Annotated in this window: 53 protein-coding genes (2 of these 53 only partly in view); 17 read left to right on the top strand and 36 right to left on the bottom strand. The window is 44.1% G+C overall.

The window, feature by feature from the left end; genetic code table 11:
• The 6 genes from ACTXGK_RS18625 to nfsB form a co-directional block, all read right to left on the bottom strand.
• Positions 1-182, bottom strand: partial view of a nucleotidyltransferase family protein gene (locus ACTXGK_RS18625; RefSeq protein ID WP_443515672.1) — the 5' end (the start) only. 568 nt of this gene lie to the left of the window's left edge; 182 of the gene's 750 nt are visible here — the first part of the coding sequence; the start codon lies at positions 180-182; its stop codon lies beyond the left edge, outside the window.
• Positions 179-1,480 (bottom strand): XdhC family protein, encoded by a 1,302-nt coding sequence (locus ACTXGK_RS18620; protein ID WP_443515674.1) that lies wholly within the window; start codon positions 1,478-1,480, stop codon positions 179-181. Before ACTXGK_RS18620 ends, ACTXGK_RS18625 begins: the two co-directional genes overlap by 4 nt.
• A gap of 124 nt (positions 1,481-1,604) precedes the next feature.
• A complete protein-coding gene (locus ACTXGK_RS18615) occupies positions 1,605-3,905 on the bottom strand; it encodes a molybdopterin cofactor-binding domain-containing protein (RefSeq protein WP_443515676.1) in 2,301 nt (766 codons plus the stop codon).
• Positions 3,906-3,907: 2 nt separating this feature from the next.
• Positions 3,908-4,900, bottom strand: coding sequence for an FAD binding domain-containing protein (locus ACTXGK_RS18610; RefSeq protein ID WP_443515678.1), 993 nt, complete (start codon positions 4,898-4,900; stop codon positions 3,908-3,910).
• Positions 4,897-5,568 carry a 2Fe-2S iron-sulfur cluster-binding protein gene (locus ACTXGK_RS18605; protein WP_443515679.1) on the bottom strand — a complete coding sequence of 224 codons (672 nt, stop codon included), beginning with the start codon at positions 5,566-5,568 and terminating at the stop codon, positions 4,897-4,899. The genes ACTXGK_RS18610 and ACTXGK_RS18605 overlap by 4 nt, the downstream gene beginning before the upstream one ends.
• Positions 5,569-5,986: 418 nt before the next feature.
• On the bottom strand, positions 5,987-6,643 hold the full coding sequence (gene nfsB / locus ACTXGK_RS18600; protein WP_443515680.1) for an oxygen-insensitive NAD(P)H nitroreductase: 657 nt from the start codon (positions 6,641-6,643) through the stop codon (positions 5,987-5,989).
• A 399-nt stretch (positions 6,644-7,042) separates the two neighbouring features.
• Between nfsB and ACTXGK_RS18595 the strand changes: the two genes are divergently transcribed.
• On the top strand, positions 7,043-7,696 hold the full coding sequence (locus ACTXGK_RS18595; protein ID WP_443515681.1) for a DsbA family oxidoreductase: 654 nt from the start codon (positions 7,043-7,045) through the stop codon (positions 7,694-7,696).
• A 44-nt stretch (positions 7,697-7,740) separates the two neighbouring features.
• Positions 7,741-8,436, top strand: a complete 696-nt coding sequence (locus ACTXGK_RS18590; RefSeq protein ID WP_443515683.1) for a haloacid dehalogenase type II — start codon at positions 7,741-7,743, stop codon at positions 8,434-8,436.
• Between the two features lie 152 nt (positions 8,437-8,588).
• On the opposite strand, the gene ACTXGK_RS18585 is transcribed toward ACTXGK_RS18590, so the two are convergent.
• Positions 8,589-9,713, bottom strand: a complete 1,125-nt coding sequence (locus ACTXGK_RS18585; RefSeq protein WP_238038091.1) for an S-(hydroxymethyl)glutathione dehydrogenase/class III alcohol dehydrogenase — start codon at positions 9,711-9,713, stop codon at positions 8,589-8,591.
• 315 nt (positions 9,714-10,028) lie between these two features.
• Here ACTXGK_RS18585 and ACTXGK_RS18580 point away from each other — a divergent pair, with 315 nt between their 5' ends.
• Both ACTXGK_RS18580 and ACTXGK_RS18575 read left to right on the top strand, forming a co-directional pair.
• The gene (locus ACTXGK_RS18580; RefSeq protein WP_443515684.1) at positions 10,029-10,895 is read left to right on the top strand and encodes a LysR family transcriptional regulator; all 867 of its coding nucleotides are present in this window, start codon (positions 10,029-10,031) and stop codon (positions 10,893-10,895) included.
• Between the two features lie 93 nt (positions 10,896-10,988).
• Positions 10,989-11,507 (top strand): DUF302 domain-containing protein, encoded by a 519-nt coding sequence (locus ACTXGK_RS18575; RefSeq protein WP_443515686.1) that lies wholly within the window; start codon positions 10,989-10,991, stop codon positions 11,505-11,507.
• A 92-nt stretch (positions 11,508-11,599) separates the two neighbouring features.
• Here ACTXGK_RS18575 and ACTXGK_RS18570 read toward each other — a convergent pair whose 3' ends face one another.
• From ACTXGK_RS18570 to epmB, 8 genes are all read right to left on the bottom strand, one after another.
• On the bottom strand, positions 11,600-11,887 hold the full coding sequence (locus ACTXGK_RS18570; protein WP_443515688.1) for a DUF4031 domain-containing protein: 288 nt from the start codon (positions 11,885-11,887) through the stop codon (positions 11,600-11,602).
• A 106-nt stretch (positions 11,888-11,993) separates the two neighbouring features.
• Complete coding sequence (locus ACTXGK_RS18565; RefSeq protein ID WP_443515690.1) at positions 11,994-14,234, bottom strand: transglutaminase TgpA family protein; 2,241 nt, start codon at positions 14,232-14,234, stop codon at positions 11,994-11,996.
• The gene (locus tag ACTXGK_RS18560) at positions 14,231-15,202 is read right to left on the bottom strand and encodes a hypothetical protein (RefSeq protein ID WP_443515692.1); all 972 of its coding nucleotides are present in this window, start codon (positions 15,200-15,202) and stop codon (positions 14,231-14,233) included. The genes ACTXGK_RS18565 and ACTXGK_RS18560 overlap by 4 nt, the downstream gene beginning before the upstream one ends.
• A 155-nt stretch (positions 15,203-15,357) precedes the next feature.
• Entirely contained in the window at positions 15,358-16,386 is a 1,029-nt protein-coding gene (locus tag ACTXGK_RS18555) for an AAA family ATPase (protein ID WP_443515694.1), read from the bottom strand.
• A gap of 48 nt (positions 16,387-16,434) precedes the next feature.
• Entirely contained in the window at positions 16,435-16,893 is a 459-nt protein-coding gene (locus ACTXGK_RS18550; RefSeq protein ID WP_394213645.1) for a c-type cytochrome, read from the bottom strand.
• A 58-nt stretch (positions 16,894-16,951) separates the two neighbouring features.
• A complete protein-coding gene (locus ACTXGK_RS18545) occupies positions 16,952-19,039 on the bottom strand; it encodes an EAL domain-containing protein (RefSeq protein ID WP_443515696.1) in 2,088 nt (695 codons plus the stop codon).
• Positions 19,040-19,369: 330 nt separating this feature from the next.
• Positions 19,370-21,109, bottom strand: a complete 1,740-nt coding sequence (locus ACTXGK_RS18540) for a cyclic-di-GMP receptor FimW-related protein (RefSeq protein WP_443515698.1) — start codon at positions 21,107-21,109, stop codon at positions 19,370-19,372.
• Between the two features lie 413 nt (positions 21,110-21,522).
• Positions 21,523-22,530 (bottom strand): EF-P beta-lysylation protein EpmB, encoded by a 1,008-nt coding sequence (gene epmB / locus ACTXGK_RS18535; protein ID WP_443515699.1) that lies wholly within the window; start codon positions 22,528-22,530, stop codon positions 21,523-21,525.
• A 162-nt stretch (positions 22,531-22,692) separates the two neighbouring features.
• Here epmB and efp point away from each other — a divergent pair, with 162 nt between their 5' ends.
• Positions 22,693-23,265, top strand: a complete 573-nt coding sequence (efp, locus tag ACTXGK_RS18530; RefSeq protein WP_443515700.1) for an elongation factor P — start codon at positions 22,693-22,695, stop codon at positions 23,263-23,265.
• Positions 23,266-23,462: 197 nt separating this feature from the next.
• On the opposite strand, the gene ACTXGK_RS18525 is transcribed toward efp, so the two are convergent.
• The 14 genes from ACTXGK_RS18525 to ACTXGK_RS18460 all read right to left on the bottom strand — a co-directional run bounded on the left by ACTXGK_RS18525 (position 23,463) and on the right by ACTXGK_RS18460 (position 38,221).
• Positions 23,463-25,238 carry a GAF domain-containing hybrid sensor histidine kinase/response regulator gene (locus ACTXGK_RS18525; protein ID WP_443515702.1) on the bottom strand — a complete coding sequence of 592 codons (1,776 nt, stop codon included), beginning with the start codon at positions 25,236-25,238 and terminating at the stop codon, positions 23,463-23,465.
• A gap of 21 nt (positions 25,239-25,259) precedes the next feature.
• On the bottom strand, positions 25,260-26,141 hold the full coding sequence (locus tag ACTXGK_RS18520) for a tRNA threonylcarbamoyladenosine dehydratase (RefSeq protein ID WP_443515704.1): 882 nt from the start codon (positions 26,139-26,141) through the stop codon (positions 25,260-25,262).
• Between the two features lie 54 nt (positions 26,142-26,195).
• Complete coding sequence (locus tag ACTXGK_RS18515; protein ID WP_443516026.1) at positions 26,196-27,149, bottom strand: TatD family hydrolase; 954 nt, start codon at positions 27,147-27,149, stop codon at positions 26,196-26,198.
• A 168-nt stretch (positions 27,150-27,317) separates the two neighbouring features.
• Positions 27,318-27,482: a hypothetical protein gene (locus ACTXGK_RS18510; protein ID WP_443515705.1), complete on the bottom strand. Its 165-nt coding sequence runs from the start codon at positions 27,480-27,482 to the stop codon at positions 27,318-27,320.
• Between the two features lie 225 nt (positions 27,483-27,707).
• Positions 27,708-29,960, bottom strand: a complete 2,253-nt coding sequence (gene gspD, locus ACTXGK_RS18505) for a type II secretion system secretin GspD (RefSeq protein WP_443515707.1) — start codon at positions 29,958-29,960, stop codon at positions 27,708-27,710.
• 78 nt (positions 29,961-30,038) lie between these two features.
• Positions 30,039-30,935: a type II secretion system protein N gene (locus ACTXGK_RS18500; RefSeq protein ID WP_443515708.1), complete on the bottom strand. Its 897-nt coding sequence runs from the start codon at positions 30,933-30,935 to the stop codon at positions 30,039-30,041.
• The gene (gene gspN, locus ACTXGK_RS18495) at positions 30,936-31,772 is read right to left on the bottom strand and encodes a type II secretion system protein N (RefSeq protein WP_443515710.1); all 837 of its coding nucleotides are present in this window, start codon (positions 31,770-31,772) and stop codon (positions 30,936-30,938) included. It abuts the gene before it with no gap.
• A 254-nt stretch (positions 31,773-32,026) separates the two neighbouring features.
• The gene (locus ACTXGK_RS18490; protein ID WP_201602568.1) at positions 32,027-32,350 is read right to left on the bottom strand and encodes an H-NS histone family protein; all 324 of its coding nucleotides are present in this window, start codon (positions 32,348-32,350) and stop codon (positions 32,027-32,029) included.
• A gap of 449 nt (positions 32,351-32,799) precedes the next feature.
• The gene (locus ACTXGK_RS18485) at positions 32,800-33,237 is read right to left on the bottom strand and encodes a BLUF domain-containing protein (protein ID WP_443515712.1); all 438 of its coding nucleotides are present in this window, start codon (positions 33,235-33,237) and stop codon (positions 32,800-32,802) included.
• Between the two features lie 56 nt (positions 33,238-33,293).
• Positions 33,294-33,821, bottom strand: coding sequence for a BLUF domain-containing protein (locus tag ACTXGK_RS18480; protein WP_371531890.1), 528 nt, complete (start codon positions 33,819-33,821; stop codon positions 33,294-33,296).
• 76 nt (positions 33,822-33,897) lie between these two features.
• Complete coding sequence (locus tag ACTXGK_RS18475) at positions 33,898-34,572, bottom strand: hypothetical protein (RefSeq protein ID WP_443515714.1); 675 nt, start codon at positions 34,570-34,572, stop codon at positions 33,898-33,900.
• A 592-nt stretch (positions 34,573-35,164) separates the two neighbouring features.
• The gene (locus ACTXGK_RS18470) at positions 35,165-35,773 is read right to left on the bottom strand and encodes a single-stranded DNA-binding protein (RefSeq protein WP_443515716.1); all 609 of its coding nucleotides are present in this window, start codon (positions 35,771-35,773) and stop codon (positions 35,165-35,167) included.
• Between the two features lie 248 nt (positions 35,774-36,021).
• Positions 36,022-36,579, bottom strand: a complete 558-nt coding sequence (locus tag ACTXGK_RS18465) for a DUF3833 domain-containing protein (protein WP_443515718.1) — start codon at positions 36,577-36,579, stop codon at positions 36,022-36,024.
• A 277-nt stretch (positions 36,580-36,856) separates the two neighbouring features.
• On the bottom strand, positions 36,857-38,221 hold the full coding sequence (locus tag ACTXGK_RS18460; RefSeq protein ID WP_443515720.1) for an MFS transporter: 1,365 nt from the start codon (positions 38,219-38,221) through the stop codon (positions 36,857-36,859).
• Positions 38,222-38,892: 671 nt separating this feature from the next.
• Here ACTXGK_RS18460 and uvrA point away from each other — a divergent pair.
• Positions 38,893-41,799 (top strand): excinuclease ABC subunit UvrA, encoded by a 2,907-nt coding sequence (gene uvrA / locus ACTXGK_RS18455; RefSeq protein WP_443515721.1) that lies wholly within the window; start codon positions 38,893-38,895, stop codon positions 41,797-41,799.
• A gap of 118 nt (positions 41,800-41,917) precedes the next feature.
• On the opposite strand, the gene ACTXGK_RS18450 is transcribed toward uvrA, so the two are convergent.
• Positions 41,918-42,547: a LysE family translocator gene (locus ACTXGK_RS18450; RefSeq protein ID WP_443515723.1), complete on the bottom strand. Its 630-nt coding sequence runs from the start codon at positions 42,545-42,547 to the stop codon at positions 41,918-41,920.
• A 507-nt stretch (positions 42,548-43,054) separates the two neighbouring features.
• Here ACTXGK_RS18450 and ACTXGK_RS18445 point away from each other — a divergent pair.
• Both ACTXGK_RS18445 and ACTXGK_RS18440 read left to right on the top strand, forming a co-directional pair.
• On the top strand, positions 43,055-43,366 hold the full coding sequence (locus tag ACTXGK_RS18445) for a hypothetical protein (RefSeq protein ID WP_443515724.1): 312 nt from the start codon (positions 43,055-43,057) through the stop codon (positions 43,364-43,366).
• Positions 43,367-43,389: 23 nt separating this feature from the next.
• A complete protein-coding gene (locus tag ACTXGK_RS18440; protein WP_443515725.1) occupies positions 43,390-43,893 on the top strand; it encodes a hypothetical protein in 504 nt (167 codons plus the stop codon).
• Positions 43,894-44,012: 119 nt separating this feature from the next.
• Here ACTXGK_RS18440 and ACTXGK_RS18435 read toward each other — a convergent pair whose 3' ends face one another.
• Complete coding sequence (locus ACTXGK_RS18435; RefSeq protein ID WP_443515726.1) at positions 44,013-44,474, bottom strand: DUF2846 domain-containing protein; 462 nt, start codon at positions 44,472-44,474, stop codon at positions 44,013-44,015.
• A gap of 367 nt (positions 44,475-44,841) precedes the next feature.
• Positions 44,842-45,123 (bottom strand): DUF503 domain-containing protein, encoded by a 282-nt coding sequence (locus ACTXGK_RS18430; RefSeq protein WP_443515728.1) that lies wholly within the window; start codon positions 45,121-45,123, stop codon positions 44,842-44,844.
• A 134-nt stretch (positions 45,124-45,257) separates the two neighbouring features.
• Here ACTXGK_RS18430 and ACTXGK_RS18425 point away from each other — a divergent pair, with 134 nt between their 5' ends.
• The 3 genes from ACTXGK_RS18425 to ACTXGK_RS18415 all read left to right on the top strand — a co-directional run bounded on the left by ACTXGK_RS18425 (position 45,258) and on the right by ACTXGK_RS18415 (position 46,817).
• Complete coding sequence (locus tag ACTXGK_RS18425; protein ID WP_443516028.1) at positions 45,258-46,046, top strand: threonine/serine exporter family protein; 789 nt, start codon at positions 45,258-45,260, stop codon at positions 46,044-46,046.
• Positions 46,047-46,499, top strand: a complete 453-nt coding sequence (locus tag ACTXGK_RS18420; RefSeq protein WP_201598174.1) for a threonine/serine exporter family protein — start codon at positions 46,047-46,049, stop codon at positions 46,497-46,499. It begins immediately after the preceding gene.
• Positions 46,500-46,595: 96 nt separating this feature from the next.
• Entirely contained in the window at positions 46,596-46,817 is a 222-nt protein-coding gene (locus ACTXGK_RS18415; protein WP_201598167.1) for a hypothetical protein, read from the top strand.
• A 3-nt stretch (positions 46,818-46,820) separates the two neighbouring features.
• On the opposite strand, the gene ACTXGK_RS18410 is transcribed toward ACTXGK_RS18415, so the two are convergent.
• Positions 46,821-47,417 (bottom strand): GNAT family N-acetyltransferase, encoded by a 597-nt coding sequence (locus tag ACTXGK_RS18410; RefSeq protein ID WP_443515731.1) that lies wholly within the window; start codon positions 47,415-47,417, stop codon positions 46,821-46,823.
• Between the two features lie 85 nt (positions 47,418-47,502).
• Complete coding sequence (locus ACTXGK_RS18405) at positions 47,503-49,152, bottom strand: FAD-dependent oxidoreductase (protein WP_443515733.1); 1,650 nt, start codon at positions 49,150-49,152, stop codon at positions 47,503-47,505.
• Between the two features lie 257 nt (positions 49,153-49,409).
• Here ACTXGK_RS18405 and truD point away from each other — a divergent pair, with 257 nt between their 5' ends.
• Positions 49,410-50,678: a tRNA pseudouridine(13) synthase TruD gene (truD, locus tag ACTXGK_RS18400; protein ID WP_443515735.1), complete on the top strand. Its 1,269-nt coding sequence runs from the start codon at positions 49,410-49,412 to the stop codon at positions 50,676-50,678.
• A gap of 23 nt (positions 50,679-50,701) precedes the next feature.
• On the opposite strand, the gene ACTXGK_RS18395 is transcribed toward truD, so the two are convergent.
• Positions 50,702-52,039, bottom strand: a complete 1,338-nt coding sequence (locus ACTXGK_RS18395; protein WP_522909838.1) for a diguanylate cyclase — start codon at positions 52,037-52,039, stop codon at positions 50,702-50,704.
• 351 nt (positions 52,040-52,390) lie between these two features.
• Positions 52,391-53,272, bottom strand: a complete 882-nt coding sequence (locus ACTXGK_RS18390; RefSeq protein ID WP_443515739.1) for a PHP domain-containing protein — start codon at positions 53,270-53,272, stop codon at positions 52,391-52,393.
• A gap of 296 nt (positions 53,273-53,568) precedes the next feature.
• Here ACTXGK_RS18390 and ispZ point away from each other — a divergent pair, with 296 nt between their 5' ends.
• From ispZ to ACTXGK_RS18365, 5 genes are all read left to right on the top strand, one after another.
• Positions 53,569-54,120, top strand: coding sequence for a septation protein IspZ (ispZ, locus tag ACTXGK_RS18385; protein ID WP_443515741.1), 552 nt, complete (start codon positions 53,569-53,571; stop codon positions 54,118-54,120).
• 134 nt (positions 54,121-54,254) lie between these two features.
• On the top strand, positions 54,255-54,572 hold the full coding sequence (locus tag ACTXGK_RS18380; protein ID WP_443515742.1) for a YciI family protein: 318 nt from the start codon (positions 54,255-54,257) through the stop codon (positions 54,570-54,572).
• 17 nt (positions 54,573-54,589) lie between these two features.
• Complete coding sequence (locus ACTXGK_RS18375; RefSeq protein ID WP_443515744.1) at positions 54,590-55,000, top strand: SH3 domain-containing protein; 411 nt, start codon at positions 54,590-54,592, stop codon at positions 54,998-55,000.
• Between the two features lie 129 nt (positions 55,001-55,129).
• Positions 55,130-57,202, top strand: coding sequence for an FAD-dependent 5-carboxymethylaminomethyl-2-thiouridine(34) oxidoreductase MnmC1 (mnmC1, locus tag ACTXGK_RS18370; protein WP_443515745.1), 2,073 nt, complete (start codon positions 55,130-55,132; stop codon positions 57,200-57,202).
• Between the two features lie 106 nt (positions 57,203-57,308).
• Positions 57,309-57,671 carry the 5' portion of a secondary thiamine-phosphate synthase enzyme YjbQ gene (locus tag ACTXGK_RS18365; RefSeq protein ID WP_443515747.1) on the top strand. The gene runs 72 nt beyond the window's last position, so only the first 363 of its 435 coding nucleotides appear in the window; it begins with the start codon at positions 57,309-57,311; its stop codon lies beyond the right edge, outside the window.

Below are 57,671 nucleotides of genomic sequence, written 5' to 3'. Positions count from 1 at the left end.
ACGATGACGACCTGCGGATTGGTATTTAATGCTAATCGCGCCATGTGCACGATTAATGGCTCGCCATTTTTAACGAGTAGCTGCTTAGGTTGACCGAGTCGCTGACTGAGGCCACTTGCCAATACGATGGCCGCATGATTTTGCACCTGTCTGTCCTTGTCTTCTAAGACGATACTACTCATACGGTACTCGGCACAATATCAGCATCCATATTACCGACGCTTGCTGCCAAATTCGAGACCCCACTGTGAGATCCTTCTACTGATGCAGTTTGATCGTGCATGACTGCATTTATCTGTGCCATGATGCCAAGTGCGAGTGCTTCAGGGCCATCTCCACCCAGCTTATAGCCAATCGGATAGTGTAGTTTTTGAACGCCAGCATCCAAGATAGCAGGATGATCCATGTTGGCGCTTATCTCATTGATCAAGCGTTCGGTACGATAGCGCGGCCCCAATTGTCCTAAATATCTATAATTTTGCGCATGTGCTAGCAATATCGCCAAGCGAGCGCGGTCTTGGGTCAGACTATGTGACATCAGAGCGACCGCTGCATTATCACTCAGTTTTAGCAAGGTATCACTGTCCTCTAGAGATAATGACATGACGTTGTCTGCCTGAGGAAAACGCATACGCGTCGCATATTGCGTGCGACTGTCTATAACCGTCACATGCCAGTCTTGTAGCTTGGCCATCGTCACCAGTGGCATCACATCATTACCTGCGCCACAAATTAATAAACGCACCTGTGGTTGCAAGCGTTGTACGAGCCACTCGGTAGTTACCTCGTCCGTTTTTATGGTCATGTATTCGGTATTGCTCTCAGACAGCTTGTATTCTACTAACGCTTCTACGATATCGGCAATTATATTCGAAGGGTTTATTATCTCTTGTTCTAGTGAATTTTCCGAATTGTGATATTCCTCTAAATTGATGCGCATGCCTATTTGCAGCTCGGTGTTCTGACAACCGTTGGCGCGTATCAAAGTAGCGACCATAACTGGCTGCTGATGACGTCGCACCTGACGAATTAACTCTAAAAATGGTGCGGCTGTTGCCAGTCGTTCAAACAGCACATGCACACGTCCATTACAGCCAAGTCCAAAATTCAACTCATCGAAGTCTAGTCCATCCAAGTCTATGTCATCCAAGTCGTCTAGATCGTCATCTGTATCGCCAGCTTCTTTGTTGATCGCTACCTGCGCTTGACCATTTTCGGCATATTCAATGTCATCACCCGTCTGATAGACTTGCACATTGGCACCGTCACGCGTGAGCCAAAAGGCGCGTTTGATAATATGCGGCTCCAAGCAACCACCGCTAATCATACCAACTGAGCGACCATCTTCACAGATGAGCATCATCGCACCAGCACGGCGATATGCTGAGCCTTCTGTACGAACGACAGTGGCCAATACAGCATCAACACCTTGCTGCTTAGCCTCGCTTGCCAGCTTCAGAATGTCAGCGACTTGATTCATAATGCCTCTTATTTAATAATTATTTTTTGATAATGAATTTTTTGATAGTACTAAAATATACTACCGACCCAGTTACAAAAACCCGCTCAGTAAGCGGGTTTTTGTTATACATAAGCTTATAAAATTACTCTGGCATCTCATAAAGTAGCTTGTCGAGCGTGATCGGGAAATCGTAAACACGGACGCCGACGGCATTATAGACAGCGTTGGCAATCGCGGCAGCAGCACCTGCAATAGCTGTCTCACCAATACCTTTGATATGCATTGGATTGGTATACGGATCATCCTCTTCTACCAATATAACCTCTAACTGCGGCACGTCTGCATTAACTGGTACATGGTACTCGGCAAGATCATGATTACAGAGGCGACCATCACGTTTGTCATGGATGATTTCTTCCATCAACGCCGAGCCAATACCGAACACCATGCCGCCATAGCACTGTGAGGTGGCTGTTTTGTGGTTAAGAATACGGCCAGCGGCAAATGCACCAGTCATGCGCTTGACACGAATTTCACCAGTCACTTTATGAACGGCGACCTCAGCGAAATTTGCCCCAAACGAAGACTGACGATATTTTTTGCCATTTTCACCCGGCTCTATCTTTCCTTTGGCACTGATGCTTTGTGCCTCATAGTCAGCAAGAACTTTGGTAAGCGTATGCTCATCTGTAGCTGACTCTTGGTCATCCATTTTCTTGATTTTTCCGCTATCAAATTGAATGGTATCAGCAGATAAACCAACTTTTTCGGCGAGCATCTCACGCAGTTGCTCACAAGCAAGGTAGATACTACTACCTACACTAGCAGCGCCCCAACTACCACCTGAGCCTGCCGCTTTTGGCAATGAGCTGTCACCCAGTTTCATCTCGATATGGTCAATGGGCAGCCCTAAAAGATCAGCAGCGACTTGAGAGAACACGGTGTAGGAGCCTGTACCAATATCTGTCATTCCAGTTTCGATAACTGCTTTGACACCAAGGTCTTTTGATTGATCTACTTGTAGCGTCGCACGTGCTTCAGAAGGCTGCAACTGATTACCACGTGCGGCGGCGGCCATGCCCGTTCCTATCCACCAATCACCTTCTAATTGACTGGCAGGCTTCGCGTTTCGCTCGTTCCAACCGAACTGCTCAGCGCCTTGCTCCATACATTCAATCAGCTTACGTGTCGAAAACGGAATGTCTTGGCTAGGGTCTTTTTCAGGCTCATTGCGGCGGCGCAACTCGATAGGATCGATACCCAACTGAGAGGCCAGCTCATCCATCGCACACTCAACGGCGATCATACCTACCGCTTCACCAGGCGCACGCATCGAGCCTGATAATAATTGGTTCATGTCTACCATTTCATAGTTTACACGGCGGTTTTTACCACTATATAAGTAATGCGTAGATAATGCGGTCGGCTCAAAGAACGCCTCTCCCGGCAAATTACTAGAAATAGTCTCTTGAATCAAGGTGTCGATAACGCCGTCATTATTAGCGCCAATAGCGATACGCTGACGCGTGTTTGAACGTCTGATCGTTGACTCCATCACTTGTGGACGAGTCATGGTAATCAATACTGGGCGACCAAGTTGTTTTGAGGCAATTGCCGCTGCGATAGATTCAGGAGAGATACCTAGTTTACTACCGAAACCCCCACCCACATAATACGCGATGAGCTGAACTTGATCTTCGCCTAAGTCCAAAGCATCCATAATTTGCGCTTTACAAGAAGCAAGCATTTGGTTGGCTGTATAGAGAATGAGCTTGTCATCTTCCCAGTGTGCCAATGTCACATGTGGCTCCATAGCCGCGCTGTTTTGGCTTGGGGTATGGTAAAAGCGATCGACCGTCACCTCAGCATCGGCCAAGCCTTGTTCTGGGTCACCTTGGATATAGTTTTTATCAGAGCCTTTTTCTTCATCTACCGCATGGGCGTTTGATAACTCTTTGGTAAAATTCAGTGCCGCTTGGTCCGTCTCGTCCGTATAGGTGACCTTAAGCGCCTTTGCACCTTCTGTCGCTGCTTCAAATGTCTCAGCAATGACCACAGCGATAGGTTGACCATGATAAAGAATGTCAGTCACCCCTTGTGCTGGTGCTTCTTGTGCGCCGCCTTGCTGAGGATTACGCAAAAAATGCTCAGGATCGGTCACAACCTTGATAATGTTGGGGATGCCCTTTAGAGAGTCGCTATCAATGTTCTCAACTTGACCTTTGGCAATGGTCGCGCCTACCAATACGCCATAGGCTTGATTGTCCAAGTGTATTTCGGCGCTATATTTTGCTTGACCGCTAACCTTTAGGGAACCATCAACACGGTTGATTGGCTTACCGACCAGTTTGCTTGCCGTCTTGCTAAATAAAGATTCGACAGGCGCATCCATGGTCAATTTTTTGGTCGGTTCTGATTGGGTGATTGATTCAAATAATGCCATGATTATGCTCCCTCGCCCGCTAATGCGCGCTGAATAACTTGTTTTAGTAGGCGACGCGTCAACGGTATTTTAAAGTCGTTTTGACCATTACCTTTGGCATCATGCAATAACAGATCGGCAGCCTGCGTGATAACATCGCCGTTGCCATCAGTATCTGTTAATAGTGCCTCAACCTCTTCATTACGCCATGGCTTGGTACCGATGCCGCCGAACGCCAACCGTACTGTCTTTAAGTTGCCATTGTCATCAGCATCGATGACTGCGGCACAAGATACCAATGCAAAGGCATAAGAAGCGCGATCGCGCACCTTGTCATAGGTGTGCATGCCCTTAATAGGGGCAGGTAGTACAACATGAGTAATCAGCTCGCCAGCTTCTAGCACGTTTTCGATATGCGGCGTGTCTTTTGGCAAGCAATAAAAATCTTTCACATCGATAGCGCGAGTCGACCCGTCCGCCTTCACTGTCTCTATCGTGGCATCCAGCAAACGCATAGCCACTGCCATATCAGATGGATGCTGAGAAATACAGGCATCGCTCGTGCCTAGAATAGCAAGCGTGCGGTTTTCACCGTTAATAGCAGGACAACCAGTCCCCGGTTCACGTTTGTTACAAGCGCTGTCTGTTTGATAAAAATAATAGCAACGAGTGCGCTGCAAGAAGTTGCCACCCGTCGTCGCTTTGTTACGTAGCTGACCAGTCGCCCCTGCCAAAATAGCTCGGGACAATACTGGATAATTGGCAATCACATCAGGATGCGCGGCCAGATCACTATTGGTCACAAGTGTACCAATACGCAAACCCCCATCAGCAGTCGTTTCTACTTGCTTTAAGTCAAGACGCGTAATATCGACGAGTTTGATCGGCGTCTCAATCTCTAATTTCATCAAGTCTAATAAGTTGGTACCACCTGCGATAAAAGAAGCATCGTCGGCGCTTGCAGATGTCGCGGCTTGCTCTGGTGCATCAGCACGGCTATATTCAAAGCGTTTCATGAGCGGCCTCCTGTTGTACCAGTTGCTGTTTTGTTATTTGCAATCTCATTATTTGATGAGTTTTTGCCAAGTTGCGTCTCGCTAGGTGGCGGTGACCAGATACCTGTCACGCTTGAGTTTTGTGCAGCATTGTCAGCTGTCTTGGATGTAGACGCTGATGCTTCATTCTCGAGCACTTGTGAGATGGCTTTGATGATATTAGGATAAGCAGAGCAACGGCAAATATTGCCACTCATACGCTCAGCAATTTCTTGTACCAGCAGGCTATCAGGATTCTGTAGATCGGTGCTCACATGACTTGGCCAATTCTGCTTTACTTCTTCTATCAATGCAGTCGCTGAACAGATTTGACCTGGTGTGCAATAACCACACTGAAAGGCATCGTTATCTTTGAACGCTTGTTGCAGCGCCGATAGTGAGTCCGGCATACCGATGCCTTCGATGGTCGTAATCTCATCACCATCATGCATGATGGCAAGTGTCAGACAGGAGTTGACCCGTCGTCCATTGATGAGCATGGTACAGGCCCCACATTGACCGTGGTCACAGCCTTTTTTGGGTCCGGTAATTTGTAAGTGCTGACGACAGACATCGAGCAATGTCGTACGGGCGTCAAGATTCTCGAGCTGATAATCCTGCTTATTGATTGTTAACGTCAAGGTAGACATGCTGGCTTCTCGCTGGCAGATGAATATAAGGTAGTGGTAAAACGCCTCGTTGTTACGGCGTCAATAAATTGATTATGTCTTATTGAGGACGATATTTTGTGTTAACTTTGTAGTTATTACAGTGTAGTTTTTAAACCGAGGCAGTACCTGAAAGTGAGCACCACCAATCGCTGTAGGCTAATTGATAATCATTTACTTCAATTAACCTAATCATCCGCTGCTAGCTAGTATTAATTGCTTTTAATTTATCAGCACTCAAATTCAGGCTATATGATTTAGCAATATGCTATGTGAAGTAGGCAATCTATTTTTTAGAAATAGGCAGTATGTTAAATAGATTTTAATAAAGAAAAGCCCCACAAACAGAAGTTTATAGGGCTATTATGAAGCTACTTTAGAATGATACTTTCAACTTAAACTAGGCCTTAGTAATGATTGTTTCTTCGTCAAATCGAGACTTAGGCAGGTCAGCATTAAAGTCGTTTTCACTACGATAGCCAAGCGAAACCATTGCGACCGCTGTATAGCCCTTACTACGTAAATCAAACTCTTCATCGAGTGCTTTTAAATCTGCGCCTTCCATTGGTACAGCATCGATACCCAAAGTCGCGGCGCCTAGGAGCAAAGCGCCCATATTGAGATACAACTGCTCTATCAACCAATGCGGCTCATCTTTTTGCTCATAACGACGGATATCCAAGAACATTTTACGCGTTTGATGCATTTGCTCTTTGAATTTTGGTTCTGCAAAGCGACCATCGGCATCTTCTTTGTCGAGCACGCCTTCTAAAAACTCGTCATCAGCATAGACCCGACTACAGAATACGATGACATGCGAGGCATCTTTTACTTTGGCATCATTGAATTCATACATGCCCTCAGTGCCTTTGGCGATTCGAGCTTTACCAGCTTCGTCATCAGCAATCACAAAATGCCAAGGTTGAATATTGGTGCTTGACGGACTGAGACGTAAGATATCTTTTAGACTCTGAAAGTCTTCTGCTGATATTTTTCTATTGGTATCAAATTCTTTGGTGCTGTAACGCCATCTCATCGCTTCAGTGATATTTTTCATATATGACCCCATAGTGAGTGTTAAGTTTTTATTGCTTATTAAATTATTAGTATTAGCATTATTTATAAATAATCATCGCTAATTTCAATGGAGCAACTTTAAATAAAAACTTATTTTGTGACCACGGCAGATTGGTTAAGTAATCACAGGTTTTGTTATCAATGCGTCAGTTGTTACACTGTTTTTGCAAAAATTCCGGCTATCCTACTGATAATAGTTACAATTGAGCTACCTAAGTGATAACGCAGACTGTGCAGACTACATTGTAATCACTCCCTCATTCTCTTAGTATTGACTGAGTTATGTTGCAGCGAGCAAATCCCTTTAGATAGCGCTGCCTGATATACCCATCTATGAAAATCTCAAATAAAATACAAATAATCATACCTGCGAGGATATATGAGCACATCAGAAAAACCACTCCGAATCGATATTGTCTCGGACGTTGTCTGCCCTTGGTGCGTCATCGGCTATCGCCAACTGGCAAAAGCCCTTGAGCAAACCAATACCGCACACACCATTCATTGGCATCCGTTTGAGTTAAACCCCAATATGCCAAGCGAGGGGCAAAACTTGCGTGAGCACATTATTGAAAAGTACGGCTCGACTAAAGAAGAATCAGATGCTAGCCGAGTCAGAATGAGAGAAGCAGGTCGCGAGGTTGGCTTTGAATTCAACTTCAATGACGACACACGCATGCACAATACATTTAATCTGCATCAGCTGCTGCATTTTGCAGACCAGCAAGGGCGTATGCATGAGCTAAAGCAAGCCTTGTTTGCGGCGCATTTTACCGATAATAGGAATATCTCTGATATCAACGTGCTTGCTGACATTGCAGCAGAGACTGGACTGGATCGTAGTGAGGCACAGGCAGTGCTAGAAGGTCAGTTCTTTGCAAAAGAAGTGCGAGCAGAAGAACAGCATTGGCAGCAGCAAGGTATCCAAAGCGTGCCGGCGATTATTTTCAACGAGCGCCATTTAGTCAGCGGTGCGCAAGGGGTTGAAAACTACGTCAGCATATTAGAGCAATTGGCGAATATGACTGACTAAACCGTCTGTCATTATAAAAATGTTATTTTATACAAGGATGCTTTATGTCTTCTGAACGCTTTCCTTCGATCATTGTATTTGATGTCAATGAGACGCTGCTCGATATCGACACGCTCACGCCTTTTTTTACGCGAGTGTTTGGTAAGCAGAACGTCTTACGTGAATGGTTTGCTCAGCTGGTGCTATACTCTCAAACCATGACGCTATCTGGCCTCTATACGCCTTTCGGTGAGATTGGCGTTGGCGCATTACAGATGATTGCAGATATCAGGCAAGTGACGCTGACAGAGTCTGATATCGATGAGTTTAAAGAAAGAATGAGTGCGTTGCCGGCGCATCCTGATGCAGCACCAGCCCTGACTCGTTTGCGCGATGCAGGATTTCGATTGGTCACACTAACCAACTCAGCGAGCAGTGCGTCTCCAACACCATTGGAGAAAGCCGGACTCAGTCAGTTCTTTGAGCAGCATTTTAGTGTTGAGACTGTTAGTAAGTTCAAGCCAGCACCTGAAACTTACCAAATGGTAGCCGATACGCTTGATGTTGATACGTCAGACTTATGTCTCGTTGCTTGTCATCTCTGGGATACCATCGGCGCACAAGCGGTAGGCTGTCGCGGTGCCTTTTTGACTCGCCCATATAACGAAATGCTTAGCGCACCAAATGTGCCAGTTCCCGATTTGATCGCATCAGATTTATCGACACTAGCAGATCAAATTATTAGTAAAAAGGATGGTTAATACCTGCATTTGCGAGATTGCTGTTAACACTATCTTCTAGCTTTCAAAAAACTATAGCGTAAAAAAAAGCTGCTTCAAAATTGAAGCAGCATTTTTATTATAGCGTCATCAGGTCAAAACCGTGATTTTGATATTGCTGTCAGTAACGACGTTTAGAAATTGACAACCGTACGGATGCTCTCGCCTTTATGCATTAAATCAAACGCTTCGTTCACGTCTTCTATTGGCATCGTGTGCGTGATAAAGTCTTGTAAAGGAATCTCACCCGCCAGATAGCGCTCGACATACCCTGGTAGTTCTGTACGACCTTTGACACCGCCAAATGCTGACCCTTTCCAGACTCGACCCGTTACCAACTGGAACGGACGAGTGGAGATTTCTTGTCCAGCACCAGCCACACCGATAATAACTGACTCGCCCCAACCTTTATGGCAGCACTCTAGCGCCGAACGCATGACATCGACGTTACCGATACATTCGAACGAATAATCAACACCGCCATCGGTCAGCTCAACGATGACTTCCTGAATCGGTTTGTCATAGTCTTTCGGGTTGATACAATCGGTTGCGCCCAGTTTTTTAGCTAACTCAAACTTGCTCTCGTTAATATCAATCGCAATGATACGGCTGGCTTTTGCCATCGCAGCACCGATGACTGCGGATAGTCCAATGCCGCCAAGACCAAAGATGGCAACCGTTGCACCCTCTTCGACTTTGGCAGTATTCATGACCGCGCCCATGCCCGTAGTCACGCCGCAACCAAGCAAGCAAACTTCTTCTAATGGCGCGTCTTTATTGACTTTAGCCAATGAAATCTCTGGTAAAACGGTGTACTCAGAAAACGTTGAGCAACCCATATAATGGTAAATTGGCTCGCCGTCTTTATAAAAACGCGTGGTACCATCTGGCATCAAGCCTTTACCTTGCGTCTCGCGTACTGCTGAGCAAAGATTGGTTTTGCCTGAACGGCACATTTTACAAACGCCGCACTCTGCCGTGTATAGCGGGATGACATGATCACCGACTTGTACGCTGGTCACACCTTCGCCGACTTGCTCAACGATACCGCCACCTTCATGACCCAAAATCGCTGGGAACACGCCTTCTGGGTCTTCACCAGATAAGGTAAACGCATCTGTGTGACACACGCCACTGGCCACGATTTTTACCAAGACTTCGCCTTTACGCGGTAGCATGACGTCCACTTCTTCGATAGATAGTGGCTGCTTTGGGCCCCAAGCGATGGCGGCTTTTGATTTGATAAATTTATCTGACATAGGAATCTCTCTTTTTGATTGTTATTGATGGATTGTGACGTAGCGTAAACTTAAAACGTCATTTACGCCCAATCATCCTTTTTGTTCAATATAATTCTTTTTGTTCAATAAGGTTATCTGCTCGTTTTAATAGTCACGATTTCTACGATTAAAACGGATAAAGATAGACTGAGCTTATCTTGCCTGCCCTCTGTAGGCAAGCTTTGATGACCATAAAGCAGCATCTACTTACATTGATACTAACCATTATATTTATTTCTGAGCGGATAACAATATGCTATATTTGCAAATATCTTTTACATATTGGTAATAATCATGCGCTGGGAAGGGATTAGTGAGTTTGTCTGTGTGGCAGAGTATGAGAGCTTTACGCGCGCTGCAAAAACGCTTGGCATCTCGACTGCGCAAGTCAGCCGCCAGATCAGCGCATTAGAGGAGCGACTGAATATAAAGCTGCTATATCGTACCACGCGCAAAGTCTCACTCACTGAAGAGGGCCGCGTGTTTTATCAGCATTGCCGCAGTGTGCTCGATGGTTTGGACGCGGCTGAGCAAGCGGTGAGCAATTTGCAATCAAAGCCTCAAGGTAGAATTAAACTGACCGCGCCTGTGACTTATGGCGAGCAGCAACTACTGCCGCTGATCAATGATTTTATGATGCAGTATCGCGATATCGAAGTGACCGCTTTTCTGAGCAATCAACAGATTGATTTGGTCGAGGGCGGCTATGATTTGGCCATTCGTATTGGCAAGTTGCGCGACTCCACGATGATGGCAAAAAAGCTTAGCCTGCGCACCAATTTTGTTTGTGCGACACCTGCTTATCTGCATCAATATGGTATGCCGCGCACGCTTGACGATCTCAGCCAGCACAACTGCTTACTAGGGACACGCGACTATTGGCATTTTGTCGAAAAAGGCACAGAAAAAAACCTGCGCGTCTCTGGTTCCATACAATATAACAGCGGCTATAGTCTGGTTGATGCGGCGCTAAAAGGGCTTGGTATCGTACAGTTGCCTGATTACTATGTACAAAAATATCTGGCATCTGGCGCGTTGGTGAGCTTACTTGATGACTATAGAGAGCCTGAAGAAAGCATCTGGGCCATCTACCCACACAACCGTCACTTATCCCCAAAAATCCGACTACTGGTTGATTATCTGGCTGAGCATCTGGTTTAGCGATCTATTCAGACGTGTTGCCATCACCGGTCTGATGACGCACAATAAGTATTCGGTATTGCCACCTACTACGGACCGCTAAAGGATATCACCATGATTAAAACTGTCTCTATTGCCGCTCTAGCATTGGCCGTTTCATCTTGTGCCAGTGTCGATACGTTTTTGAATAAAGCCGATACTACTGGTTCAATGACAGAAAAAACCCAGTCAATCAATGCTGAAAAAGGCCTAGTAACCTTGCAAAGCAATCATTCCGTCCAAGATACCGCAGATAAGCTGGTCTCAATTATCGAAAGTAAAGGTATGACAGTGTTTGCACGCGTCGATCATCAAAAAAATGCTCAGAGTGCAGGCTTGTCATTACGACCAACACAAGTCATCATATTTGGCAACCCCAAAGCGGGCACGCCTTTGATGAATTGCGAGCAAACTGTCGCCATTGATTTACCGCAAAAAATCCTCATTAGCGAAGATGCCGATAAAAGGGTATGGCTCTCATACAATAATCCTGAATATCTAAAGACACGCCACAATATAAAAGGCTGCGATACCGTTATTGATAATATCTCAAAAGCACTTAACGCTGTCAGCACGGCGGTAGTTGCCAAATAATACCAAACAAGAAAAGTATAATCTGAACAAAGAAAAAGGCAGGTGAGCAAAAGCTTCACCCACCTTTTTCTTTGTGTGGCCTATAAGCTGCATCAGTAACTATCAGATAGTGATATTTCAGACTGCAACTCTACTTTTAATTTTTTGGCGCATTCAATAATCTTTTTTCTGTCTGCAGGAATTGCCCCTTGTGCAATAGCTGTTTCGCGCATCTGTACGGTGATATCATAATGTGGATAGCTGGCATTACGGTGGAATAAACGCGGATCTACCTCAATGAATGCTGCAAAATCATGCAGCTCTTGCAAACTGTCCGCAAGCATATGGCACCACCTATAGCCTTTGAATTTTATCTGCACAAAATCTACATATACCGCCATATATACATCTCTCTTGCTTACTGATATTTTTGAACTGGTCTTCAATGCAGTTTATCAGACATTTAATAATTAAGGCCTCTAACCCCAATATCAACTAATTGAGAAGTTACAGTAACTCACGCACATTTTTTTTGAGTTGCTTGAGTAGTTTTTGATACTCACTATGGCTAATATCCAAGTTACTCAAGCGTCCATAGCGTAACTGACGGTAGTTTTGTCTAATTTCAATCAGCTTTGTCTGAATCGCTATTGTATTTTCACTGTCTGTTAAATGACTGGAATGACGGTGAGTACCGTCATCTAGGCGACTATCGATAGCAGATGCTAAGCGTTCTAGCCAAGCTAACTGCCCTTCATGCTCCTCTCGAGCCAGCAATTTATCACGCTTACCGATACGTTTTGAGAGCTGAGCAAGTGGCAAATCTGCTGGGTGCCAGCGTTTGCGGCGGTGGCGCCAAATGATGAATACTAAGGTAGCCATAATGATAACAGCACTGGCCGCTAACCAGATGATTTGCTGCATGATGGAGCTGATGTTGAACCACTTTAGGAGCGAATCTGCTTGTTTGTCTTGGTCATAGCCAACCACATCTTTTTGCCAGTAATAGCTGGCTTGGTCAGATAAGCGACGTAGCGTTTGCAGCATTTGATACTGCTGATAGCTGATTTGTGCGCTGGCACCACTGCCAAACATGGCTGCGCCTTGCTGCTGGGTCATCGCATTCATACCTTGCTCAACCCGCTCAGGCGCCACAAATGACGTTGGATCGACGCGTACCCAGCCTTGACCTTCAAGCCAAACCTCAGTCCATGCATGCGCATCCATCTGCCGCACTTCCCATACGTTGCCATTGCGACTGGGCTCGCCCCCTTGATAGCCTGCTACTACTCGCGCTGGGACACCTGCTGCGCGCATCATAAAAGTAAAGCTTGAAGAGTAGTGCTCACAAAATCCTGCTTTGGTCTGAAACAAAAACTCATCAATACGGTTGGCATTGAGTCGTGGCGGCGATAACGTATAGCGAAATTCTGTTTGATTGATCCAGCGCTCGATAGCAGCCATGTAGCGCACGGGATCTGATCCTGATTGCGCAAACAACTGCTTAGCAAGCACGCGTGCTTGAGGGTTGCCTTCATTAGGCAGCGCAAGATTCACACGCCTTGATACATCTGTCAGAATTGGGTCAATACGCATCGGCGCAAACTGCACTACATCATAACGCAGCTGCTGCGTGACTGGCTGATCTTTTGATAACGTAAAGTTTGAGGTAACGTTGATATCTGGCTGCTGAGAAAAAGGATAATCGAGTCCGAATAGCCAGTTTTGCTGAGTAGGTTCTAGGATAATTTGATAGCGAGTAGGTGCGGCTTGCACTTGCTCAGGAACGGTAGCGAAGGCATTTTGAAACCATGTTGGTGCTGGCGACCTTGATGACCATTGACTTACCTGATTGCTTGGTCGCCATGTGACCCCGTCAAAATCACTAAACACGAGTCCCCGCCAGTAAAGCTGCTGTTGCGGTGGGCGCTCATCGCCAAACTCTACGCGAAAAGCTAGCTCAGTTGACTGGCCTAAATTGGCAAAATCACCAGGTGACATGCTATCAGAGACACCTGTGGTCGCTTGCTGACCTGATAGTTGTACTGACCACAGCGGTGGCAGTCTTGGGAAAAATAGAAACAGCACGACTAACAAGGGTAACGCGCCAACTCCCAATACGCCCAAGGTACGCAGGCGCCCATCACCGCGAGCATTACTATCATCATTGAGCGCAATAAACGCCAGTAAGACGATAACTGCGCCTAATATCACCTCTAACGTCGTCAGCAACCCTTGGTCCATCAGAAATAAGGCCGCAAGTACAAATAGCGATAAATTCAACACCACATAGGCATCACGGCGCTTGTACAACTCCCAAAGCTTACTAGCAAGACATAGCACTAAAAACGCCACACCCATATCTAGCCCAAAAGCTGTGTTGTAAGTCAGCCACAGGCCTACTAGGCCTAATAAAAAACCCAGCATCTGCATACTTTGATAGACACGCTTCAGATGCGATATTTTTTTTAGCCGACTCTTGAGACGCGGTAGTTGGGCAATGATACTAACCGCAGCAAACCCGATTAACCATAGTGGTAAATGAGCGGCATGCGGCAACACGACTGCTACTTGAGCAATTAGCACCCAATAATAGGCTGGTAGAGCCAGTAGTCGTCGATACCATTTATTATTAGTAGTATTCGCGGCAATACTGCTTTGTGTTTGAATACGTTGACCGAGTGCTAACTGCTCAAAGCTTGCCGTTTTTGTGGCATCGGTTGCAGAAAACTGCTTAATTTCAGTCATGGTGCTTTCGCCAGCCTTAGCAAGCACGCTTGCGCAAAAGTCTCACCATCACCCACCGCTGCGCTAGCAGGCATATCATTGGGTAAGCGCATTTGAAAGGGCACGCCTAATTGACCCAATGTTAACGCTCCATGAGCCAATTGCGCAAGCTTCTGTTCGTGATGTGCAGCTGGCATATCTGCATAATCAAGTGTCTGCTCATGACCAACAGGATCTGCAAAGTGCTTGGTAAACATACCTTGGCCCCGTGCTACATGGCCCCAAGAGACTCGAGCCAGCGACTCCCCTTCGACATAATTATCCAGTCGTTCAAAGTCGTCTTGTCCTTGTCGATACTGCCCACCAGTTGGCAGATCCTCCGAGCTTGCAACTGAATACTGTACCTGCCAGTCAAATACTTCAGGTTTGGGATATACCCAAGTCTTACGCGAAAAGTAGACGTAAGACCAAGCACGCATAATACCTAACGGATAAACCGTTTTGATTATTAGTCGTGGCAGCTCAAAATGGCCGCGACTGTAGGTTTGAATAGGTAAGCGAATAGTTTGCTCACTTTGTAGACTCGTTACGAGTATGGAGCTTTGCCGATTCGTGCCAGCTTTATCCTGCTTGTCAGCTCCTTGCTCAAACTCAAATAATAACTGTCGCCGTGGTTGACGGCTTTCACTTTTGAGTTGCAGCGTCACCCAAACGGGCGTACCTGCCTCTGTCATAGTCACTTCTAGCAGACGCACTTGCAGACCCGATATGTGCGCAAAAGTCACATGAAAACTAATCAACCAAACGCTGACCAGATAAAAACACAAGCCAAGTACCAAGTTATTACCATAATTGATACCCGCGATAAAAGTAATCACTAATAGCACGGCAAATAGCATGCCCTCACGACTAAAAAAAATATAGACGTTGCGTAGATTGAGCGTCGCGCTATCATTTTTGGGTGCGCGCGAGGCAAACCAACGACTCATTGCTGACCTGATTGACGCGGTTAAGGCTTTTGGTAAAAAGCTCATGACTACCCTATTCTTACCATGTAATTGACCCTAGTCGCTCGTCCTCAGACTAACGGGCTCAATGATATGGCCATGTATTATCAAACCTGCTCGTACTACAACATGGACAGCTAAACGATGACAGGCACGTCTGCTAAGATGCGTTGGGCGATGGTCTGCGATGCTTGCCCACCTACTACTTGTGCAGGTGCAAAACGCTGACCGAGACGATGATCAGCCACGGCGGCAAAGACCGCTTGGATATCCTCAGGCGTCACCTCCATATGCCCTGACACATAAGCATAAGCCTGTGCAGCACGCTGTAGTGATAGCACGCCACGTGGTGATAACCCGTGATACTCTTGGCTTGCTCGAGTCTTTGCAACGAGTCTTTGTAAATAATCTAATACCACGTCCGCCACATAAACTTGTTTTACGCCTTGTTGTGCCAATAGCACAGCCTCAGTATCAAGCACCGCATCTAAATCTTTTAATAGCTCACGGCGATCTTGACCTTTTAGTAGTTCACGCTCTGCCATAGGTGATGGATAGCCCAATGACAGACACAGCAAGAATCTATCCAACTGTGATTCAGGTAACGGATAGACGCCAGCTTGTTGCAGTGGGTTTTGGGTTGCAATAACAAAAAACGGCTGCGGCAAGGGATAAGTCTGCCCATCTTGCGTCACTTGTCGCTCTTCCATTGCTTCGAGTAACGCGCTTTGCGTTTTGGGGCTGGAGCGATTGATTTCATCAGCGAGTAGCAATTGAGTAAAAATAGGACCGGGACGAAATTCAAAGCGCAATTTGCTTTGATCGTAAATACTCATCCCTAAGATATCGGCAGGGAGCATGTCGTTGGTGAACTGCACTCGGCTAAAACTCAGGCCTAACAGCTGAGCCAAACCTTGAGCTAGGGTTGTCTTACCCATACCGGGTAAGTCTTGTAGCAATAAATGCCCACCTGCCAGTATGCCACTGAGTGCCAATTTAACTGCTTGCGGTTTATCCAATACAATTTGGTTCAATTGCGCCATCAATTGTGCAATTTTCTGCTGATTGCGTTGTAAGTCGACGGCACTAGGAGCGGACTGACTAAGCGTTTTGGTTATTTTTTGATATGTGGGTGATGGTGCTCTATCGTTAGGGGCATGGGTCATAGTAAATTATCGGCTCATTTTTTGGGTCATAACGATCAACCATTAAGGTCAGTTCGCATCATCTACGACAATCGGCGCATCAGCGCGGAGGGTTGATAAATACGCAATAACATCCGCGCGCTCTTTGGCATCTGGCATAGGGTCTGATAGCATCTTTGAATCTGGCATGGCTTTTTGTGCATCCGCGATATAGGGATCGAGTGTTTTGGCATCCCATACCCATCCTGACTCTGTGAGCCCTTTGCTATAGGTATAATCTTTTAGCTCAGCAGCTGGTGCGCCGTATATATTCATTAATTGTGGTCCCTTTTTATTGAGACCAGCATTACGTTGATGGCACTGACCACAGGCATCTTTATAGATCAACGCGCCGTTAACTGCATCTCCTTCAGTATACAATGGCAAGGTCACAGGGTCGCGATGATCAGGCGGTGTATGCTCACAAGCAGTGAGCAATAAAACAGCGGCAAAAAGACTGCTTATTTGATATTTATTAATAATAGACATTTTGGCAATCTTTGGTTGGTGAGCATTAGCGATAAAGATTTTGTAGCATCGCGATATGTTAACTGGCGATCTTTAGCGTTTTGCTAGGCTCTTCTAAATAGTATCCTTGCAGATAGCGCGCCCCCACACTCCATGCGACTGACATAGTCGCTGCATCTTCAATATACGGCATTAGCACATCAACATTTACCTCATTGGTACGCGTGATAAGTGACTTAACCGTGTCTAAGTTATCTGCTGAGTGGATATCTTGTACATAGTTACGGGCCAAACGCACGACGTCCGGCTGCACTAAATTGGCAATTTCGATAGATTTGGCAGAAGATCCAAAATTATTGATGCCCATTTGACAGTTGACTTCATTAAGGGCCGAAAACTGAGATTTTGCCACAGTTAAATGGTCCGAGATGTCTTTTTCGTTAAATTGCAATGTTAACACACCAGCAGCGCCGCCTACTGCCTTGATCAGTTGGCTTGCAACATTGGGCAATTTCTTATCAATCAATGAGGCACTGGTTAGCTGCACCAATAGTCTGGCTTCAGGATACTCTTTACGGACATCATTTACTTTTTTACAAGCATTAATGAGTACCCAGCGATCTATTTTTTCAAGTAACTTATGTTTCTTGGCAACAGCCATAAACTGATCAGGAGTCAATACCGTGTTATCGGCATCGGCCAATGGCAGTCGCAGATACACTTCAAAAAAGTCACTACGATCTTGATTGATATCATATATCGGTTGAAATGACAGCTCAAATCGACTGTTTGTAATAGCATCAATCAGAGACTCAGCAAGCGCATGATCATCACTATTGGCATGCTCACTTGGATCATATAGATGATAAGTGCCACCATGGTTAGAGGTTTCGACCATGATCTGGCTAATAGCATCCATAGCACGCTCTATTATTATAGCGGGCTCTGCGGTATTTTTTTCGATTTTGACGATCGCAATACTCACCGTGGTACTCGTCGTACGCTTATCTACCTCAATGAGCATCTCACTGATACGCGAACCGATGTTCTCAGCCAACTCTTCGAGCTCTGAGGTAGTTTTGTCTTTGACAAGTATCATAAATGCGGTATCACTAAAGCGGCTGACATGTCCGTCCGATACCAGCTCATCTAGTGTATAGGCAACCTGTTTGACAGTCGTATCTACTCCTTGCAGACCGAGGCTACTTCTTATTTTTCCAATGTTATCGAGCTGTACATAGAGCAATGCTGCTGTCAGTACGCCTTGAGTTGCTTGCTGGTGCACTATCGCCATTTGCTCCTCAAAGCCGCGGCGGTTATTCACACCTGTCAGGTTATCTTTACGCTCTGCTTCAGCCAAGCGTTTGGCAACCTCTGCGCTGTTGCTGGCATTTTGTTGTATGATAATCTGAGTAACGGGTTCGCCATCTAAAGTCGCAGATGCCAATTGTAATTTTGCCTCAAAAGTACTGCCATCCGTGCGCACGCTTTCAAAGTTAAACTCGACTTCGTCACGGCTACCTTTATCGAACTGACGTAGAAATTGCTTGAAATCCTTGACGCTATCGCCACCTGAAATCAAATCAACAACAGGCACACCTATGGCATCATTCATTGATCGAAAGCCAAACAATTGAAGATAAGGATCATTGGCAAAGATATGGATACCTTCATCGATATAGGCAACTGCACTTTTTGAGTTCTTAATCAGCACATTAGCACGTTGCTCTGCTTCTGATAGGACATGACGTAGTTTCTTGAGCTCACGGCGACTACGTAAGCTGTCATGCTGTAAGCAGATAGCCATAACGATAGCCATCTCTTGATCAGCCTTGAGTGCTTTGACCATGGTTCCGCTCATCACCGCAGGCAACCCCTCATCATTACACGCGGTCGATATTGCCTCATCCTTCATCAAATAAATCATCGGCAAATCAATGCTCTGCTCTTGAATGATGCCAACCACATCCGTAAAGCTCATATCATAGGCACTACCGAACACCAGCACATCCCACGACTGGCGCAGTACTTTTAATAGCTCTTCTTTATCATCCAAAAATCCTAAATTCACGCTGTCATAATAATCGCTCAGTAGATGTACAAGACGTTCAGCATAGAGCTGATCATCGTTAATCACTAATAAATTTAAGGTGGACTGAATGCGCATAGGTAGCCTTTTAATCTTATGGTTGTATCTTTATCTCTTATTTTTGACACCTTATACTGTTTCCAAAAACTAACCTAGCTTAGAAAACACTATAGAGAGTAGGCTCAGTGAGTATTGTGATAGTGGCTGAGTTTTAGTTGGCATGATATATTCTAGCGCCCGAGGTATCTTATAAATTAGAGTAACAATATCCCTCATTATAGACAATAATTTGGTTGACTGCAGGTTAACTTATGACCTTGTTTGTTTAATATCATTATCAAAAAAACATCAGCCTTTTTTCTTATAAGGTATAACCTATCTTTCTTTCAATAAATTTATAAATAATCATTATTTAGCTATTTCGTATTGACTAAACCCGTCAGTCATCAGTAATCTACGACCCAAACGTAAATGGGTCTGTTTACTGTTGATACGCATGATGACTCTATCATCAGGCTGAAAGTAAGACGAAGGTACGATCAGCGAACTCATGGTTTGCAACTCCTCATCCTTGCCAAGAATCAGCGCTGGCACAAAATGATGGTTCTGTGGGTCCCTCCCTTCCAAGCGCAATCCACATGCCACAATCTGATGACCAAGCAATTGCCATTCAATCTCTTTGTCTTTGGTATCAAAATGTCGCCAACGCACTACCCCTATTGACCGATCAGGCTGCTCTGTCATATCAGGTTGACAGACCAAGAACAAACTCATGATATGTAATGATGGCGGTGTGGTTGCAACAAGCTCGCCATCTATCGTATCCATGTCAAGAGCTTCCTCTCCAACATGCTCTTCATTCAAGACATCTACTGTTGGTACCAATCGCAGTGTACGAAATATTGACAGACTGTCATGGCTGTCAAACACTTCTATGTCTAACGCGCTGTTACTGCTTTGCTCTGCATTAACCGTGTCATAACGAGGGCGCTCGTCTATGGATAGCTCGTCTATTGCTATCAAGCTAGCAAAGCTGCTCGAATCACCAACATGGTGGTGGATACTGTTAAAACCAGCGATTAAGCTCGCACGGTGTTTGACACTATATTTAGTAGGCAGCGTGAGCTGTGGCTGTAGATAACGATAACTGATGGTCATTGATATCGTATTTAACAGACCGTGTCCTATCCCTACATTACTGCCCTCAATGGATACCTGCCTACGTGAATTAAAATACTGCACCATAGGAGTCAGCTCTAGAAACAAGCAGTCATGGTGATCTTCATAGGGATTTATCTCAGAGTTGGGCGTTAAATACGTTGGTGGTTTATCACTCTGTAAATCCACGAACACTCGTGTCTCCGTCGTTGGTTCGATTGTCGCGACAATATACTGAGACCATTCAGGCAATAAACGTTGCACCAATAGAATATTAGGACGACGCATGGCACGTACATTCAGTAAACTGTGCAAGCATATTTGGCAATAAAGCTGGTGAATATTATTTGTGTAGGGTGTCACTGTTTCTCGATTCAAATCGAGATGAGACACACGCTGTTGATAGGCGAGATGATACAGCTGATTAATTCTCGACCAGAGATAATCTGATGGCTTGCGATAGCAAAGTGCCTCTTCACACAATAGCTTGTGGTACCTCAGTAGCGACTGATAAATGGCAACAGTAAGCGTATTGGCGCGCTTTTTATTGGTATTAAAATAGCGTGGAAAACCTTTCTTTGAAATTTTTTTTGGCTGACTGTTTGATATTAATTCTTGACGACGTACAACCTTGTCATAAGCCAAAATAATCAAATAATGCAAGGATTTTACTTGAGCCACATAACCCAACTGCACCTCGCTCAGCGCGCTTGTTTCATAAATATACTGCTGCCGTAACGTGGCAATCAACCTATCTGAAACATCGCTCACGGCCGTTATCAGTTTAAGGCGTTGCCGCTCATCTATATTGGACTCGCATAATACGGAGAGGACTTTTTCTAAGTGCTCAGCTTGCTGCTCTTGGGTTTGTGAAGATAGCGTTGTCAATAGCTTGAGCAAATGATGCTCTTGGCCGTTCACTGATTGATTTGGCGTTGGTAGTGGCTCTTTGGAAGAAAGGGCTTCTTGAAACATAGATAAAGTTATCATCAGTATTCCTACTCACTGTTGGTCACTCTGAGTAAGTTTGCAAGAGGCAAGTATGCAACCACACAAAGTAGAGCAATATTAGATAAAAAAGAATGTGTACTACTGCTCTTTTTAAGGAAGCGGTACCGTCAATGCTTAGCCGCTGTAATTCCAGATAGTGTATTTTTAAATGCTATATGGCGGCATATCCGTACAGTATATGAATTAAAGCAGTCAAAGTCGTAAAATCAAATGCTATATGCCATTCAGTAGCTATATTCGCACTCTATGCGACAACATTCTAGCGAGACCATCGATAGATGAGCACAATAACCCCAAACGCTCTATTATTAGAACCATTAGCAACTGGCTAATGGTTCTAATAAAAACCATCCTTTGTTTAGTAATTTTTGCGAAACCCTATATTGCCTATATTAATCGTGATTGTAAATGTCAATCGGCACCTTAAATGGTCTATTCGGCAGTTCTCTGACCAACTTAGGTACCAGATATCCTGGTAATGCTGCCAATAACGACCAGTAGAGCTCAATTGACGACCGCTCGTCGCTATCAAAATGCGCAGCACCAGCCACCTTATCTAAAACATGTAGATAATACGGTAGCACGCCACAAGCAAACAAACGCTGGCTTAATTCTGTCTGAGCATCGATATTATCGTTAAGACCTTTTAATAGTACTGCTTGATTTAGCAGCGTCACGCCAGCTGCGCGAGCACGTTGCAGGTATTCTGCTGTGAGCGCATCAATCTCGTTGGCATGATTACAATGGATAACCATCACGATACGGCAACGACTCTGAGACAGTCTGTCTAATAGTGCATCATCCAATCGGGCTGGAATAACCAGCGGTAGACGGGTATGCAGTCGAATCGTCGTCAGCTGCGGAATAGATTCCAAAGTATCTAACCATGCAAATAAACGTCTATTGGTCACATTTAAGGGATCACCGCCGCTCAAAATAACTTCATTGATTTCAGGGTGCGCGCTGATGTAGTTGATGATATTTTCTTTTGCATCAGCAGTTGGCATATTGGCGCTATAGTCAAAATGCTGACGGAAACAGTAGCGGCAATGAATCGCGCACGCCCCAGTGATTGTCAGTAATACTCTTGATTGGTACTTATGGAGCATACCTTTGACAGGGTTTTGGCTATTTTCGCTTAAAGGGTCCGCTACATAACCTGTTACATTGATTTGCTCTTGTTGGTCTGGCAGTACTTGTTTTAATAGCGGATCATCACGGTCGCCGATGGTCATTTTTGCTACAAAGCCACGCGGCACACGCAGCTCAAAATGCTTTGGCACATAGACGTCTGCGCGCAATGATTCAAGTTTTAGGAGACTGAGCAGCTCATCAACAGAGGTAATGGCTTCCGATAATTGCGTTTGCCAGTTTTTTTGTGTGATTAAATGGTTTATCATGACAGCCTACTACCTGTGCCCAAAATCGGATATTATACGCCCTTAGTGTCTACCCTATCAAAGTATACCGCTAACACGTAAGCACTTGGCTTGGCAGCAACTTTTGGTACAGTCAGCCTCATATCTATCTACTACCATATCTACAACCCCTAGGAGTCTCTTGTGGCAAGTTTTTCTACTAATGAATTTAAAGCTGGTCTAAAAGTCATGCTTGATGGCAACCCTTGTGCCATTCTTGAAAACGAGTTTGTTAAGCCTGGTAAAGGTCAAGCCTTCAACCGCGTTAAGCTGCGTAATCTTCGTAGTGGTAAAGTATTGGAGCAAACATTCAAATCAGGCGACAGCTTAGAAGCGGCTGATGTGATGGATACCGAAATGAACTATCTATACAACGATGGCGAGTTTTGGCATTTTATGCATCCTGAGAGCTTTGAGCAGATCCAAGCTGACAAAAACGCCATGGGCGATGCACCTAAATGGCTAAAAGAGAACAGTAATGCACTGTGTATCATTACCTTATTCAATGGCGCGCCTTTATCAGTAACGCCGCCTAATTTCGTTGAGTTACAAATCACAGAAACCGATCCTGGTGTACGCGGTGACACCTCAGGCGGTGGTGGTAAACCGGCTAAACTAGAAACTGGTGCCGTGGTACGTGTACCGCTATTTGTACAGCAAGGTGAAATCGTCCGTGTTGATACGCGTACGGGTGACTACCAAACTCGTGTAAACTAATAGCGTAATAAGCATGATTGATCGCTGAGATTGTTGTGCTGATCACTAATAAAAAAGCTTAACCGCTATATAAACGGTTAAGCTTTTTTGTATTTACAGCGGCTGTATTTATTGTCGCATAGTCGCCTTTAACGTTTAGTAGCGCCTAGTATTTAATAGTCATTGCCATGGCAGTTATCATGATAATGACCTGTGACCTACTCTTCTTCTAATTGCTTTTGTATCAACCAATATTGTACCAAAGCATTTAGCTGCTCCTGTTTAAAAGGTTTGGTGCAATAATCTTGCATACCGACTTTTAAGTACTTTTCGCGCTCTCCATCCATGGCATTGGCAGTCAAAGCAATAATAGGTGGTAGGTCTTGAGGGTCATAAAGCTCATGCAGCTTAATAGTAGCCTGTACGCCATCCAAAATCGGCATGTGATGATCCATCAAGATGACATCATAACGTTTGGGAAATAAAGCAAAAGCTTCAATCGCTTGCTGGCCATCAGTCACATGAGTGACGGTATGACCACTATTGGTCAGTGCCTTTCTAGCAATAATGGCATTAACGGTATCATCTTCTACCAACAAGATATGACCTGCACGCTCGTGACTAGGCTCTGCCATTGTGAGATCATGGGAGTCTTGCCATGTTTCGTATTTCTCTTCATCAATAGTCGGTAGCGGCAATAACACTCGAAATGTAGTACCAACGCCTACGGTACTATCGACACAAATATACCCACCCATCAGATCGACAAGAGATTTGCAGACGGAGAGCCCAAGACCTGTACCACCATAGAGGCGATGCGTGAATTTATTGGCTTGATCATAAGCATCAAATATTGCCTCTAATGACTCAGCTTTTATACCGACACCTGTATCTGTGACCTCGATACATAAGGTCATATTTTTATCCGCCTTACGTTCTAACGTCTCCTGCCTCATGCTATTTTTGTCAATATTTTCGCGATAGCAATTATTCATATGCTTGACATCAATACTCACTCTCCCGCCTTCACGGGTAAACTTAATCGCGTTATTGACAAGATTTGCGATGATTTGTTTGAGGCGTACTGGATCTCCTTTCACATAAGGTGATAATGACTCGGTATAATGGTAATCTAGCGTCAATCCTCGTTGACGTGCCTTGATAGAAAATAGGCTGACCACCTCATTACATAATGTAGATAAATTGAGTGGAATAGAATCAATATACATTTTTCCAGACTCAACCTTTGATAAGTCCAAAATCCCATTAATAATCACCATCAAATGCTCATTAGAGACTTTGATATTATCTACATATTCTCGTTGTTCAGCACTAAGCTCAGTGTCGCCTAGCATCTCTACCATACCAATGATACCGTTCATTGGTGTCCGTATTTCGTGACTCATATTGGCCAAAAAGTTAGATTTCATCTCATTGGCATGTTTGGCATCACGTTCTTTATCCTGTAGCTTCAACGCATCTGCTGCCATCATCGCAAACTGCGCCAATATCTCTTTTTGTTGGTCACTAAAGCTATGGTTGGGCTTGGTATCCATCAGGCATAATGAACCTAATCGGTAACTTTTATTGCCCTCATTCAAAATGATCGGTGCACCCGCATAAAACCGCAAATGAGACAAGCCAGTAACTAATGGATTCTGACGAAAGCGACTGTCCTCCAATGCATCTGGCACCACAAAGACTTCGTTAGATAAAACCGTATAATTACAAAAGGCTACTTCACGTGTTGTGGTACATACACTCTCAGTCTCACTGTTGAATTTGCAGGCTGGTTTTAAATATTGCGTTTCCTCATCCATAAAAGTGATCGTTACCACCGGCACATCAAAAAACAGCTTTACGAGTGCAACGAGTCGATCAAATGCAGGCTCCTCGTCTTCATTGAGTACCTGATATTTTTTCAACTTGTTGACACGCTCTACTTCATCTACCGCTACTGGGTAGCTGCTTTTAGGTGAGTTAGATATAGACAAGATAGACTCCATTAAATAATATCAGACGCTCGATTGGCGACTCGTCTGCTTTATCAATAATTGTAACGCTTCATTCACCATAATCATTGCGACCACCGATGTGACGACTACTGCTGACCCATAACCACCACATTGTAGCCCGCCTGCTTGGCAGCTCTTATCCACATTTGGTGGCTCGGTAGAATAGACACATTTGATACCGAACTTCTCTTTTAGCGCGCTGTTGATGCCTTTTTCATGACGCAGCTTGTTACGCAATTTGGCAAGCAATGGATCTTGATAGCTATCACGCAAGTCGCTCACTCTTATTTGACTTGGATCTATCTTACCACCTGCACCGCCTGCACAGACCAGCTTCAATTTATTAAAACGGCAATGCAGGGCAATCGCCAGCTTGGCATTCATATCATCCACGCAATCTAAAATCACAGTAGGTCTACCTTGATCAGCGGCTGCTTTCGCTTCATGGCGACTCGGCAATAGCGCTGCGACGTTTTCGACGGTCAAGAAATCATCAACGAGATTTAAGGTGACTTGAGGATTGATCTCTTGAATACGTGCCGCCATTGCTTCGATTTTGCTTTGACCAAAAGTACTGTCTAGCGCTGGTAGCTGCCGATTGACATTAGAAGCAACCAACACGTCCAAATCAACTAAAGTAATAGTTCCTACTGCCGTTCGCGCCAACGCTTCTGCTGCCCAAGAACCAACACCACCTACCCCGATGATATAAACATGCGACGCTGCAAACGTATCGACAGCTGATGTACCATAAAGCGTGCGCGTACCTTGAAAACGGCGGTCATACTGCTCATTCTTTTCATCTACGCCAGCTTGTACATTATCATATTCGGCAGTGGCTGGCTCTACGGCTGGGTGCTCAATTTGTCTGGTTTCATTCATGGCTTTTTAGATACTCTTCTTAAATATTTTGACTGTGCTTGCTTCATCTTGTAATTATAAGTTTAATAATTGTGTTGGGTAAGCCCAGTTTACCTTTAGGGCATCGCAGCTATTTTTCCATAACTGTTTAGCAAGTTTATCCTGTGAGACACCCAATAATTCACTTAAACTTGACAATACCCAAGGCAAATTAGCAGGAACATTCCTATCATGTGTGTGGGTTGCCTCCCATTTATTGTCTGGGCTTTGTCCAACGGCTGGATGCTGGCTATTTGAATTTTGACACATAATCGGTGTCATGTCCGGACAGTCTGTCTCAACCACCAAGCACTCAATACTATATGTATCCACAGCAGCCTGAATAGCGCGGCGCAGTTTTTTGGCGTTCGGATTGGTCACCTGTCCTGTAACGCCCAGCTTGAACCCTAGTTTTACAAAAGCTTTGGCCTCTTGTTCACCGCCACTAAAACTATGCGCAATACCGCCCAATGTGTGAGCATCGTATTCGTGCGCTTTTAATATAGCGAACGCTTCGGCATGCGCCTTACGAATATGAAGCATTACGGGCAACTGGTGGGTCACAGCGATATCTAGCTGCGCCTCAAAGAACCGCTTTTGTTTATCAAATACGTCAGGCTCTTTCATTGCATCAGTAAAGGTATCCAAGCCGATTTCACCGATGGCTAATGGTCGACGGTAAGCAACCATTTGCGCTAATTTCATTAGATGAGCATCAGTATGCTGCTCGATATAAAAAGGATGTAAGCCTAACGCAATATGGGTACAGAAATTAGACTCGTTATGTTCATCAGTGTCTATGCCAAAACGCTTTGATAACTTATCAATCAACTGCTTAGTGTCATACATACGCTCAAAATGCTGAGACAGATAACCAACCAGTACGAGATGACGTATACCTTCGTGGTAAGCGCTTTGAACTTGCTGCTCTCGATCATTATCAAATACTGGCGCGTCGAAATGCGTGTGTGTATCGATAAGGGGATACATAATGGTTGATACTTGTTTTGCCTTAGTCGATGACTCAAGAACAGACACTGATACACTCCAAAAATAACGTCTTTAGCAAAATACTTTGTCAATCATCATATTATACAAATGGCTGTAGTAACAGCTTATTCAATCTATGCGGCGTTCAATATAAAGCGTTACGATTCTTTATTGGGCGTCATTACCGTGGTGACTGCCCTTATTTTTCGAATTTGCTATATTAGCGTCAGTGATTTCATCGGCTTTTCGGCTACTGCGTCGAGGGATGACCAATAATGCTGTAGCAACCGCACTCAAGACCAGCCACTTTCTTAACTTTTCATGGTTTGCCATTGTTGATCTCTACCTATCATTTAACCATAAACCTTAGCACGTAAAAAGCAGATATATAACATTATCCTACTAATGTTTAGTATACGTAAAATATGGCTATGGCTATGTTTATCTGTGTTACGAATACGCAAGCCAATGTACGATGTAACTTTTGTTTATTACATCGTACATTGGCTTGTGCTGATTGAAGATATCGGTCGTTTAAAGTGGTGATTAGTAACTGCTTTAACGATTGAGAGGATACGTCGTCATACCACTGTTAGGACTATCTACCTTGGTGAAACCTTGAGGGGTTGACCGCGGGGTTTGATCGCGCTTAGGAATGAGTGGGTTAAGCGGCATCAATTCGTAATCTGCATCGACATTGCCATCCCAACCTTCCGTACCGCTTAAGGGCAACTGTTTAATGGTGCCGTTTTTATCGATTACCAATTGCAGCACTCGCATCTGGTTAAATTTACGCTCGGTCACACTGGCGACCGCGCCGCCATCACGCAAGATCGTTGGTTGTAAAAATATGATCAAGTTGCTCTTTTGGGTATTGTCGTTATCAGAACGGAATAATCTACCAATCACTGGTACATTGCCGAGCCCTGGGACTTTTTGTTGACTGGTGGTGCTGTTATCACGCATCAAGCCGCCTAGGGCGATGGTTTGCTGATCGTCTGCTAAAATCGTTGTATTAATGAGACTTTTATTGGTAATCAAGCCGTTTACACCGCTGCTAGTGGGTGCAATGCTAGAGACTTCCTGTGAGACTTCCAAGCGTACGGTGCCATTATCACCAATATGAGGAATGACGTTCAAATTAATACCAATATCTTGACGATCAATGGTCTGGAAAGGGTTGTTTGAGTTGTTGCCACTGGTGGTAAAGGAACCCGTCACAAAAGGTACGTTTTGACCAACTAGAATACTGGCTTTCTCATTATCCAATGTCAAAATAGACGGCATGGACAACAGATTGGCACTGGTAGATTTATCAAGCGCTTGCAAGATAGCCCCATAAAATTCCGTATTACCCTGACTGTCTTTTCGGCTATCGCCAATCCCAACCAATGCACCAACGATAGAGCTGGCAGCCTGACTAAGCGCTGTTGCACCCGCGACACCGCTACCTGCCAATGCAGCACCTGCTAAAGTTGTCGCACTCGCTCCAACGTTATTGAAGTTGACGACGCCATAACCACTATTGGCATTACCTAGCGCCCACTGAACACCTAGCTGTGTTGCATCATCACCTGAAACTTCGACGATAGCGGCTTGAATCAATACCTGTGCGCGGCGACTGTCCAATTGGTTGACCGCATCTTCAATCTCAAACATGAGCTCTGGCGCAGCGTTGACGATGACGGCATTTTGTGTCTCGTCAGCGATGATACTAAAAGGTCGGCCACCAACGCCTGTACCGCTTCCACTTGTATTGCTAGCAGGCACAATTGATGTACTACTGCTACTGCCAATACTCTCACTCGCCGCACTGTTAATGGTTGCCCCTGTGCTGGCATCATTTAAAGAAGCGGACTCTAACGTTGAGGTGGCACCAGCACTATTAATCGATTGATTGGCCAGCAGACCTCGTAGCATATCGGCAATATGGCTAGCACTGGCATACTTTAAGCGAAAGACACGTAACCCACTTAATCGTCTTGTCGGTGTGGTATCTAGTTGATTAACCATCTCCTGAACTTTGGCAATCATCTCAGGGCTGCCTTTGACCAGCAGCCTATCACTTGATGAATCAGCGATCACTTTGAGTTGATTATTACCACCTTGTGCTTGTCCGCTACCAGCGCTTGCCACCAAGGCACTGATTAACTCCATCATACGTTCGGCATCGACGTGGCGTAGTGGTATCACTTGCAGACTGTCATTGACGTTGCTGTCCAAATCACGGATAAGTGCGGTGAGTTGGTTCAGACTATCCGCACGATCTGATAGTACCAGCGCGTTTACACCAGGCACAGCGGCCGCATGTGCAGACTGCGGCATCAAAGGTCTTATAACGCCCAATACTTCTGCCGCTTGAGTATTCGTCAAATAAATCACTCGGGTTGCGAGCGACTCACCGACACTATTGCCGCGCAAATCAACGGCGACACCAGACTGCTTAGCGACATTATCTGGCACCAGTTTGATCGTCGTACCTGACTCTATCGCTGCAATCCCATTGACCTGCATGACACTTAAAAACAGCTGATAAATCTCATCACGGGACAAGGCTTTGTTCGAGATGACCGTCACATTGCCGTTGATACGAGGATCAAGGACAAAGTTTTGGTCAGTGATGGTTGCTACCTCATTAATAAAGGCTTTAATATCAGCATCTTGCAAGTTTACCTTCCAGCTCTCAGCATTCGCTAGGCCCATGCTAGCAGCCCATAAGGGTACCGCTAGGCAAAGAGGACGACACAGGCGCATCAAACGCGGCAGGATACGGTGTAAAGGTGTGGCTGAAAATTGATGAAAACTTACCATATTGATAATTACCTACAGTGATATTGCGTCATATGTACTGAGTTTTTAACGAGCAATCTTTGCTAAAAGTCCGTCTTATTAGAACTGTTGACGGATAGTAATAACTTGCTCACCACGTTGAACCTCGATTTGTGCTTCGCCTGCTTGCTGTACTTGCTGTAATACGCCAGCATCTTGAGCAGGATTATTGCCCACGTTTTGTCCGTTTACTGTCAACACTTTGTCGCCTGGCTCTAGTCCGAGTCGATTGCGTAATTTTGACGGCATCGCTGCGGTGACTTGATAGCTTTCACCTGAGGCCATCACCCCCATTCTACTCAAATAACTGGCAGGATTTTCTTGCAGCGCGGTGACCGCCTCTTCAATCGCCGTTTGCGGACTGCTTTCACCATTCGTCTCTGCCGGTTCAGGCGGCGTATCTTGTAGTGTCTGAGACGCAGTCGGTAACATATTATTGTCGGGCAAACGCTGATTACTGACGCCACCCGCCAGCATGTCACTTTGATCTAGCGGCATAGCATCTGGCATGCTAATCACCGTTTCTTTATCATTGGCATCCGCGATAATAACCGAATTCCAGTCAACAGCGACCAGAATATAGTCGCTGTCTTTTAGTCCATCACCAATTCGGTAATTTTTTACCTCACCATTTATGTTAAGCAACGCTGAAGACATACTCTCCGGTATGGCGAGTAGTACGCCTTTAAGCTCAACATTAGGTGGTGGCTGGACTGCTGCCGTAATAGGGTCAGGATCAGCAAATATCGCGAATAAACCACTATAGTCATTGGCAGACTTTGTATTGTTTTGCAAAGGGGCTAGCGGCAAAGCAGGTGCTAAAGGCGCTGCTAATAGTAACCACAAAAGACGCGCCGCTGTCCAACACAGCCAAGCAATTGCCAATAGCAACAACCACCCTGAAAAACGATTGAGAGTATTCACGACAGGCTTTAAGCTGGCAGCAATATTTGACATTTAGGACGCCCCCAAACCAGCTAGTAGTGGCTGGCGCACACTAACGACTGGTGTATCCTGCGGTGCTTGACCTTTGTACTCAGGCATGTTTTCTAATAGGCGCTGAGTCAGACTGACATCTAGCATATTATCACCGTCTATATACAGATCGCCCAAACGCTTATCTTGATTATTCAATAGGTTGATGTGCAGCAGGTTTTTATTATTTTTTTGCTCAGTACTCAGCTCAGCTCGCAATGCAGGCATAGTAATATAAAAAACCTTACCACCACTGGGATAGCCGACTTCACCGCCAACCCAAGTCAACTGACCATCCGCCTCACTAAATCCTGCCACATTTTTAGCAGACTCATTCTCAGCTGATTCCGATGATGCATTGTCGCTAGACTGACGCTTTAAAGAAACGCCATTGACTTGAATGGGTGTATTAGGCAGTTGCCAATCAACCACACTTGCCAAAGTCTCAGGGGCAATCTTTCCGCTCATATCATCGACTTGCCATGAGTTTAAACCCAGTTTTACCTGTCCGTTTAACCTCGTTTGATCTGAGTTGATATTCACATCGGCACCAAGCTTTCCTGTGAGCAGTTGCCATGGCTGCCATGACCATTCGGCCATCCCTGTGAGCGGTGTCGATGATAGAGGAATTTGCCAAATGGCAGAGCCCTGCCATACATTGCCAGACACATGCTGCACATAAGGCGTATTGGGTGCATACTTTTGAAGTAGCCACGCTGCTGGCATTTGCAATACAGCAAATAAGGCAAACAATACGAATCCGATCAGCCACCAAAGCTTGCGGGGACGCTTATGAGACAACTCAGATACTTGGGCCACGGTTGCACAACTCTTATATAAGACAAAAACGTCATTATCATAACAAACAATGACCTATAGATGACAGAAAAAAAGCCAGTATCTTTTTACCAAAATATTGGCAATAGAGATACTGGCTTTTTATTTTGCAAAGCTTCAGCGTTTATGACTAAATGATTGTAAATAAACCATTATCCATAAGACTGATAAGCTCCGTCTCGTACTGTGTTACAACTCGAAACTATTTAATTGAATAGCCTAATTGGATAGCCTAATTAGATAGCAAAATCCTCAAGATCACGACCTGCTGCTAGGGCTTCAACCAACCACGTTGGTTTACGTCCACGACCCGTCCAAGTTTCTTCCTTGTTATCGGTATTGCGGTACTTAATACTGCGTTTTTTCTCTAGTTTTTCACCAGCTTTTAAGATCTCTTCAATCGTAGCGTTGCTGTCTTCTGCAATTTGTTCGAATTGCATATAAGCATCGTACAAACGCTGATGCTGTTTTTTGGCAATAAGCTGCTGTGCATTTTCGGTGATGGCACGTAGTTCATCTACGTTTAAGTTATCTAAATCAATTGCGTTATTTTTACTCATAGTAAGTCCAACTGTCGGATAAAAAATATCACCTCAATAGAGACATTGTACCTATTGAGATACCTGAATGATGACTCATTCATTATTAAAAATTAATAGTTTTTAAGGGTTCATTTGATTTTTAATTAATCAAAGATTATTCATAATTATTTTAATAAACATGAATAATAAAAATATTGCTGGTAACCACAAGCATTCATTATACCTTATATAGAAAATATCTATCGACAATAATTACTTATTGAAACTTAACTCAACAAATTTCTATTTTCTATAGTGTTTCTTGAATGCGGTATTTCTTGAATATTAGTACTTTTTCATTTTTTAATAAAATAATATTCATTAATACACTATATTAATAAATCAGATTTATTAATATAGTGTAATTAAGCGTTGTAGCAAGAGTATATGAACTTGCGAACGCTTGTCTAAACCCTGATTACTTTTATTTAGCCTTTTTGTGTACTCAGCTCATTCATTAACCCATGGGCAGATTCAGCATTTAGCAGGTAAGGGTTAAAACCAATAGTCGTAGAGTACTTCAAATAAATTGCAGCGTTCTCTTCGGTCGGAGACGCATAGTTCATCGACCATTTTGACCACTCTCTGTGCTTTAACTCACGTGTTTCAATAATCTGTAGATCGTGATGACGCTCATCGGAAATGAGACTGTATAGCAATCGATTAATTTGCGCTCTTGGGCCTTCTATCGTCTGCAAAAAATAATCTTTATTGAACGTTAGCATTCCAGTGATACCATTAGCAGCGTTATTTATCTGTGCTTGCTGTAGTATTTCATTGAAATCTTTGGCCGATACATTTGGGTTTGCGCGGCTGGCATAGGTCATACTGATTAAAATGTGTGCATCTGTCGTTACTGAGTTCATAGCTTTTCTCTCATACAAGTGTCATGGGTGCAGGTCTGATTATCAGAATCGATAGACTAGCTAAAATCGTACCAAGGTTTCTTCTTCTGAATGGTCTGCACATCACTCTTTGCTTGTTGCTCTTGCAGCTCAGATAATGTATCAATCAACATCGTGATTTGGTTGGTACTCATTAAGTAAGGATTGAACTCACTTCCTGTCGAGAATTTTAACGCCAGTCCTTTGTTCTCTTCACTTGGAATCAAGTACTTCATTGACCATTTACTCCAGTGACGCTGCTCAACTTCACGGCACTCTATCACCTGCAGAGAATGATGACGCTCATCTTGCACAAGTTTTCTAAGCAGGCCATTGATAACCGGCCTTGCCCCTTCGATACTTTGTAAAAAATAGTTATGGTTAAATACCAAGGCACCAGTGATGCCATTGCGCTCGTTATTTTGCTGAGCTTGCTCAAGGATACGAGTCACCTCACCGTTGAGGTTGTCGTTGTTATAACGACTGATGTAAGTCAAACGTAGAATGATATGCTCACCCTGCCGCATTTTTAGACTATTTGACTCTGAAAGATCGACTGATTCCATAATTTTTTCCAATTAATTTGCTAGATTTATAAAAAAAGGCGGTGCAGGTATTGCTAATCACTCATCAATGGCCGTACTAACGTGACTGTTGAATCTTTTTGATAAATTCGCTCATACCACGTGCTAGATTCGCGTTACTGCTCTTTTGTACTTCTTGTGCCAGTAATAATAATTGCGCGCTGTCCTCACACTGCTCTAGACTCAGTAAATAGCCCCAAGCTTCTGCAGGTGGTGCATTTTTTTCAATATAGGTCGCCAAGTCAGATTTAATGGTTCCATAGTTAGCACCAGCAACTTTTGACTTAAACATACTACCGATAGACTTTTTGCTAGCCTCTGCAATTTTGCTTGGCGGTTTGCTATTAAAAGTACGATCGAACTCTATCTCAGTGCTGACATCAAATGAGTTGTCTGTAGATTGAGGTTGCTCAGCGACTGGCACTTGAGAAACAGTAGATGCTTCGGTTACAGTAGATACCTGAGGTGCTGTTTGAGTTTGCGAACTAGCGTTAGCGGCATCAATCAGCTCAATACACTCAAGCTCTAAAAGCAATTCAAATAAAGGCCCGACACCGCCAAAATCAGCAAACATTTTGCTATTATCAAGCGTATCAAGGTAGCTTTGATACGTGCGCTTGCCATCAATCATAATCAGCAATGTTCTCGCTTCTCGCGGCAATATACCGAGACTTTGAGACTTTATTTCTGCTCTACCCAAATCGCTTTTGCGAAACACGTCACCGTAGTTCATTCTTTATACTCAGTATTGACAGCAAGGTAAGCACCTTACTGATAAGACGCCGACCCAGATAGTTTTTGTTCTTTTCAGCCATGAATGGCCAAACTCTGATAGATTTAAATTCATTGTTAACTGATTCTTTACATGCAACCTTGGCGCTTAAAATCAGCTACACTATTTAATTAAATAGAGTATATCAATGTCATTAATAGACTGTTAGCAATAATTGAATTGGATAGCACAAACGGTTTATATAAGGTATGAAAGGTAGTTTTTATAAATTTCAATATAAACACTGATAATGAAAACAATGATAAACATCGTTTTTATAAGACTAATTTTATAAATGAATAGCCGTAGCTATATATCTTGAATAAACGATCTAATAGTAGTTTTATACCATTTAAAGATAAAATATTATAAACATAAGTTTTGTTTTTTTAATAATAGTAATAATGAATAGTGCGTACATTTTTTATATTTGATGTCTATTTAATATAATTTTAAGCACATACCTTCTTTGTCGGATATTTATTGATAGGCATTAAAAAACCCCGCTAATAGCGGGGCTTTTTAAATACAACATTACTTAATCATGTATTCATCAGAACGGAATATCATCGTCTACAGGGCCATCTGGCATCGCCGTAGGCTTAGATTGTGCAGGTTTTTGCGCAGGTTGATTAAACTGGTTTTGCGGCGCAGGTGAATTTTGGTTATTAAAGCTGTTCTGACCACCACTCGGTTGGTTATTGTAGCCGCCTTGCTGTGCTGGCTGATTACCTGCTTGCTGACCGAAATTATTTTGGTTGCCCTGGTTGCCGTAACTGTTTGCGTTCTGGCCACCAAACCCGCCGCCGTTATCGCTTTGACCGCCACTGATACCATCAAGCATCTGCATTTGCTCAGCGCGAATCTCAGTGATATAACGGTCTTGGCCGCTTTGATCTTGATATTTACGCGTACGCAAGCTGCCTTCGATATAGACTTTGCTGCCTTTACGCAAATACTGCGCGGCAATTTCGCCTAAACGATTAAACAATGAGATACGATGCCACTCTGTCGCTTCTCTTTTTTCACCGCTTTGTTTATCCGTCCACTGCTCAGATGTCGCGACCGAGATATTGGTCACGCTACCGCCATTATTGAACTGGCGTGCCTCAGGATCTGCTCCAAGGTTACCGATAATGATAACTTTATTAACTCCGCGCATGATACCGTCCTTTTACTGATGAATAATTATTCGATAGAAAAAATAATTCCTATCAATGATATGATTTTACTTTAACCAATTTTTGTTCGAATATCTACAGTCTAGCTATGATAAACGTCAATCTATGTCGCTTAGGTATGCAAGATAAAAGTTTAACCAATAAACACGCCACTATTTTGCCATTTTAAAACGCTGATGAATACCTTCAAACTCTATCAATTCTGATTAGCACCTTGCTTGCTATCACGTTATTTAGTGGAAGAGTTCTTGCGATGCATGCTCAACGTCACGCTACCTAACTCGACGCCAAATTTCTTCATGACTGAACGATTGAGCATGACATCTTCGTTAATGAGATACATCCAATCGTCAAAATTCACTTTGTAAGTTTTGTCCTCGACTGGCAGATTTAATACATAATCCCAATGTAACGTATTGCCTACCACATCGCCTGTTGCCTCACCAACGACGTCGCCTGCTGTGCCAATCCAGCGTCCATCGCTTTGCTCAGTCAGTCGCCATATACGCTGCGATTTTGATCCATCTGCCCAAGAAAACTTCTCGTTTAAAACGATGACGTCATCACCTTCGTGAGTTGCATCAATATCGACATAAAAGCGTTTTTTGACCTCGCCATTACGCCCTTGAAACATACCCCAACCCTCGATTTGACCTGAGAAAAACTCATGCATATCAAGCGTTGGTGTGGTGTTCTGATAGGCTTGAATATTTTGCGTGGCACAGCCAGAGGTCAGTAGCGTAGCTGACAGTCCAAAACCTATTGCTAGCTTATTAAACTTACTCATATTAATTCCTTTTAAATTGAGATAATCATTTCGCGGTCACTGATTAATAATGGCGGCCTACGGGGTTATTGTCCACTCAGTTATGCCTATTTATTCTTGTATCCATAGTCAGTCCTAAATAAAAAAAGCATACGCATTATCAGATACTACTGAAACAAATTTTTCTTGCTTGCTGTGCCTTCGCAGACAGAGGCTACGCAAAATTTATTTCAGTACAACTGTTTTCTTTTTAAAATGAATTGCCTATCTCAATCTAAAATATTGCCTATATAGCATATTAAATATCTAACGGACTTTGCGCCAAATGCGATAGCGCCTGTCGTGACTCATCTGTTATTTGGGTCTTATCTAACTTGAGATAAGCGACCTGCTCTTTTGCCATCACGACCAGCTCATCCACGCCCTCTACTGCTAGCATTTGACGTGACCAATCTTGGATATTAATATTTTTAGGAATGGTCACTGTCGTGCTCGACAGATAAGGTGGCTGGGCAATGGGTATAATCAGCAGCAATGCGATGCCCATGACAAGTGCCAATAGCCCCCATGCCAGCAGATTAGACTGATTCAATAGCAGCCCGCCCATCGCGCCACCAACGAACGCACCTAAAAACTGGCTAGATGAGTTTAGCCCCATTGCGGTCGCTTTATTGGCGACTGGGGCACGCTTGGATATCCAAGATGGAATCGTCGCCTCAAGCAAATTAAAGCCCATAAAGTACAGTAGCAATCCAAAAATAATACCAACGCCAATCTGACTACCAAAAGCAAGAAATGCCAAGGCTGCGGTCATTACTGCAATGGCGCTCAAAAATACTTGGCGCATTTTACGTTTCTTTTCGGCAATGATGATAAAGGGAATCGCGACTGCAAAACCAACAAACAAGAGCGGCAAGTAAACCATGCCTTGCTGACTCACCGACAAACCCATGACGTCCTTGAGCTGGTGCGGTAGTATGACAAATATGGCGGTCATCGTTAGATGTAGTGCAAAGACACCAATGTGTAAGCGATTCAAATCCCCTACCTTTAGGACGGTCGCTAACTGCTCGCGAATCGACTTGTTGTCCAGATTGTGCTTGAGCACACGTAAAGGTGTGGGAACCATCAGCAATAGCAGCATAGCTAAAACAGCAAAACCTGATGTCAACCAAAACAATCCCGAGATACCGAGGGCACCGACCAATAAAGGGCCAAAAGCAAAAGCAAGCATGATGGACGTTCCAATGGTCAAACCCATTGTCGCCATTGCTTTGGTACGCATCTCTTCACGCGTCACATCAGCCAATAGCGCCATCAATACGGCAGAGACCGCGCCACTGCCTGCCAGCGCTCGACCGATAATCACTTCATAGATATCCGTCGCATTTGCCGCAATCATGCCGCCGACTGCAAACAGTATCAATCCCAAAAATATAATCGGTTTACGTGGGAATTTATCAGCGGCAAGGCTCATCGGTATCTGAAAGATCGCTTGTCCTAGCCCATAAATGCCAACTGCCAGACCAATCAAAAACGGTGTTGCGTGTGCATAATTGTCACCATAGACAGAAAATACCGGCACAATCATAAACAAGCCAATCATACGCAAGGCAAAGATGCCACCGACTCCGAGGATTGCCCGTTTCTCTACGCTATTCATACTTGCCTCACTGATTGATCATTGCTGTTTTTTCACTGCTGGTACTTGTACTGCACCATGATTTATCACTACTGGTTTATCAAGGCGCTGGCCTATAAATCAAGCCCCCTAGTATAAGACATTCGCCGTTTGGTTGCCGAGACTTTTGTCTTATGCGTACAGTATCGAATGCACCCTTAGCCCAAGCCATTCATATTACGCAATTATTTTGTTACCAACTGCGTCAGATACGCAATCACACCTTGAATAATGCGGTCGCCATAACAATAAAGTAAGGCGTTGTAAACATTATTAGTCATTAGCTCGAACGACAGTTCAAACGACAAACTCCTCTACAAAATGACATTTTTGGTCAAAACCATAACAAACGATGCCTGTTACTTAACAGGGATTTGATTTAGATTTGCTTAGTCGTATAGAAATCAATCGCATCAAAGACTGCAAAATAAGAAAACAGTAAATTGGCATTTATAGCCCTTACTCTACGAACGTATGAACACTTTATAAAAGCACTATTTATAACCATATTTTTTATAATAGAACTATTTATAACAACATTATAAATTTAGAGATCATTCGCGTTTTTAACCAATAATTTTACTGATCTGTATTTACCTTTTCATTTGAGATATTTCCCAATACTCTTTTAGCAAATAGGAAACCCATAAACGATGGCACATGACCATATCGCAATACGCGGCGCACGTACTCATAATTTAAAAAACATTGATTTAGACATTCCACGAGATAAGTTCGTGGTAATCACAGGCTTGTCTGGCTCTGGTAAGTCGTCACTGGCATTCGATACGCTATATGCCGAGGGGCAACGTCGTTATGTCGAGAGTTTGTCAGCATATGCGCGTCAGTTCCTCTCGCAAATGGAAAAACCGGAGGTTGATAGCATCGAGGGTCTCTCCCCTGCGATTGCCATCGAGCAAAAATCGACCAACCATAACCCGCGCTCAACCGTCGGTACGATTACCGAGATTTATGACTACCTGCGTCTGCTATATGCACGTATCGGTACGCCGTACTGCCCTGAGCATGGCGAGCCGATGGTCGCGCAGTCGGTCACCGAGATGGTCGATCAAGTCATGGCCTTGCCAGAAGATACCAAAATCATGATTTTGGCACCAGTGATTCGTGAGCGTAAAGGTGAGCATACTGTCTTGCTTGAGCAGCTGATTGGTCAAGGCTTTGTGCGCGTGCGTGTCGATGGCGACGTATACGACACCGATGAGCTACCAACCCTCGATAAAAAGAAAAAACATACCATCGAAGTCGTGGTTGATCGCTTTAAAGTCCGTGATGATTTGGGCAACCGTGTCGCTGAGAGTCTAGAGACGGCGCTACGTTTGGGTCAAGGACTGGTCACGCTACACTTTATGGATGGCAACCCAAAAGAAGGCGGTGACGACAATCAAGTCATGTCAGCCAAGCACTCATGCCCTATCTGTGATCGTGCCGTACCTGAGCTTGAGCCGCGTATGTTCAGTTTTAACAACCCCTACGGTGCGTGCCCAAGCTGTGATGGTCTTGGCAAACGTCAATATTTCGCTGCTGAAAAACTTATTACCCATCATGAAAAATCGCTTAATCAAGGCGCAATCAATGGTTGGGATAAACGTCATGCCTACTATTTTGGTTTGCTCAGCACTGTATGTAAGCACTTCAAAATCGATATGGACATGCCGTGGCAAGATCTATCAAAAGCGCAGCAAGACCTTATCATGCATGGCTCTGGCAAAGAAAAGCTCACCTTTAACTTTACTGATGAGCGCGGCCGTAAGACAAATAAGACCGTACCGTTTGAAGGCGTGCTGCCTTACTTAGAGCGTCGTTATGCTAAGACGCAAAGTAACCTCGTCCGTGACGAGCTAGCCAAGTATCTCGCAGATACGACGTGTAATGTCTGTGATGGCGCGCGTCTGAACGAAATCTCACGCAATGTGCGTGTTGATGATCAAACCATCGCTGATATTGTTAAGCTTTCTATCGGTGACTCTGCTGATTATTATAAAACGCTAAAAATTGACGGTCACAAAGGTGAAGTCGCAGAAAAAATCTTTAAAGAGATCAATGAGCGCTTAAACTTCCTCGTCAGCGTCGGGCTTGATTATCTGACCCTTGCGCGCTCTGCCGAGACATTGTCTGGCGGTGAAGCACAGCGTATCAGACTTGCCAGCCAAATCGGTGCAGGCCTCATGGGCGTCATGTATGTACTTGATGAACCATCAATTGGTCTGCATCAGCGTGATAACGATCGTCTGCTAAAGACGCTCACACGCTTGCGTGATTTGGGTAATACCGTGCTGGTCGTTGAGCATGATGAAGATGCCATTCGCCAAGCAGATCATGTGATCGATATCGGTATCGGTGCGGGCGTACACGGTGGTCATGTGATCGCTCAAGGTACGGTCGATGACATCATGGCAAACAAAGAATCACTCACTGGACAATATATGTCTGGCAAAAAACGCATCGAGATTCCAACCGTGCGTCATAAAGCCAAAACCATGGACGTCGAAGTCAAAGGTAAGGCCAAAGCCAAAAAAGTACCGATGACGATTGAGCTAAAAGGCGCATCCGGTAATAACTTGCATGATGTCGATTTGACCATACCTGTTGGCGTCATGACGTGTGTAACGGGCGTATCTGGTTCGGGCAAATCAACCTTGATCAACCGTACGCTTATGCCATTGGCAGCGACGCAGTTAAATAACGCCTCAACGCTTATCGCAGACAAGCATGACAGCATCAGCGGTCTTGAGCATTTGGACAAAATGGTCGATATTGACCAAAGCCCCATCGGTCGCACGCCGCGCTCAAACCCAGCGACGTATACGGGCGTGTTTACCCCTGTGCGTGAGATGTTTGCGCAAACGCAAGAAGCGCGCGCTCGTGGTTACAAGCCAGGTCGCTTTAGTTTCAATGTCAAAGGCGGACGCTGTGAGATGTGTCAAGGCGATGGTCTTATCAAAGTTGAAATGCATTTCTTACCTGATATGTACGTGCCATGCGATACCTGTGAAGGCAAACGCTACAACCGCGAAACCTTAGAGATTCATTATAAAGGCAAAAGCATCGCAGAAGTGTTAGAGATGACTGTTGAAGATGCGACCGAGTTCTTCTCAGCGATACCAGCAATCTATCGCCGTCTGCAAGCGTTGATGGATGTCGGTCTTGGTTATATTCGTTTGGGTCAGTCAGCGCCGACGCTCTCTGGTGGTGAAGCGCAGCGTGTCAAACTGGCGCGTGAACTGGCCAAGCGTGATACGGGACAGACGCTCTATATCTTGGATGAGCCAACCACGGGTTTGCATTTCCATGATATCTACAAGCTGCTCCATATCCTGCATACCCTACGTGACAAAGGCAATACCATCGTGGTCATCGAGCATAACCTTGATGTCATCAAAACGGCGGATTGGGTGATTGATCTTGGACCTGAAGGCGGTAAAGGCGGCGGCATGATCATCGCCGAAGGCACGCCTGAGGAAGTGGCGGAAGTGAAAGGTTCATATACAGGCGAGTTCCTAAAGCCGATGCTTGAGCAAGGATTAAAAGACGTAAGCTAAGACAAATTAGTGAATGATTGATAAAAGGCTACTCTTTCGGGAGTGGCCTTTTTCTTTTTATGAACCGTCAAAGGTATCTGTTAAGCGTCCAATGTTCCTTCAGATTTGTATTATAGATCTAACCCTTCGCGATCAACCATGTGCCAGCCAATCCCATAAATGAAGACCCTACTCGGTTAAATTTCTGACGCGCTTTAGGGCTTTTTAGACGTTTTTGCGCGTAACTTGCCATAAAGGCATACATCATCATGGCAATAATGGCGCAGCCAAAAATCACTAGACATAGAATCGTAATATCTACCCCCGTCAGGCTAGTTACTGGAAAAAAGCTCGGTAACAAGCTTATGTAGAATAAAATAACTTTTGGATTGCTAATAGATATCAAAAAGCCTGACATCACACTTTTTAACCCCTCATTCTTATTCTTTAACGCTATATCCCCAGTGATAATTTCACTTGGTACCGTCGTCCACATCTTGTACGCCAAGTAAAATAAATAACCTGCTCCTACAAACTTAACGATAGTAAACAAGGTATTGAAATTACTTGCTAACGCGCTCAGTCCATAAGCGGAAAACACCATATAAATAGTATCCCCTGCAGCAAGGCCAATGATTAAGGGCAGCGCCGCCCAAGAGCCTTGTGTCATGGCTTTGGCAATCGTGGCAAACACACCAGGACCCGGCGTCATGATAAATATGAATACAGCAATGATGAAAGTAAATAGCTGAATAGTTGTGATAGTCATGACAGTCCTTTATATCTCTATTAATCCTTAAGTATAATTGATTGAATAAACATATTTCTAGTTTAGTATGATTGTTTTAGAATATTTATAGGCTCAAATTACTTATGAGCATAGTATTACCTAGACTAGAGCATCATTATTCTGAGTAACATCATGAAATCTCATAAAGAAATATTAGTAGAATGTTGGTATGGAAAAATTGGTGCCATATGGCTAATGCTTATGCATTATAAAAAAGAGTGAGCCTAACTTAGCGCAGCAGCTATAGATAACGAGTTTTCCTAAACTGTCGCAATTCAAATAATTAATAATGAGCCTATAATTTTATGAACTTTAATACACGTTTAGAAAAAAAAATTCGCTGTTATTAGCGCTCTAGATAATGAAAAACCAATATTAATTAGTGATTTTATTGTTATTCTAAAAAACGTATCTTCTTTATTGGAGACAAATAATTTCAATTTTTGGATTGATGAGCTACAAAGTACCGATTATTCAGAAATTCCAATGACAAAGCATGCAGTCGTTGACACACAAAAATCATGGAATAAATATGATTCTAGTAGAACAACCTTTGGAAACATATTGTTAGATACCTGTGAAAAGTTATTTACCTATTGGCAGGAAGATGACCTCTGTAGCACGCAAGGTCAGTTCTACTATTACAAAGATAAGAATACAAATCTAGTCTTCAAGGAAAGTGTGTTTGGCTGTATTGAGTATCTTGATAGAGCTATGGATATTTGTACTGAACCTCGATTTGGTATCGCCTTGGTTTCAGATTTACATGGAGTCGTTGTGGTTGATGATTTATATTAAGGAATCATATTCTGAGTAACACTATGAAAACTGCTCAAGAAATATTAGTAGAATGTTGGTATGACAAAACAGACATAGAATCAATTACTCAATGGGCTGATACATTCGTTAAAAATAACGACCATATTCCTGAGGAAGTGTTTGAAATTTTTTATGCGCCAAAATATCATTTTGAAGATATTCTTTTCAGACTATCTATAGCAGTAGAACCAGATTTTTCACCGCAATCATTGAGTGCCGACATCTTAGCAGCTAAATACCTGATTAACTCAATTAAAAAGTATTTGAGTGATGAGATGACACCGATAGATATCTGTAGGGTCATTCGCAAGATTGATTGTGGTTTTATGAATGCTCCGAGAGATTTACTTAATAACGTTGCATACTACCCTTATTGGCTTGGCAATTTGTACAGTGGTTGTGATTGGTGTGATGAGACGTGGACAAATAGCAATGCGCCTCACTTAAAACAAGATTTGGAGAATCAGTTGCCTCATATTAGTGAGTGGATTAACAGTAATAGTTAGTCAAATTAAAAAGCTATTTTGTTCTGAACCATTAAAAAAGCATCAGCTTAATTGCTGATGCTTTTTCGATACGTTAACAAGGACTTATGATAGTTTAGCTCATAATAGAATAAAGCCTATTATTTGCTACATTTACCTTTTACGCCTAGCTTAAGATCTGATATCGCTTCTTTACCTTCAGCTTCTGAAACCAATTTCAGCCCAGCCCCGCCGACAAACACACCTGGCTTAATGTATTGCTGGATAAAATAGTTCTGCCCCGCAGTAGTATTTACCATCAAATCGTTTGGAGAAAATTCAGACTCAGTAGAGACTTTATGCGTCGTATTTCCTTGCACTTCTTGATGAAAGAATGTTCCGCGCGCCGTTTCACCAACACACTCATCATCAATCCAAACATCTTTCTTCAAACTTGCACCTATGACACTGTTAGAACGATAAATATACAGTCCTGCTTTGTCGTTTGCAGGTGGTTGAACCTGCTTTAATACATCAGATACTTGCGCTTGTTCTGTGGGTATAGAAGCGCAACCAGCAAATAGGACTGAAGTCATGATTAAAAAAGCAATTTTTTTCAGCATAATATTTCTCTAATAATAAGGTTGACCGGACTGACAAAATTTTAATGCCATTGTGGTTTATCATAGAGAAATCAAACCTTAGACCATGTAACTCATTATCATCTTGAAGCTTGATTTATAAGCTATAAAAGTCTAATACGATCTCTTTACTTAAACTACAATGTATAAATTTTGTTACGGTACAATACAGATTATTTTTATAAAACTCAACATAATTTATCAATTTTTCTTATATTGCTTCGAAAATTTATTTATTAGGCTCAGGTAATGCCAAGAGATCAGAAGTAGTTATATCATAGTCATAAAGCATAACTTGGGTGTGATTAAAATAGCAGATTGGGTATTAGTTTCCTATAAAAGCCATTTACTAAACAAACTCCCGCTCAACATTCATCACCCGCGCATCCACTATCCGTTCTAGTTTTTCCTCAATCTGACTATACTGCGACTCGACCTCACGTTTAGACAGTCCAACGATCACAAACGTCCACTCGCTAGCATCATGGCGCGCGCGCTCACCGCTTTCACAGACCGCGACGCTTGGCGTATTGCCAAAGCGTGCATGTAAGCCGCCCATGCGCTGGCGTTTTTCTTTTAGTGAGCCGCAGCCGGGCAATGAAAACGTCAGTGTCAAAATCGCGATGTGCATTTTAGGCTCCTTGCCAAAAAAGTTTGTAATAGCAGCCAATATAATATTCAATAATGTCTGATATTGTCTGCGCGTCCGCATTCAGACCCTTTATAATAGCGTATCAATCGCCAACCAACCTGCGTATCTCACCCGTGACCTCTATCAGCTACGTCAAGCAGCAGCGCATTACTCGACTCTGCGTACGCTGCGGCTTACTCCTTATGCAGTATGGCGCTGAGTCTGCCGTGGTGGTGGACTTATCCAAACGCTTGGGGCTTGCCTTGGGAATGAACAGCGTCGAATGCTCGCTAAATTTTAACGCCATTACCCTGACCACTATCTGTGATGAGCGCTGTATCACTACCACCCGAGACACGATCAATCAGAGTATCAATGTCAATTTATTGGTACAAATTCAGCAAATCGTCAATAAAACCGAAGCCACTGTCGATAATAATGAGTTGATTGACCGCACAACCCTTGCCTTTGATGAGTTGGATAAAACCGTGTATCCGACATGGCTAGTGAGCATCTTTGTTGGTGCCTCTTGTGCCGCGTTTGCTTATTTGAATGGCGGTAGTTGGTCGATTACGGCAGTGACCTTTATCGCAGGTATGGTGGCGATGTTTACTCGTATTTATTTGTCCAAGCATCACTTTAACCCTTTTATCACCGTCATTGTGACGGCTTTCATTGCCTCACTCATTGGTGCGACGACCTATTATTTTGATATTGGCAATAATGCCGATATTGCCGTGGCCTCTAGTGTGTTACTACTGATTCCCAGCTTTCCACTGATTAACTCGTTGTCCGATATTTTAAAAGGCTATGTCAATATTGGCGTTGGGCGTGCCGTCTTTACCTATATGCTTACCCTATCGGCATGTGTGGGTATCGTAATGGCACTGGTGTTACTACGCATACAGCACTGGGGGTTTTAGATGTGGTTTATTGAGACCGTTGTACTGTCTTGCATCATTACCCTTGGTTGGACGCTGATGTTTAGCGTACCTAAACGCTATATCTTGCCGTGTCTGCTGATGACGGCGTTGGGATTTGGGTTAAAAACGGCGCTTGTGTATCAGCATGTTCATCTTGTGATCGCGAGCTTTTTTGGCGCAATGCTCGCCAGTTTTTTGGGCGTGTATTTTTCAAAAAAATACACACTACCGCCCAAAGCTTTAATCTCGCCCAGCGTCATTTGTATGATGCCGGGTATCGCGGCTTATAAGGCAATGGTGAGTATGGTACAGATTGGCTATTTTGGCTATTCGGACGAATTATTTAGCCAAATGATGGTGTATTTGTTTGAAGCGCTGTTTGTGACCTCAGCTTTGGTGCTGGGTTTGTCTATTCCGGGGCTATTGTTTTATCGCCGCCGCGCGATTGTATAGATCATAGGTTGTTGTTCTGCGCGTTATTTTGATTGGTTCATACTGACAGTACAATCCCCTTGCTGCTATGATGCAGGTAATAACGACTGTTGAGAGATGACTGTGTGGCAGGTGTATTTGTTTATATTACCGATTGGTCTTGGGATCATGACGTTGGCAGCAAGCTTATTGTTTTTATTTGCTTATCTGATGTCTGACGACACTGCCACGCGCTTGCCCGCCTTTAATTGGTTTAAGCGCTTGATCATTGTGGCATTTATCTTACTCAGTATTGGGCTATTTATGACTTTTGGACATTTTTGGGGTCAATCGAGATAGGCTTTACTCGCTAACTCTCTTTTCTAATTCTAATAACTCTAAATCTGTACGCTTTGGCTCTCCATTATTGCCATCGTTGGGAAACGGTATTTTATTACCATTCAATTGATAGCCACGGCGCTGATAGTAAGCCAAAAGCTCAGGACGATGACTCAAGATAGACATGGTCAGGCGGCTCGGCTGATTCTGTGACTGTAAGTGGCGATCTGCAAAGGTCTCAGCCGCTTGTAGTATGACATTACCGACGCCCTGCCCTTGCAATTCAGGATGCACCGCAAACATACCGATATAGGCTTTTTTATTCGAGTCAGTATCAGTTTTTATATCGACAGCAATACAGCCAAGTACCTCACCTGTTTCTTCTGCCTCACGCTCACCTGTTGTCGTTTTTGGGTACACAAACAGATAATGGGTGGGATTGGTAATCGTACTTACCAGCTCCTCTGGTGTGATACGAATACCGCCGACCAAGTCTGCCTCATTGGTCCAGCCTGCCGTCTCTCGGTAGCAGCAGTTTAGTAGTTGCTCAAGTGCGCCAATATCATCCGCTTTAGCCTGACGTAAAAATACGGAATCTTTACTCAAATTGCTTTTATTCATATTATGATTTTCCTTTTTTATTTATAAAAAAACTGGCTTAGATCACTAAGCCAGCTTAAATACTAATACTTATCCGTCTATAGTACTAGCGCGATAATGCGTGCGCTTGGTCAATCATATCAAACCCTGCGTTAAGCTGTGCACGTGTCGGTGCATGACCACGGCGCAGTAGTTCAGAGAAAGCGACCAACTCTTTATCGCGTCCAAGCGTACTTGCCGCACTCGCACGTGTGTTCTCGCCTTCGTCATCAAAATAATATTCGATATAGTCGAGCGTATCTGGCGTGCCAAACAGGACATTGTACTCTGGTGTCTCGGCATGACCGCTATAGCGCAGGCTTTTGCCATATTGCATGGTCCAAAAGAACGGAATGCGCGCTTCTAGCGAATCGACATTGTCATCGTTTAATATGGCAGCAGCTGTGACCATGCCGTGCTGCAATGCTACGCGCCAATGTTCGATACGCATACGACCCATTTGATTGCTGGCTTTGGCAATATCACCAAGTGCATAGACCCCATCACGCAGCTGTAAATGAGCGTCAACTTGCACACCATCTGGGTCGTTCACTTCATTCAATATCTCTGTACGCGGCGACACACCTGTACCCAAGACCACGATGTCGGCATCAATATGCTCACCATTCGCCAACGTCACACCGCCTACATTTGAAAAAGCCTGATTATTATTATCGCCATCGTTATCCGCTTGGCGGTCAATCTTAGTGATTTCATTGACAGTCGCGTCAAACACAAAGTTAATACCCTTCTCTTCATGCAACTTAATTAAAGCGTTACTCACCGTTTCTGAGACGATATTGCCCATCACGCGACTGCCTTGTCCAATCACTGTAATAGAAGCGGTCGTACCTGCCTGCGCTAATGCCGAAGCGGTCTCCATACCGATAAAACCTGTACCAATAATCACCACGCGCTGGTCATGACTGGCCGCTTTGATCAATTTGGCATCTGCCATGCTACGCAAGGTATATACGCCGTCTATATCTGCTCCTTTGATGGGCGGAGTGGTCGGCGACGCACCAGTAGCCACAACTAAGAAATCCGCAGTCTCTCGCTCGCTAGTACCATTTTCATTTTCTATGACAATGGTCGCCTCATTGGGTAACACGTCGCTGACCGTTTGATTAAGACGTAGATCAATATCATTGCTATTCGCCCAATCTGCGTCGCCTAGTAGCAGCTTGTCTTCATCCATGTTTCCTGCCAAAAATGCTTTGGATAATAGTGGACGGTTATAAGGGGCTTTGTCATCTTTACTAATCATCGTTATTTTGCCGCCATAACCGCCATGACGCAATTGGTTAGCGGTCATAAATCCTGCACCGCCGCCGCCCACGATAATGGTATGCGTATCAGTGAGTTTGTCATTTTCTGTCTGCTTGTTTATCTTAGCTGAGGTATCAACAGTCACGCTGTCGCCATCATTGGTAAGCTCGTACTGGGTCAAGCCTTCTGTCGCTATCGGCTCTAGTAGCGACCCATCGCGGCTATCAAAACTCGCGTGATGCCAAGGGCAGACCACTCGATTGCCGCAGCGTAATCCATCGCCCAAATCTGCACCAGCATGTGGGCATTTACCATCGAACGCACGGAACTCATCGTCATCACGAGTGATTAAAATGATACTATCGTCTTCTTGTTTATACGATTTCATACCGCCGCTTGGGATATCCGCTTTGCTTATAGTGACTGTGTTGATCATCGCCTTGGTCATAATGCTTCCTTAACAGTTATAATGATTTCCTGATGATAGCGAGTTGAAAATGACCACAACAAACCAGACAAATTCAACTTACCTTATTTTTTAATGTTTGTTATTTTTAGCGTTCTATAGATTGATAGTAGCAAGACCACTTGGCACACGATGTTTTTTTGTATGCTTGCTGCGTTGCAAAACGTAATTGCGCGACTTTCTATCAGCACATTTTCTGTCTTCACTTATTATTAATAAACACAATAAAAGACCACATTATGACCTCTCAAGACACCTCTAGCGATATTAAAAATACCTCTGCTACTCAGTCCGTATTAGATAGCGACTCAGATAGCGATACAAATAATTATGCTACCAATAGTTTTGATCTCAGTGATATTGATATTGCCGCTATCACTGACACCGCAAACTTGCCGCAGCCGAGCCGTCCACCGATAAAGCAAGCCACTTATAAAGCAGATGCCACAGACTTTGTGGTCAATGAAATATTACCGCTAGAGTTCACCGACGAAGGTGAGCATTTATGGCTGCATATTAAAAAATTAGGCATGAACACCGCGTATCTGGCAAAACTCTTGTCAGAGTGGGCAGATATTCCACTGCGTGATGTCGGTTACTCAGGACTGAAGGATCGTCATGCGGTGACGACCCAGTGGTTTAGTCTGCGTATACCAAAGAAGCAATTGCCGCCTACGGAGTTTGCACCGATAGATATTGGCGAAAATGAGTCCGTCGTTATTCTGGCGCAGCATTGGCATAATAAAAAGCTCAATCGCGGTACCCACCGTGCCAATCAATTTATCATTACCTTGCGTGATATTCAGTTTGCGAGCACTGACGATGAAGACACCGAATCGCCTGAGCAAACGGCTAAGCAACGCGTCGATCAGCATTTGGCACACATTGATGAAACGGGTGTGCCAAATTACTTTGGCCCACAGCGTTTTGGCCGTCAGGGTAATAATGTCAGAGAGGCACTGTCCCTATTTGCCCGTCCAGCACGAGAGCCAAAACCGCAACCCAAAAAAAGCAAACGCAAACGTGCGCCGCGCGAACAAAATACAATGGAGCTATCGGCAGCACGTAGCTTGATATTTAATGAGATATTGGCAGTGCGAGTTCGTGATGGCAGCTGGAACGCTGCCCTAGCAGGAGAAGTATTTAATCTGGATGGTTCGGGGTCGATATTTACCAGTGAGGCGCTAGACGATACGTTACGCGCTCGTATGAGTAGCGGCGATATTCATCCAACTGCCGTATTGTGGGGTACAGGTAATGATAAAGTCAGTGGCAGTGCGGCCGCGTTAGAAAACGAAGTCGTACAACATAGCCCATTACTCATTCAGCTAGCAACGGGACTGGAGCAGCGTGATGTCAAAGCACAAAGACGTGCGCTACGACTGCCTATTGAACAATTAAGCTGGGAGTGGTCGGATGAGCAGACATTGGTATTGAGCTTTACGTTGACCACGGGTAGCTTTGCCACCAGTGTGCTGGCAAGTTTGGTTCAGCAGATGGATTCATGATTGAATTATTGATAGCGTAGCGGCTAGCGGTTTTTGTAGAGTGAATGGATGCCACCGTTTTTTTCAGCAAACATATGATTGGCACTCACGACTTGATTGCGTCCACGGTGCTTGGCTTCATAAAGAGCCTTATCTGCTGTGCTAATCAAACGTTGACAGATATCGCTAGGTAGTTTTTGTATAAATGCCATTTGGCTCTCAGCTCTCTGCGTGGCAATCGGCTTGATAAGAGATGATGCACTTGATTGAGATTGGGCTTTTTTTGCCAAAATAGATTTATAGTTTTTGACAATGCGAGCCCTTTCTTGATGGGTCAAGGTATACAGCCCAAAGCTTGCTGTCACGCTAAAATCAAACACATCACCGACATTGATGACATGCTGAGCAATACTAAGCCGTAATTGCTCAGCAATCACCATTGCACTATCGTGCGACGTATTTGGTAGCACAACCAAAAACTCCTCACCACCGTAACGGCTAATGATGGTTTCATCTGATAACGACTGCAATAGCGTCTGCGATATTTCGATCAACACTTGATCCCCCACATCGTGACCATAGTTATCGTTGATGCGTTTAAACCAATCCAAATCAAATAGCATCACGCTAAAATCTTGATTGTCTTGTACCGTTGACAACGCATACTTCATTTTCTTCAGACCGTAGCGACGGTTCTTTAGCTGAGTAAGCTCATCTTGGTTGGCATACTGCAAGGTTTCTTGCCTACTATCGTCTAATGACACTAACAAAATACGAAACATATAAATGATAAAAATCGCTTTTGGTAGCGACATATAAATATGGGTAGATCGCCACAAAAGGCTGGAAGATTGACGAAGGTGATTAAGCCCTTCCCAAGTCAACGCCTCATTTTTAACGATAGTCATATCACTATAAGTCATATAGCTATGAATACTAGAAGGAAGAGTAATGGCCGTAAGTTGGCGTAGATTGGGTATCGTAATACCAAAATAAGGAAGTAGCGATACTGCTAAGGTCACAATAATCTGTCCTATAAATGCTCGCCAAACATAATTCCGGTTAATGAGCATCATTCCTAGCATAGCACCACCTACTAATGACACACCCGTTACTAGACTACTATGCCCTAGTATGGCGACAATAAAAGTAATGTAGACACTATAAATAGTGATGAGCAAAGCTTGCCATATGTGCAGATTGCTATTAGCACTTCTAACTGGTGAAAAACGACTGGACATCCATAGTAAGAAAACACCAACTATAGACACACTAATCCATACTAGATAGAGCAGGTTGATATCAACGTAAGCACCATAAGTATCGCGGCGATACCATACAAATAAGCACCATAGCCAATGTGAAAAAACCTCCATTAACATAAATGCTGCTAGTAGGGCCGTCCTATCAGCAGCCTCCCACTCAAAAACCGCCTTAGAAAGCTCTCTGTGGCCTAGATAGAACTTATATACAGCCATAATGCACTACCGCGGATAATCAAATTTATAGAGTTAAGAATAGTGAGCCGTGAGCCACGACCAAGGTCTATTCAGTGTGGCAATTTATACCTTAATTATCAATCAGTTTTACGCATTTATTTCCCGATAATTTCTCTATGAATGTAATTACGTTTACATATCCATTCCTAGCCTTACTCATCATGATCAATAAGGCCCTATCACTATTGGAAGTAACCTTATTAGAAGTAACTATAAAAATTTAAATCCTATTCACTAAGCAAGAGTTGTAAAAGACTCCCAAACTCCTTGTTGGTCAGGGTTCAAGACAGGCACATCACCCAAGCGACGCCACGGCATATTGCTACCATGAAAGTCGCTGCCAATCGAGGTGACTAGATTGTGCTCGGCAATACTACGATCAACCATTCTGCGTGTGCTGATCGGTTCACTCGTGGCTGGTAGCTCACAGGCATCGCCGCCAAGCTGAGCAAACTCTTCAATCAGCTTGCGCACTCGCGTGGCGGATAACTGATAGCGCGTGGGATGCGCAAGCACCGCCTTGCCACCACAAGCATGAATCAACTCGATACCATGCTGCATCGTCAATGCCTCGATCGCCACATAAGCAGGCTTATTATCCGCCAAATATTTATCAAAGGCTTTCTGAACGGTTTTGACCTCGCCCCGCTCAAATAACACTTGCCCAATATGTGCGCGTCCAACTGCTTGTGGGTTGCCACCTGCCTTGTCTAGTACGGCTTGCCACAACTCATCGAAATCTATATCCAGCAGCTCACTGAGCTTTTCGGTGATGCGCTGACCACGTGTGGCCCGACTGTCTTGTAGTTGCTGCAGAGTGGCATGCATCTTTTCGCGATCAGCAAAATCCAGCCCAAGCACATGGATGATCTTGTTTGTAGATTTGTTTTTACCATAGCCACCGCTCAACGTATGCTCACAGCTGATTTCCACCCCATTGATCAGCTGTATATCATGAGCATTGGCAACTGCTCTTGCCTCATCAATGCCCGCCAGCGTGTCGTGGTCAGTCAGTGCCAGTACATTGATGTCCGCTGCGTGCGCGCGCTTCACTACTTCAGTTGGTGCGTAAGTACCATCCGAACAGGTACTGTGACAATGTAAGTCGTATTTCATAAGATAAACCTTAATGTTTTAAAAAATAAGCGTATAAACAATTTAGTAGTAGGTAGTAGATAGTCACTATTCATATTGGTTGCTATTGATAATGTCTGAGCCAATGCTCTAGATTTAGCGACTATTGCTACTGTATTTGATGGTTATATTTGGTCAGTGGTATTGTCACTAGCCACTATAAGACCGTATTACTCTGTAGGTGACGTATATCGCAGGATTATCGTGTTGATTGCTTTTTTTTGATGCAGTAGACGTGTAAACTACCCCATACGTTTTTGTTGGACACAACCTTTGCTATGAAAGCATTATTAGACTTTATCCCTTTGATTGCCTTTTTTATCGCGGCGCGTTATAACGGTATTTTGGCAGCGGCAGGAGCTTTGCTCGTCGCTACTATCATTGTTTATGCCATTCACTTTATTCGCCAAAAAGGCAAGTTTGATAAGCAACAATGGGTCGTCTTACTATTAACCATTTTATTTTGCGGTGGCACATTGCTGTTGCGCGATGACATCTATCTGCGTTGGAAATCGCCCATTATCAATGGTATTTTTGCGTTGACCTTGTTTGTCAGTGCCGCTATCAATAAGCCACTGATGCAGCTAGCAATGAAAGAAGTATTTACTTTGACACTTAGTGGTTGGAAAAAACTGACCGTTGCTTGGGCACTTTTCTTCGCCCTCATGGCTGTACTTCATTATATCACAGCATTCACCATGTCAGATGAAGCGTGGATTAACTTCAAGACTTATGGCTGGATTCCGATTATGCTGGTATTCGTCGTGGCTCAGTTTGCTGTACTCAAAAAGCATCTCAACCCTGCGCTGACGGACAAAACCAGCAAATAACGGTTATGCGCTGATTGCAGCTACTGTCTTATAATTGATAAAACTGCTTTTAAAGCTCAAAGTAATCACCCATTAGCGTTATACGATGCATTTCAAATCAATCATCACGTTTTATTATCAACTAAGGAAGTTCCATGTCTTTATTTGTCATTATTGGTCATGATGTGGCTAATAGCAGCACACAGCGTCTGATTACTCGCGCTGAGCATATTGAGCGATTACAGGCGCTAAGTCGTGAAGATCGTCTGGTGATTGCAGGCCCAACGCCTATCGAACATGGCAAGAGCGATATGTCAGGCAGCTTAATTATTGCTGAGTTTGACTCTATTGAGGCGGCACAAGCATGGGCAAACGATGAGCCTTATTTACGTGATGGCGTCTATAGTCACGTGGATATCAAGCCATTTATTCAAGCATTACCAGCACCAACTGATACAGTAGCTGCATCGTGAGTCAGAAAGTCCTTTATTTGAATACTCGATTCTATAAAAACAGCTTGGCTAGCCTGCTACTGATGGCAGCGATGTCAGTGCATGCTGCACCAACGGCACCCAACGCAGATGCAGCGAATCCTACAGTAGCCCCTATAAATCAACCTGCTGTAGGCGATGCGTCAACAAGTTCAGCACTAGATATCAATGATACTCTGGCCGCACAGTTGCAACCGTCTACTAAAGCGCTGTCAGCGGCCAATCAAGAACTACTCAGCCGTAATGCACAATTGCAACGTCAAGTGAACGACTTGCAGACCCAAGCAAACGTTTTAGTCTATGAGAGCAAAGGTCAGTTGTTTTTGTATGGTGCATTTACCGTTTTGATCAGTTTGTTGGTGGGTATTTTTATCTCATGGCTGGTTTTTGTCCGCCGTGATCGTTGGTAAGTGATGCGCTCTTTATAAATTTAGCTTTTGGCCTGCTCTATTCTGCGACGTCTCATTGTATTTTTATGAACTTGATTCTGTCATCAAGAACATTTTTATTATAGTAAATCATCCTGCTAAGAAGTTTCCATGTCTATCGCTCATCACACAAACGCTGAACCATTAAATATTATCACACCTGCTAAGGTTGAGTGGCAAATGGATGATACTGGCAATATGGTGCCAGTATCCGGTGAGTTTGGGGATGTGTATTTTTCTCATGCGGATGGCCTAGCAGAGACACGTCATGTGTTTTTAGAGCACAATCAGCTACCTGAGCGCTTAGCGCGCCTTGCACCACAGCAATGTTTTACGATTGCGGAATTGGGTTTTGGTACTGGGCTTAACCTTTTAGCGACGTGGCAGTTATGGCGACAGCTGCGCGATACCCATCCACAACTGGCAGATGCTCGCCTACATTTCATTACCACTGAAAAATTCCCGATACCGCTTGCAGATTTGACGCACATACTTGCCCTATGGGGTCAACGTGCGCCTGAACTTGTAACGTTGATTGAGCTACTTTTGGCAGCGTATCCGCCTCTTATCGCAGGCTGTCATCGTTTGGATTTCTCTTATGATAATCTGACGGTCGATATATGGCTTGGTGATGCAGCCCAGAGCCTTAGCAAACTGGCAATAGATCACTCTCAGCAGTCTACGCCTCAGCCTCATATCGATGCGTGGTTTTTGGATGGCTTTGCGCCTTCTTGCAACAGTACATTGTGGGCTGACAGTATCTTTGCACAGATGCAGCGCCTATCGCGTACGTATACCACGGCCGCTACTTATAGCTGTGCAGGCATCGTCAAGCGCGGACTCAAGGAACATGGCTTTGACATCAAAAAGGTAAAAGGTTTTGGTCGAAAGCGCGAAATGCTCACTGCCATCATGACCGATACAGACCATATTGATGTTACTAATGATAATAAAAATTGTGATAACAAAAGCCACAATGCGAAGCATATAACAATAGATAGCACCTTTAATCACACTGTCATCATTGGTGCAGGCGTTTCAGGGTTGCTAACGGCTTGGTCGCTTGCCAATCGTGGTATTACCGTGACCTTATTGGATAAATCAGCGCCTTTGGCAGGGGCTTCGGGTAATCCTCGCGCGCTGCTTGCGCCCAAAATGACGCCAATTCACCACGTTGATGAGCATTTACATACCATCGGTTATCTTTATAGCAGCAGGCTATATCGAGACCTTAATCAGAAAGCCACACAGCTCAATACAGCGCCAGTACTGGAGCCGACTGTTGCGCTTGATTTACTGATAAAATCCAATATTGGCACCGAGCAAATCGCAGATTATCCTGATGAGATGGCAACTACCCTATCCCATGAGCAAGCGCAGAATATTAGTGGGTTGCAAGAACAAGACTTATCAGAGAACTTGTACTTACCCCAGTCTGGTTTGGTCAACCCGCAAGCATTGAAAACTATTATATTGACACATCCGCTCATTCGTTTTCAGCAATTAGACGTGAGTAAAATTGACGAAACTGAACAGCAAGTGTGTATTGAAGGCAGCAATCAAAATCAGGAGACTGTCTCTATTTTTGCTGATAACGTAGTCATTTGCGCCGCCTTCGAGAGTCATCAATTAGATAAGCGTATTTTTGATTGCCGTAAGATTCGTGGGCAGCTGTCTTGGTTTACACCTACGATGGAGCAACTTGCAAACTTACCTAAAATACCGCTTAAATATAGTGGTTACTGTGCGCTGTTCAACGCACAGACTGGCGATGATGAGCTAAACACTGTCACCACTGGCGAACCATACTTATTACTAGGCGCGAGCTTTATCCGCAATGATACGGATACTGACATTCGAGATGAAGAACACAAAATTAGCCGGGACAAGCTCGTTGCTGCCATTCCTGAGATGGAATCTATCGTGCCAGCCGATACGAGCTTATGGCAAGGGCGCGCTGGTATTCGCACCCAAACGCCTGATTATCATCCCATCGTTGGGCAGCTAACCAACAGTCAGCGAATTTGGACAATGAGTGCAATGGGTGCAAAAGGTTATGCATTGGCACCTATTTGTGCTGAAGCATTAGCAGGTATGATGCTAGGGTCATTTGCGCCGCTATCTAATGCAATGTTCGCACGTCTATCGCCCAATCGTACACGTCTACAGACGCCGCTTATTTAATATTGTGAAAATTAGCTCTTGTGTAAATAAAACCGACGCTCTCTACGGTTTATACTGTCTTATGGTATCTTAATTTTAAGTCGACTCTAATAATGAGATATACCCTATGAGCTACCATCAAACCACCATTACCCTACCTACTTATGCCCGTGGTATTCATATCATCACCCCGATTATCGAAGCGGCCATTGCTCAGCTGATACCGCACTCTAACAAAGCGGGGTTGGTCCATTTGTTCTTGCTGCACACCTCAGCCAGTCTCACAATTAATGAAAATGCTGACCCAGATGTCAGACTAGATACTGAAGAATGGCTCAATAAAATCGCTCCCGCCGATCAACCAGAGTATCGCCATACCCTAGAAGGGTCAGATGACTTGCCCGCTCATTTTAAAAGCATGATGCTGGGTGTCAGCTTAACCATTCCACTAGTCGAGGGTAGATTGGGTTTGGGTATATGGCAAGGGGTT

Source organism: Psychrobacter sp. T6-5 (genome assembly GCF_052258485.2).
GTDB lineage: Bacteria > Pseudomonadota > Gammaproteobacteria > Pseudomonadales > Moraxellaceae > Psychrobacter.
Note: the sequence above shows the minus strand (reverse complement) of the source record. Positions and strands in the feature narration are given on the sequence as shown.

Bases quoted from the DNA above. Each gene is read 5' to 3' on its own strand.
- ACTXGK_RS18620 (WP_443515674.1), bottom strand. From the start codon at position 1,480: ATGAATCAAGTCGCTGACATTCTGAAGCTGGCAAGCGAGGCTAAGCAG.
- ACTXGK_RS18615 (WP_443515676.1), bottom strand. From the start codon at position 3,905: ATGGCATTATTTGAATCAATCACCCAATCAGAACCGACCAAAAAATTG.
- ACTXGK_RS18610 (WP_443515678.1), bottom strand. From the start codon at position 4,900: ATGAAACGCTTTGAATATAGCCGTGCTGATGCACCAGAGCAAGCCGCG.
- ACTXGK_RS18605 (WP_443515679.1), bottom strand. From the start codon at position 5,568: ATGTCTACCTTGACGTTAACAATCAATAAGCAGGATTATCAGCTCGAG.
- nfsB (WP_443515680.1), bottom strand. From the start codon at position 6,643: ATGAAAAATATCACTGAAGCGATGAGATGGCGTTACAGCACCAAAGAA.
- ACTXGK_RS18595 (WP_443515681.1), top strand. From the start codon at position 7,043: ATGAGCACATCAGAAAAACCACTCCGAATCGATATTGTCTCGGACGTT.
- ACTXGK_RS18590 (WP_443515683.1), top strand. From the start codon at position 7,741: ATGTCTTCTGAACGCTTTCCTTCGATCATTGTATTTGATGTCAATGAG.
- ACTXGK_RS18585 (WP_238038091.1), bottom strand. From the start codon at position 9,713: ATGTCAGATAAATTTATCAAATCAAAAGCCGCCATCGCTTGGGGCCCA.
- ACTXGK_RS18580 (WP_443515684.1), top strand. From the start codon at position 10,029: ATGCGCTGGGAAGGGATTAGTGAGTTTGTCTGTGTGGCAGAGTATGAG.
- ACTXGK_RS18575 (WP_443515686.1), top strand. From the start codon at position 10,989: ATGATTAAAACTGTCTCTATTGCCGCTCTAGCATTGGCCGTTTCATCT.
- ACTXGK_RS18570 (WP_443515688.1), bottom strand. From the start codon at position 11,887: ATGGCGGTATATGTAGATTTTGTGCAGATAAAATTCAAAGGCTATAGG.
- ACTXGK_RS18565 (WP_443515690.1), bottom strand. From the start codon at position 14,234: ATGACTGAAATTAAGCAGTTTTCTGCAACCGATGCCACAAAAACGGCA.
- ACTXGK_RS18560 (WP_443515692.1), bottom strand. From the start codon at position 15,202: ATGAGTCGTTGGTTTGCCTCGCGCGCACCCAAAAATGATAGCGCGACG.
- ACTXGK_RS18555 (WP_443515694.1), bottom strand. From the start codon at position 16,386: ATGACCCATGCCCCTAACGATAGAGCACCATCACCCACATATCAAAAA.
- ACTXGK_RS18550 (WP_394213645.1), bottom strand. From the start codon at position 16,893: ATGTCTATTATTAATAAATATCAAATAAGCAGTCTTTTTGCCGCTGTT.
- ACTXGK_RS18545 (WP_443515696.1), bottom strand. From the start codon at position 19,039: ATGCGCATTCAGTCCACCTTAAATTTATTAGTGATTAACGATGATCAG.
- ACTXGK_RS18540 (WP_443515698.1), bottom strand. From the start codon at position 21,109: ATGATAACTTTATCTATGTTTCAAGAAGCCCTTTCTTCCAAAGAGCCA.
- epmB (WP_443515699.1), bottom strand. From the start codon at position 22,530: ATGATAAACCATTTAATCACACAAAAAAACTGGCAAACGCAATTATCG.
- ACTXGK_RS18520 (WP_443515704.1), bottom strand. From the start codon at position 26,141: ATGAATGAAACCAGACAAATTGAGCACCCAGCCGTAGAGCCAGCCACT.
- ACTXGK_RS18515 (WP_443516026.1), bottom strand. From the start codon at position 27,149: ATGTATCCCCTTATCGATACACACACGCATTTCGACGCGCCAGTATTT.
- ACTXGK_RS18510 (WP_443515705.1), bottom strand. From the start codon at position 27,482: ATGGCAAACCATGAAAAGTTAAGAAAGTGGCTGGTCTTGAGTGCGGTT.
- gspD (WP_443515707.1), bottom strand. From the start codon at position 29,960: ATGGTAAGTTTTCATCAATTTTCAGCCACACCTTTACACCGTATCCTG.
- ACTXGK_RS18500 (WP_443515708.1), bottom strand. From the start codon at position 30,935: ATGTCAAATATTGCTGCCAGCTTAAAGCCTGTCGTGAATACTCTCAAT.
- ACTXGK_RS18490 (WP_201602568.1), bottom strand. From the start codon at position 32,350: ATGAGTAAAAATAACGCAATTGATTTAGATAACTTAAACGTAGATGAA.
- ACTXGK_RS18485 (WP_443515712.1), bottom strand. From the start codon at position 33,237: ATGAACTCAGTAACGACAGATGCACACATTTTAATCAGTATGACCTAT.
- ACTXGK_RS18480 (WP_371531890.1), bottom strand. From the start codon at position 33,821: ATGGAATCAGTCGATCTTTCAGAGTCAAATAGTCTAAAAATGCGGCAG.
- ACTXGK_RS18475 (WP_443515714.1), bottom strand. From the start codon at position 34,572: ATGAACTACGGTGACGTGTTTCGCAAAAGCGATTTGGGTAGAGCAGAA.
- ACTXGK_RS18470 (WP_443515716.1), bottom strand. From the start codon at position 35,773: ATGCGCGGAGTTAATAAAGTTATCATTATCGGTAACCTTGGAGCAGAT.
- ACTXGK_RS18465 (WP_443515718.1), bottom strand. From the start codon at position 36,579: ATGAGTAAGTTTAATAAGCTAGCAATAGGTTTTGGACTGTCAGCTACG.
- ACTXGK_RS18460 (WP_443515720.1), bottom strand. From the start codon at position 38,221: ATGAATAGCGTAGAGAAACGGGCAATCCTCGGAGTCGGTGGCATCTTT.
- uvrA (WP_443515721.1), top strand. From the start codon at position 38,893: ATGGCACATGACCATATCGCAATACGCGGCGCACGTACTCATAATTTA.
- ACTXGK_RS18450 (WP_443515723.1), bottom strand. From the start codon at position 42,547: ATGACTATCACAACTATTCAGCTATTTACTTTCATCATTGCTGTATTC.
- ACTXGK_RS18445 (WP_443515724.1), top strand. From the start codon at position 43,055: ATGACAAAGCATGCAGTCGTTGACACACAAAAATCATGGAATAAATAT.
- ACTXGK_RS18440 (WP_443515725.1), top strand. From the start codon at position 43,390: ATGAAAACTGCTCAAGAAATATTAGTAGAATGTTGGTATGACAAAACA.
- ACTXGK_RS18435 (WP_443515726.1), bottom strand. From the start codon at position 44,474: ATGCTGAAAAAAATTGCTTTTTTAATCATGACTTCAGTCCTATTTGCT.
- ACTXGK_RS18430 (WP_443515728.1), bottom strand. From the start codon at position 45,123: ATGCACATCGCGATTTTGACACTGACGTTTTCATTGCCCGGCTGCGGC.
- ACTXGK_RS18420 (WP_201598174.1), top strand. From the start codon at position 46,047: ATGTGGTTTATTGAGACCGTTGTACTGTCTTGCATCATTACCCTTGGT.
- ACTXGK_RS18415 (WP_201598167.1), top strand. From the start codon at position 46,596: ATGACTGTGTGGCAGGTGTATTTGTTTATATTACCGATTGGTCTTGGG.
- ACTXGK_RS18410 (WP_443515731.1), bottom strand. From the start codon at position 47,417: ATGAATAAAAGCAATTTGAGTAAAGATTCCGTATTTTTACGTCAGGCT.
- ACTXGK_RS18405 (WP_443515733.1), bottom strand. From the start codon at position 49,152: ATGACCAAGGCGATGATCAACACAGTCACTATAAGCAAAGCGGATATC.
- truD (WP_443515735.1), top strand. From the start codon at position 49,410: ATGACCTCTCAAGACACCTCTAGCGATATTAAAAATACCTCTGCTACT.
- ACTXGK_RS18395 (WP_522909838.1), bottom strand. From the start codon at position 52,039: ATGTTAATGGAGGTTTTTTCACATTGGCTATGGTGCTTATTTGTATGG.
- ACTXGK_RS18390 (WP_443515739.1), bottom strand. From the start codon at position 53,272: ATGAAATACGACTTACATTGTCACAGTACCTGTTCGGATGGTACTTAC.
- ispZ (WP_443515741.1), top strand. From the start codon at position 53,569: ATGAAAGCATTATTAGACTTTATCCCTTTGATTGCCTTTTTTATCGCG.
- ACTXGK_RS18380 (WP_443515742.1), top strand. From the start codon at position 54,255: ATGTCTTTATTTGTCATTATTGGTCATGATGTGGCTAATAGCAGCACA.
- mnmC1 (WP_443515745.1), top strand. From the start codon at position 55,130: ATGTCTATCGCTCATCACACAAACGCTGAACCATTAAATATTATCACA.